Origin of the sequence: Acrocarpospora sp. B8E8, assembly GCF_039871605.1 — a bacterium.
GTDB lineage: Bacteria > Actinomycetota > Actinomycetes > Streptosporangiales > Streptosporangiaceae > Acrocarpospora > Acrocarpospora macrocephala.
Map to the genome: position 1 here is coordinate 1 of NZ_JBDPLV010000073.1, position 50,887 is coordinate 50,887.

20 protein-coding genes are annotated in these 50,887 nt (G+C 71.9%); 18 read left to right on the plus strand and 2 right to left on the minus strand.

The genetic code is table 11. The features are described from left to right. Positions 1 to 151: 151 nt before the first annotated feature. The 17 genes from ABGB08_RS44250 to ABGB08_RS44330 all read left to right on the plus strand — a co-directional run bounded on the left by ABGB08_RS44250 (position 152) and on the right by ABGB08_RS44330 (position 20,867). Positions 152 to 616, plus strand: a complete 465-nt coding sequence (locus ABGB08_RS44250) for a PTS sugar transporter subunit IIA (protein ID WP_347603517.1) — start codon at positions 152 to 154, stop codon at positions 614 to 616. Beyond that, entirely contained in the window at positions 616 to 1,656 is a 1,041-nt protein-coding gene (locus ABGB08_RS44255) for a zinc-dependent dehydrogenase (protein ID WP_347603519.1), read from the plus strand. Before ABGB08_RS44250 ends, ABGB08_RS44255 begins: the two co-directional genes overlap by 1 nt. Before the next feature lie 13 nt (positions 1,657 to 1,669). Further along, positions 1,670 to 1,954 (plus strand): HPr family phosphocarrier protein, encoded by a 285-nt coding sequence (locus tag ABGB08_RS44260; protein ID WP_347603521.1) that lies wholly within the window; start codon positions 1,670 to 1,672, stop codon positions 1,952 to 1,954. After that, positions 1,947 to 3,611 (plus strand): phosphoenolpyruvate--protein phosphotransferase, encoded by a 1,665-nt coding sequence (gene ptsP / locus ABGB08_RS44265; RefSeq protein ID WP_347603523.1) that lies wholly within the window; start codon positions 1,947 to 1,949, stop codon positions 3,609 to 3,611. Before ABGB08_RS44260 ends, ptsP begins: the two co-directional genes overlap by 8 nt. Continuing rightward, on the plus strand, positions 3,608 to 6,208 hold the full coding sequence (locus tag ABGB08_RS44270; protein ID WP_347603525.1) for an AAA family ATPase: 2,601 nt from the start codon (positions 3,608 to 3,610) through the stop codon (positions 6,206 to 6,208). Before ptsP ends, ABGB08_RS44270 begins: the two co-directional genes overlap by 4 nt. 207 nt (positions 6,209 to 6,415) lie before the next feature. Further along, complete coding sequence (locus ABGB08_RS44275; RefSeq protein WP_347603527.1) at positions 6,416 to 7,039, plus strand: DUF742 domain-containing protein; 624 nt, start codon at positions 6,416 to 6,418, stop codon at positions 7,037 to 7,039. 96 nt (positions 7,040 to 7,135) lie between these two features. After that, a complete protein-coding gene (locus ABGB08_RS44280) occupies positions 7,136 to 8,587 on the plus strand; it encodes a carboxyl transferase domain-containing protein (RefSeq protein WP_347603529.1) in 1,452 nt (483 codons plus the stop codon). A 219-nt stretch (positions 8,588 to 8,806) separates the two neighbouring features. Further along, positions 8,807 to 11,533 (plus strand): LuxR family transcriptional regulator, encoded by a 2,727-nt coding sequence (locus tag ABGB08_RS44285; protein ID WP_347603531.1) that lies wholly within the window; start codon positions 8,807 to 8,809, stop codon positions 11,531 to 11,533. Next, a complete protein-coding gene (locus ABGB08_RS44290; protein WP_347603533.1) occupies positions 11,526 to 14,348 on the plus strand; it encodes an AAA family ATPase in 2,823 nt (940 codons plus the stop codon). The genes ABGB08_RS44285 and ABGB08_RS44290 overlap by 8 nt, the downstream gene beginning before the upstream one ends. Positions 14,349 to 14,733: 385 nt before the next feature. Continuing rightward, positions 14,734 to 15,426, plus strand: a complete 693-nt coding sequence (locus ABGB08_RS44295; protein WP_347603535.1) for a LuxR C-terminal-related transcriptional regulator — start codon at positions 14,734 to 14,736, stop codon at positions 15,424 to 15,426. Positions 15,427 to 15,518: 92 nt separating this feature from the next. Next, the gene (locus ABGB08_RS44300) at positions 15,519 to 15,722 is read left to right on the plus strand and encodes a DUF5988 family protein (protein ID WP_347603537.1); all 204 of its coding nucleotides are present in this window, start codon (positions 15,519 to 15,521) and stop codon (positions 15,720 to 15,722) included. Positions 15,723 to 15,871: 149 nt separating this feature from the next. Further along, positions 15,872 to 16,387, plus strand: coding sequence for a cold shock domain-containing protein (locus ABGB08_RS44305; protein WP_347603539.1), 516 nt, complete (start codon positions 15,872 to 15,874; stop codon positions 16,385 to 16,387). A gap of 41 nt (positions 16,388 to 16,428) precedes the next feature. Beyond that, on the plus strand, positions 16,429 to 17,457 hold the full coding sequence (locus ABGB08_RS44310) for a GDP-mannose 4,6-dehydratase (RefSeq protein ID WP_347603541.1): 1,029 nt from the start codon (positions 16,429 to 16,431) through the stop codon (positions 17,455 to 17,457). Positions 17,458 to 17,493: 36 nt separating this feature from the next. After that, positions 17,494 to 18,354: a 3-hydroxyacyl-CoA dehydrogenase family protein gene (locus ABGB08_RS44315; protein WP_347603542.1), complete on the plus strand. Its 861-nt coding sequence runs from the start codon at positions 17,494 to 17,496 to the stop codon at positions 18,352 to 18,354. After that, on the plus strand, positions 18,351 to 18,620 hold the full coding sequence (locus ABGB08_RS44320; RefSeq protein ID WP_155355704.1) for an acyl carrier protein: 270 nt from the start codon (positions 18,351 to 18,353) through the stop codon (positions 18,618 to 18,620). Before ABGB08_RS44315 ends, ABGB08_RS44320 begins: the two co-directional genes overlap by 4 nt. Beyond that, positions 18,613 to 19,722: an acyl-CoA dehydrogenase family protein gene (locus ABGB08_RS44325; protein WP_347603544.1), complete on the plus strand. Its 1,110-nt coding sequence runs from the start codon at positions 18,613 to 18,615 to the stop codon at positions 19,720 to 19,722. Before ABGB08_RS44320 ends, ABGB08_RS44325 begins: the two co-directional genes overlap by 8 nt. Positions 19,723 to 19,754: 32 nt before the next feature. Beyond that, positions 19,755 to 20,867 (plus strand): HAD-IIIC family phosphatase, encoded by a 1,113-nt coding sequence (locus tag ABGB08_RS44330; RefSeq protein WP_347603546.1) that lies wholly within the window; start codon positions 19,755 to 19,757, stop codon positions 20,865 to 20,867. A gap of 82 nt (positions 20,868 to 20,949) precedes the next feature. Here the strand turns inward: ABGB08_RS44330 and ABGB08_RS44335 are convergent, their stop codons facing one another. Further along, positions 20,950 to 21,621 carry a class I SAM-dependent methyltransferase gene (locus ABGB08_RS44335; RefSeq protein WP_347603548.1) on the minus strand — a complete coding sequence of 224 codons (672 nt, stop codon included), beginning with the start codon at positions 21,619 to 21,621 and terminating at the stop codon, positions 20,950 to 20,952. A gap of 141 nt (positions 21,622 to 21,762) precedes the next feature. Between ABGB08_RS44335 and ABGB08_RS44340 the strand changes: the two genes are divergently transcribed. Then, a complete protein-coding gene (locus ABGB08_RS44340; RefSeq protein ID WP_347603550.1) occupies positions 21,763 to 49,986 on the plus strand; it encodes a type I polyketide synthase in 28,224 nt (9,407 codons plus the stop codon). A gap of 229 nt (positions 49,987 to 50,215) precedes the next feature. On the opposite strand, the gene ABGB08_RS44345 is transcribed toward ABGB08_RS44340, so the two are convergent. Continuing rightward, positions 50,216 to 50,701, minus strand: coding sequence for a hypothetical protein (locus ABGB08_RS44345; protein ID WP_347603552.1), 486 nt, complete (start codon positions 50,699 to 50,701; stop codon positions 50,216 to 50,218). Positions 50,702 to 50,887 lie beyond the last annotated feature (186 nt).

Below are 50,887 nucleotides of genomic sequence, written 5' to 3' on the forward strand. Positions count from 1 at the left end.
GAGGACGCCGATGTGATCGTCAGTCATGTCGGGCTGGCGGAACGGGCCCGGGTGAGCGCTCCGGGTGTGGTGCTGGTGCCGTTCCAGATTTTCATCGGTGATCCGGCGGTGACCAGGCTGGTGACGGTACTCAAGAACGGCGGCACCATCGATGGCTGACCGGCCCGGCACGGCCCCGCTCCCTCTCGATCCGCGGGCCGTCCGCCTCACCGCCGTCGCGGACAGCCGCGATGAGGCGATCCGCCAGTGCGGACAGGCCCTCGTCGACGTGGGCGCCGTGGACGAGAGATACATCAACGCCATGATCGAGCGAGAGCGCTCGATCTCCACCTACGTCGGCGAGGGTGTGGCCATCCCGCACGGCACCCTCGCGGCCAAGGACGCCGTCCACCATGACGCGATCTGCGTGCTGCGCTTCCCCGACGGCGTCGACTGGAACGGCGAGCAGGTCACCGTCTGCGTCGGCATCGCGGCGCGGGGCGACGGCCATGTGCGGCTCCTGGCGGAGCTCGCCCAGATCCTGCTCGATCCGGACAGCGCCCGCGCCCTGCGGGACGCGACGGAGATCTCCGCGGTCGTTGACCTGCTGCAACCCTCAAGAGAGGAAGCTCCCTAGTGAAGGTCGCCCGTTTCCACGCTCCCGGCGACATCCGCATCGAGGACGTTGCGGAGCCCGTCGAGGGCGCCGGTGAGGTGAAGATCCGTGTCCGCAACTGCTCGACCTGCGGCACGGACGTCAAGATCTACAAGCACGGCCACCATCACATCAGGCCGCCCAGGGTCATGGGCCACGAGATCGCCGGCGAGATCGCCGGCGTCGGCGAGGGCGTGACCGGGTGGGAACCGGGCGACCGGGTGCAGGTGATCGCCGCGATCCCGTGCGGCCGGTGCGAGGAATGCCGCCGCGGCCACATGACGGTATGCCCGAACCAGGAGTCGATGGGCTACCACTACGAGGGTGGTTTCGCCCAGTACATGATCGTGCCGGCCAAGGTGCTCGCCGTGAACGGTCTCAACCGCATCCCCGACGGGCTCGGCTTCGCCGAGGCTTCGGTGGCCGAGCCGCTGGCCTGCGTGTTGAACGGCCAGGAACTGGCCCGGGTCGGCGAGGGCGACGACGTGGTCGTCATGGGGGCGGGCCCCATCGGCTGCCTGCACGTCCGGCTGGCCCGCTCGCGCGGCGCCGGGAGGGTGTTCCTCGCCGATCTCAACGCCGACCGGCTCGCGATGGCGGCCGGTCTGGTCCGGCCGGACGCCACGATCTGCGCCGGTGACACAGACGCCGTGGACGAGGTGCTGAAGCTGACCGGAGGCAGGGGAGCGGACGTCGTCATCACCGCCGCCGCCTCCGGAATCGCCCAGCAGCAGGCGCTGCAGATGGCGGCACGCCAGGGGCGCATCAGCTTCTTCGGAGGCCTGCCCAAGGACGACCCGATCATCTCGGTCGACTCCAACCTGGTGCACTACCGAGAGCTGACGATCGTCGGCGCCAACGGGTCCAGCCCGGCACACAACGCGCGAGCGCTCCAGCTCATCGCCGAGGGCGCGGTGCCGGTGTCCGACCTGATCACGCATCGCCTCCCCCTCGCGGAGGTCCTGGACGCCATCGACATCGTGAGTCGTGGCGCCGCGATCAAGGTGACCATCGAGCCCTGAAAGGAGTCCGCAGATGCCGGAAAGGACAGTGGCCGTCGCCTCGCGGTCCGGTCTGCACGCGCGCCCCGCCAAGATCTTCGTGGAGGCGGTGGCGCGGCAGGGGGTGGCCGTGCGCATCCGGGTGGGTGACGGCAAGCCGGTCCCCGCCAACAGCATCCTGGCCGTGCTGTCACTCGGCGCCGGGCACGGCACCGAGGTCACCCTTAACGCGGAAGGGCCGGACGCGGACGCGGTGCTGGCGTCCCTCGCCGAACTGCTCGCCCAGGACCTGGACGCCGAGACGGTGCCCGATGCCTGAGCCGGTGCCGGCCGCCGAGACGCTGCGCGGCCTGGGCATCAGCCCCGGCCGCGCCGCGGGCCGGGTGTACCGGATGGCGGGCCCGCCGCTGCTGCCGAACCCCGTCCCGGTCACGGACACGGTCGCGGAGATAGCCCGGGCGGTGCTGGGGCTGGAGGAGGCCGCGGCGGAGCTGGCCCAACGGGCGGCGAAAGCGGCCGATCCGGCGGCCCGCGACATCTTGGAGGCGCAGGCCGCGATCGCGGCTGACCCCATGCTGCGCGAGTCGGTCGATGAGCAGGTCAGAGCGGGGATGGACGCAGCGCACGCGATCGACACCGCGTGCGCCCACCATCGCCAGATGCTGCTGTCCGCGGGCGGCTACTTCGCGGAACGCGCGAGCGATCTCGACGACATCAGGAACCGCGCCGTCGCGGCCGCCCTCGGCCTGCCGATGCCGGGCGTCCCTTCGCCGGGCCACCCGTTCATCCTGACGGCTGACGATCTCGCGCCCGCCGACACCGTGAATCTCGATCCCGGCGTCGTGCTCGCCCTGGTCACGGAGAAGGGCGGGCCGACGAGCCACACCGCCATCCTCGCGCGGGCCCTCGGGCTGCCCGCGGTGGTGGCGTGCCATGGCGCCACCGGCATCGCCGACGGGACGTGGGTGTCCGTCGACGGCGACACCGGCGAGGTCGGCACCGACATCGGCGAGGAGGCGGCCGGTGAGATCCAGCGGCAAGCTCTCGCCGAGCGCGACCGGCTGGGCACGGCGAGCGGCCCGGGCCGGACCGCCGACGGGCATCCGGTCAAGTTGCTGCTGAACATCGGATCCGTGGCGGATCTCCAGGCCGGCGTGGCCGCGGAGGGCGTCGGTCTCTTCCGCACCGAGTTCCTCTTCCTCGACCGTCGCACGGCCCCCACGCATGAGGAGCAGACCAGCGCGTACGCGGCGGTCCTGCGAGCCTTTCCCGGCGCGCAGGTCGTCCTGCGGACCCTGGACGCCGGCACGGACAAGCCGCTGCCCTTCCTCGGCCTCGCCGACGAGATCAACCCAGCGCTGGGGGTCCGGGGGCTCCGCGTGTCGCGCCGCCAGCCGGACGTGCTCGACGCCCAGCTCGACGCCATCGCCGAGGCCGCCGCCGCGAGTGACGCCTCACCGTGGGTGATGGCGCCCATGGTCACCACGCCAGGGGAGGCGGCCGACTTCGCGCGACGGGCCCGGTCCCGGGGACTCGCCAACGTCGGCGCCATGGTGGAGGTTCCGGCCGCGGCTCTGCACGCCCGCCGGCTGCTCGACGAGGTGGACTTCCTGAGCATCGGCACCAACGATCTCAGCCAGTACACCTTCGCCGCGGACCGCCAGCACGGCGACCTCGCCGACCTGCTCGACTCCTGGCAGCCGGCCCTCCTCTACCTGATCGCGCAGTGCGCCGAGGCGGGGCGTGCCGTGGGCAAGCCGGTGGGAGTCTGCGGAGAGGCCGCCGCCGACCCGTTACTGGCCACCGTCCTGGTCGGGCTCGGCGTCACGAGCCTGTCCATGTCGGCCCGGAGCGTGCCCGCCGTACGGGATGCCCTCGCCCGTCACTCCCTAGCCCAGTGCCGGCACAACGCCGAACTCGCCCTGGCGGCCCGTGACCCCGACGAAGCACGAAGGGCAGTGCGGGAGGGCTGGTGAGCGCCAGGCTGGTGGGCAGGGAAGCGGAGTTACGCACGCTGCTGTCCGGGCTGGACAAGGCCGCACAAGGGCCGGCGCGCATGATCCTGATGCGAGGTCCGGCGGGGTCCGGCAAGACCGCTTTGCTGGACGCCTTGGAGCGGCACGCCCGGCGCGTGGGAGCGACGATTCTGCGCGGCGCCTGCTCGCCCGCCGGGGCCCGCCTGCCCTGGCACGCCGCGCAAAGCCTGTTCGGCGGGGCGCCGCCGCACGCCGAGAGCACCGCTGTGCCGCTGTCCCACCGGTTGCTCCGGCGGGTCACCAAGGCGACCGCGTCGGGACCGGTGGCCATCATGCTCGACGACACGCAATGGTGTGACGAAGAGTCGCTGGCCTGGCTGGACTTCCTGATGAACCGCGGGCACCACCTTCCGCTGCTCGTCCTGCTCGCCCAGCACCGCTCCGGCCTGGTGAACTGGCGACAGGCGGTGCCCGGCGTCGCCGCGCGCGGACACCGCACCATCGACCTCGGGGCACTGCTCGGGGAGGACGCGGGAGAGCTGGCCCGGCAGTGGTGGGACGCCGTACCGGAGAAGCCGTTCGTCCGGGTGTGCCACGGCGTTTGCCGTGGCAATCCCGCACTTCTCGTACGGCTGTTCGCACGCCTGAGCGAGCAGGGCGTACCTGCTGATGCCCGGGGCGAGCTCAGGGCCCATGAGCTCGGCGCCGAACTCTTCGCCGGGCACCTGCTGGCGACGCTCGACCGGCAGCCCGAGTACGTGCGCAAGGTCGTGGAGGCCCTCGCCGTGCTGGGGCAGGCCGACGAGGAACTGGCGGGCATGCTGTGCGGGGTCTCGGAGCCGCTGGTAGCCGCCGCGATCGACATCCTGCGCGACGAGGGGATCATCCACGCCGGCCTGGCGGAGCTGACCGACGATCAGGTACGCACCAGGGTGCTGAGCGCCATGCCGGCCGGCACGCTCGACCGGTGGCGGAGCCGGGCCGCCCGGCTGCTCAACGACAGCGGCCGGCCGGTCGAGGAGGTCGGCGCGCAGCTGGCGCTGCTGCCCAGGCTTCCCGAGCCCTGGATGCGGGACGCGCTTCGGGAGGCGGCGCGCAGTGCCGAACGGGACGGGTCGCTGGGGACGGCGGCGCATTACCTGGGCCGGATGGTGGTGGCCGATCCCGCCGACATCGACGCGCAGGCCGACTTCGCGCGGCTGATCGGGCACGACGATCCAAGCGACAGCGTGCCGGAACTCGACGGCGTGGTCGCCGACAATCACGAGCTGCGGAAGCTGGTCTGGTCGGCTCTGTCGATGGTCGGAGGCAGGCGCCGGTCCGGCAAGGTGATCCCCGAGCACGTGCTGGCGATGGGGGTGCCGGAGGCGCCCGCCGCGGGCGAGCGCGAGTCGCTCGCCATGCGATCGATGATCTGGGCGATGTCCGGCTCCTCGGCCGAGGTCTGCGTCGCGCTGGCCCGCCGGGCCCTGAGTGGTGGGGATGGTATCTGGGCATTGGGCCCTGCCGCCTGCGTACTCTCGCTCGCGGACAAGGTTGAGGAAGCGGTTCAGGCCATGGACCCGATAATCGCGCGTGCCACCGAGCATGGCGACGATTGGGTCTGGATGATGGCCTTGTCCACGCGGTCGCGGATCCTGGGCGACGCGGGCGAGCTCGACGCGGCCCTGGCGGACGCGACACGTGCCGTCGAGCTGGCGGATGAGCGGTCGTGGTCGAAAGGCGTCTCGGCGTCACGGGCGGCCCTGGCGGCGGTGCTCGTCCAGCGCGGCGACATCGACCAGGCCGCTTCCGTGCTGAGGCGGCTGCCCGCGCTGGACGTGACGGAGTCCTTCCTCGACTACCCATGGGTGCTGATGACGAGGTCGCACCTGGCGGCGTCGCGAGGTGACCTCGAAGGCGCGCTGTCGGCACTGACGGCTTGCGGCGCGCTGCTGGCCGATGCCGGCGTCAGGAATCCGAAATTCATGCCGTGGTGGCTGGACGCGGCCTGCGTGCTCGCCGACCTGGGCCGCCGGAACGAGGCGGAGGAGTTCGTCGAGCATGGTGAGCGACTCGCCGCGGACTGGGGCGACGCCTCCGGCCGGGGATTCGCGCTGCTGGCGAGGGGGGCGATCACTGAAGGGAGCGAGGGGGTGGACCTGCTCGCCGAGTCGGCGGAGACGCTGGCGGGCACCTCGGCGCGCTGGTATCGGGTCCGGGCCGAAAGCCTGCTCGGCGAGGCGCTGCTGCGAAGGCACGATCGCGAAGGCGCCCGCAGGCATTTCCGCCAGGCCGTGTACCTGTCGGTGCGGTGCGGGTTCAGCGCGCTGGCCGCGCGGGCGCGCGATCGGCTGGTCGCCGCGGGCGGCTGGATGAACCAGGGGGTCGGCGGCGTCAAGGATGTGCTGACCACGGGAGAGCGGCGCGTCGCGGAACTCGCGGCGGCCGGCGCCACCAACCGGGAGATCGCCCACGCCCTGCGCCTCGCGGTGCGCACCGTCGAGATCCACCTGACCAGCGTCTTCAGGAAGCTGGACGTGAGCGGCCGCACGGACCTGGGGCGGGCGCTGGACTTGCTCAGGAAGGTGGGCCGGAACACGCCAACAGCCGGGTGACGGATTCTGTGAAGACTGCGCAAATGCCTAGGAATTGACGGAGACAATCAGCAGACCTTGGCAGTAGTGACGACCGCGCGACGGAATCGCGGGGGTGACGGTGGGAGGTGATCTCAACAGCATGCTCACCTCCCACTGTCGCGCGAGTTCGATATCGGTTTCGAGCTGATATCGGACGATCTTTCGAGAGCAGGTGAAATCCCCCCGATGTCCGCCCACAGGAGGCGACGACGGCGAAGCGCCGACGGACCGAAGTTTCACCCACTCGCCTTCGGCGGCTGGGGTGACTACAAGACCTGGGCCGAGCACCAGTTCCTGCCCAAGCCCATCGAAGACGTGCCAGACGACGACGTGCTGCACGGCGAGGTGCTGGACGGCGAGGTGCCGGACCACGAGGTGCTGGACGCCGTGGTGCTGGACGCCGTGGTGCCGGACGACGCGCGGGGCGGAGACGCCACCGCGGACCTCGTGCAGCACCAGCGGCCGATCGAACTGCGGCCGTACGTTCTCGCCCTCGCCGGGGGCCCCACCCACCGTGATGACCTGCTGCGCATCGACTCGCTGATCTCGCTGACGCCCGAGGGCGCCATCACCGCCCACAGCTCCACGCTGTCTGAGGAATATCGCCAGATCTTCGACATGTGCCAGCGGCCCACGCCCGTAGTCGAGATCGCGGCTCGCCTCAGGGTGCCGATCGGGGCGGCCTTCGTCCTGATCGGCGATGCGATCGGCTGGAACCTGCTGAAGGCGCCGCCGCCCCCAGAGGTCGACGGCCAGCCCTCGCTCGAGTTGATCATACGGGTGTACGAAGGGCTGCGCAGGCTGGTCTGACGGGAGGCGTGGGCACCGGCCAAAACTAGGGTTTTCCTCGGCACCGCTCCTGGTTCACTTGCGACTCGGAAAACGGGCGATTCGCAGAGGTGAGCGATGACACTTCCCACACTGGCCGTGGTGGACCGAGACGAGCCGAGCCTTGATCACCGCGTGCCGGCGGTCCGGATGTCACGGCTGGTGGATCCCGGCTCACTTGAGATCATCCACCGGCGTGACGGCGTCGGGGTGGTGGTCGCTTATGGGCGGATCAACGGTGCGAAAGTGGTGGTCTACTGCACCGACGCCACCCTGAAGGGCGGCGCGATCGGAATCGACGAGTGCCCGCTGATCGTCAAGGCCATCGATCTCGCGGTGCACGAACGCTGCCCGGTGATCGGCGTGTGGCACTCCGGTGGCGCGAAGCTCGGTGAAGGCGTCTCGGCGATGCACGGGATCGGGGAGATGTTCGCCGCGATGGTCCGTGCCTCGGGCGAGATCCCGCAACTGTCGGTGGTACTCGGCCCCGCGGCGGGCGGCGCGGCGTACGGCCCGGCGCTGACCGACATCGTGATCATGTCTGATGCCGCCCGCATCTTCGTCACCGGCCCGGACGTCGTACGGTCGGTGACCGGCGAGCAGATCGACATGGAAAGCCTGGGCGGGCCGGTCGCGCACGGCCAGAAGTCCGGAGTGGCCCACATCGCCGCGGGTTCCGAGGAGGCCGCCTTCACCCGCGCCCGCCAGCTCGTCACGCTGCTGGCGAAGCCGGGATTCGTGGACGTGGATTCGGTGCGGGAGGAGAAGCCACTGCGCCACCTGCTCCCCGACTCGCCCAGGCGCGCGTATGACGTGCGCCCGCTGGTCAAGGCGATTCTGGACGAGGAGAACCCGAAAGAGGAGAACGGAGCCTCTGGATTCATCGAGTTACAGCCCAAGTGGGCGCCGAACATGGTGATCGGGCTTGGCCGGCTCGCCGGGCGGACGGTAGGGGTGATCGCCAACAATCCGCTGCGCAAGGGCGGTTGCCTCGACTCGCTGTCTGCGGAAAAGGCGTCCAGATTCGTCCGGATGTGCGACTCGTTCGGCGTGCCCCTGCTCGTGCTGGTCGACGTTCCCGGTTACCTGCCCGGCGTCGGCCAGGAATGGGAGGGCGTGGTCCGCCGGGGCGCGAAGCTGTTGCACGCGTTCGCCGAGGCCAGCGTTCCGCGGGTCACGCTGGTCACGCGCAAGTCCTACGGTGGCGCCTACATCGCGATGAACTCCCGCTCGCTCGGCGCCACCGCCGTGCTCGCGTGGCCGGAGGCCGAGGTGGCGATCATGGGGGCGAAGGCGGCGGTGGAGATCCTGCACCGCAAGCAGCTCGCCGCCGTGGCGCAGCACGAGCGCGAGGAGCTGCTGTCCCGCCTGGCCGTTGAGCACGAAAGGAACGCGGGGGGCGTGGCCAGGGCGGTGAGCATGGGCGTTGTCGACGACGTGATCGATCCGGCGTGGACCCGGTCGCGGCTCGGCGAGGTGCTGGCCGCCGCTCCGGCGCGCCGGGGCCGTCACACCAATATCCCGCTGTGAGCAGGCAGGATCACAGGTAAACAAAGGAGACCACATACAAACCAACGCCCAAATGCTTGCAAACAAAACAGTAGATGATTAAAGTTTGCTCATTAGGCGATTGGGGTGCTTGAGCTTCAGGCGCATGCATCGTCGATTTGAGGTGCGGAAATGCCCAGCGGAAGTGGACATGCAGTCGGAATCGGGGTCACAAGTGGGCCGGCGGAGCCGACGGGCACAATGCTTCTGCCAGCCCGCGGGGTTGACGCGGTCGTAACCGAGCTCTCCGAAGCACCGGAGTTCCTGGCCGAGCGGGAAGATCAGATACATCGGCTGGGCAGGCAGGTGACCGAGCTCCAGCTCGGACGGTCTGGCCTGGTGACCGTGCTCGGAGAGCCGGGCACGGGAAGGAGCGCCCTGCTCAGGGCGGCTGTCGCACGCGCCAGGGAGGCCGGATTGCCGGCCGTCCTCGCCCGCTGCTCGCCCGCTGAGGCCGATCTCCGCTTCGGCGTGGTCTCGCAGATCACCGCTGGGCTGACCGGCGCCGGATATCTGGCCTCGTCGCGGCGATTATGGGCGGAAGAGCAGGCGGTCACGACCTTGATCCCGGCGCTCTGCGGGGCGTTCGCGGCGCTCGCCCGGAAGCACCCGCTGCTGATCGCCCTGGACGATGCCCGGTGGGCCGACGGGGAATCGAAGGCGTGGCTGGCGGCCATGGCACACCGGCTGCGCGATGTTCCGATACTCCTGGTTCAGGCCAGCACACTCGCCCAAGGCGTTGCCGCCGGATTGGCCACCGAGCCGGGACCGGTGGCCCACAGCGTTGTGCACGTGCCGCCGCTGTCCGAGCGCGGGGTCCGGCAGGTGATCGCCTCCCGGTACGCCGGGCCTGTCGACGGAGCATTCGTGACCGCCGCCACCGAGGCCACGGCGGGCAGTCCGGCGGTCCTGCTCGCCGTACTCGACCATTTCGCGCTGGCCTCCCTGCCGCCGCTCGCACGGTATGTCCCGGTCCTGCTGGAGCGGGCCGCCGAGGTGACCGGCGATCGGGTGGCGGGCTCCCTCTCCCGCCTGCCCGCGGACGCCCTCGCGCTGCTCCGCGTGATAGCGGTCTGCGAGGGCGGCCTCGGTTTCGAGCTGCTCACGTCCCTGGCGGCGCCGAGGGCGATGTCTCCTGAGCAGGCGATGTCCTTCCTCCTGCGACTGGATCTGGTGACCGGCGGAGAGCATCCGCGGCCGGTCAGCCCCCTCATCGCCGACACGGCGCTGGCCGGGATGGACGCCGGAGAGCGGCAGGCGCTGGCGACGCGCTCGGTCGAGCTCGGGTACCGGGCGGTGATTCCGGAGGACCGGCTGGCCCGGTTGCTGCTCAATGCTCCGCCGGTCGGTGCCGGCTGGGTGGTGAACCTGCTGCGCCGGGTGGCCAGGCGGCGTCGTCTCGATGATGATCACGAGGGTGCCGCCGCCCTGCTCGGCCGCGCGCTGCGGGAGCCGGTGGAGGGCGAGCAACGGCAGCGGCTGCTCATCGAGCTCGCGATGACGGAGGCGGGCCGCAGCCCCGCGACGAGCGACCGGCGATTACAGCAGGTGCTGCTGAACAGCGGGCCCGAGGTGCCGGTCTCGGTGCTCGTGCAGGCGGCCGATCTGCTCAACTCGAGGGGCGACGCGTCCGCCACGTACCGCGCTGTCGCGACGGCTTACGCGCGGCGGGAGGGCGGCGGGGCGGACGTCGGATCGCTGGCGGCCATCGGCTGGCTGGCGGAGAACGAGTGCACGACCGACCCGGTGCTGCCCGGGCGGTCGTTCCCGGACCCGTCCGACCGGTCGGGAGATCCGGTGCCGGCGGGCGTCGCGGCCTGGCTGCTGGCCGCCCGCGGCCGGCACCTGTCCCGGGCGCGGGAACTGGCCAGGGCGGCCTTCCGGCTCAAGGGCGAGAACCAGCCGTTCGGGCCGAGGATTCACGCGGCCAGGGCGCTGTGCCTGGCCGATGAGGTGGCCGAGGCGGTGATCGGTCTGGACGAGGTCCTGGCCGACGCCCGGCGTTGTGGCGCGCGGGCGTCGGCCGCGCTGGCGCTGATCCAGCGCAGCCGATGCGAGCTGCGGCGGGGTAACCTCGGGCAGGCGGTGGCGGACTTCGAGGCGGCACGGGCGGAGCTGCCGCTCACCTCGTGGCACCCGCGCGTGGTTCCGTACTTCATCGCGATGGAGGCACGCCTGCACCTGGCCGGCCAGTCGGTGGAGGAGGCCAAGCAAGCGCTGGCTCAGGAGCTGCCGGCCGGGGCGGACCAGGGCTCGGCCTGGGCGATGCTGCTGTACGCGCGGGCCAGTGTGCACATGGAACTGGCCGATCCGGAGGCCGCGCTGCGCGACATCAACGAGTGCGGGCGTGTCCTGCTGTCCAGGGGGTGGACGAATCCCGCGGTGCTGTCCTGGCGATCGGTGGCCGCCGCGGCGCACAGCGCCTGCGGGAACGGCGCGACCGCCAGACAGCTGGCGGTGGAGGCCGTCGAGCGGGCGCGGGCGTGGGGCGCCCCCGGCACGCTGGGGTTGGCGCATCTGTGCGCCTCGCGCGTGCTGAGCGGCGCCGAGGCCATGAGCGAACTCGAACACGCCGTACGGGTGCTGCGGGACTCGGTGTTGCACGACTCCTACGCCAGGGCACGGAGCCTGCTGGAGACCACGAGGAAGATCCCCATACCTCCCGGTGGACTCACCCATACGAGCCGGCACCAGGCCGCGGAAAGGTCGTCGACGCCGAAACCCCTGCTGACCGCTCAGGAGGAACGAATCGCCGTCCTTGCCGCCGCGGGCCGCTCCAACGCCTCCATCGCGAGCATCCTGTCGGTGAGCGTGCGAACCGTGGAGCTGCGGCTGACCGGGATCTACCGCAAGCTCGCCGTCACCAGCCGGAACGAGCTCGGCTCGCGCCTGGCCCCGATCCCGGCGGCGCGGAACGTGGGTGACTGACTCCATGCTGCTGGAACGCGGAAAGGAGCTGGCGCGCGCGGAACAGGCGCTCCGCCAGGCCGTGGCGGGTGACGGATCCATGATGGTCGTCATCGGTTCGCCCGGTGTCGGCAAGTCGGCCCTGCTGCGCTCCGTCGCCGACGCGGCCGCCCCGCACGCGCGGGTCCTTCGCGCCAGCGGCACGCTGGTCGAACAGGACTTCACCTTCGGCATCGCCCAGCAGCTGTTCGAACCGCTCGTGGCCGGAGCGCCGGAGGCCCTCTGGGCGGCCTGCTTCGGGGGCGGGGCGAGCATGGTGCGGGAGATGTTCTTCGGCGGGTCATGGTCCATCGGCTCCCACCAGTCGCTCGGGCACGAGGCGATCCTGCAGGGTCTGAACTCGCTCCTCGTCAATCTGAGCAAGGATCAAGCCCTGCTGATCATGGTCGACGACCTCCAGTGGGCGGACCCGCTGTCCCTGCGCTGGCTGGCGTACCTCGCCAAGCGTCTGGGCGGCGCCCGCGTTCTGGTCGCCGGAGCGTGGTCGGAGGAATGCGCGGTCTCCGACCAGATGCTGCTCAGAGAGATCGCCGCCTCGGCGGCTCGCACGCTGTACCCGATGCCGCTGTCCACCGGGGGAGTGCGCCAGTTGATCGGCGAGGAGTTCGGGGAGCCGTGCGACCCCGACTTCGCCCGGGCCTGCCACCAGGCGTCCGGAGGGAACCCCGCTGCACTGGTCGCGATGCTTCGCGGCCTGCGCACGGCCGGCTTCCACCCGGTCGCGTCACAGGCCGGTGAGCTGCACGACGCGAGCCAGCCGCTCCTGCGCGACCGGCGCATGTTCTGCCTCAGCATCCAACCCGCGATCGTCCGGGAGCTCGCGCAGGCGATGGTCGTGTTCGGAGACCTGGCCGAGCCAGAGCTCATCAGCGAGCTCGCCGGCCTGGACAGCATCGACTACAAGTCCGCGACGCAGACCCTGGATCGCCTCGGGCTGCTCGCCCCCGGCGACTCCCCGCGGTTCGTCCACCAGAGCGTGCGGCACGGCATCGAATCGGCGATGAGCGTCAACACGCGAACCTTGCTGCACCGCCGGGCGGCGGCGCTGCTGCACAACGCCGGGCACCCGGCCGAGCATGTCGCCGACCAGCTCCTGCTGGTCACCTCCGGGTACGAGCCGTGGGAGATCGACACTCTGCGGGCGGCCGCCGGCACCGCGCTCGAACGCGGCCACGCGCGGGAGGCGGTTCGTTATCTCCGGCACGCGCTGCTGCACAGCCAGCCCGACAGCGAGGTCCGGGGCCGGCGCCTGGTCGACCTGGCCGCCGCCGAGCGGGGGTTCGACCTCGCGTCCTCGGTCACGCACATCGCGCAGGCCGTGCCGATGCTCACCTCGGCGACGGAACGCGCGGCGGCGGCACTGTGGATCCCGCCTGCGCTCGCCGCGGTCAACCCGTCGTTGGACGCGCTCGTTCAGGACACGGAGCGCCGGCTGCACGACCTCGGATCGGCGTACGCTCGGGGCGATCTCGCCCTGCGACTGGAAGCCCGTACCCGCTACCTCCGTCTCCAGGACCCCGCGCATCTAGGTGGAGCGGCCGACCGGTTGTGGGGGTTCGGCGCGGATGCGCCGGTCTCGACCGGTGCGGGGCGTGAACTGCTGGCCGTGCTCGCGTACGCGGCGGCCGTGGCCGGCGGGGTCACGGCCGGTGAGATCTCCGTCCTGGGCGCCCGGATCCTGGAGCGCGAGGCGCCGCGCGCCGGGCACGCCTACACCGCCCTCCCCCTGCTGGTCCCGGCCCTTGTCCTCGCCGACGCGGCGGCACCGGTGGCCCAGTGGCTGGACGCGGCGCGGGACCAGGCTCAGTGCCAGGCACCCGAGGGCGTCACCGCGCTGGTCAACGCGGAGCGGAGCGCGGTCCTTCGCGCGTCGGGACAGCTGGCCCAGGCGAAGAACGCCGCGCTGAGCGTGCTCGACAACGCCGACCCGGCCTGGCCGGAGGCGACGACGCTGTCCATCTGGACGCTCGCCATGGTCGCGCTCGAAACACGGGACGTCGAACTGGGCGAGCGAGTGATCCAGACAAGTCCGGAGACCGGCGACCTCCGCGTGCTCGTCGCGCATCGCATGGTGCGGGGGATGCTGGACACGGTACGCGGTGATCTGCCTGCCGCGCTGGACAGGTTCCTCGACAGCGGCAAGCAGTTGTCGCGCTGCGGATGGACGAACACGGCGCTGTATCCCTGGCGGGTGTGGGCCGCGGCGGTGAGTCACCGGCTCGGGCGCACGCAGCTCGCGGCCGAGCTGGCCGAGGAGGAGCACGTCTTCGCCCGGGCCTGGGGCGCACCCGCGGCCTGCGGCCGCGCGCTGCGGCTGCGTGGCATGATCACCCCGGGTCCGGAGGGCGTCGATCTCCTTCGCCGGGCCGTCGACACGCTTCGCTGTTCTGAGGATCGGATCGAGCTGTCCCGGGCGCTCACGCTCCTCGGCAGAAGGCTTGCCGAAACAGGTTCCGACGGCGCGGCGGAGGTCAGCTCCGAGGGCAGGCGGATCGCCCAGGAACGGGGCGTTTCCTGGGCCGAGGGCGACGAGGATTCGGAATTGAACGGGCCGGCGCTGCGGCTGGTCGCGCCGGAACGCGGTGATCTGACCAAGGCTGAGGAAACGGTCGTCGCCTTCGTACTGCAGGGTTGGACGAACCAGCAGATCGCCGATTCTCTCGGTGTGACCCGCCGGGCCGTCGAAAAGAGTCTGACGAGCACCTATCGCAAGCTCGGGGTGAGTGGCCGGGCGGCGCTCATCGAAGAGTTGAGCGCACCGAACACTGGCGAATAGGCCACACAAAGGCCGCGCCTTTATCTTTTCCGGCGGTGCGGGGCCGCCGCGGAACCGCCCCGGCGGCGACGGGCGTCGCCGTTCGCCGGTCCCACGCGATCTGCGATACTTTAATTTTAAATGGCCTGCCGGCCTGCTCCGGCGCCGCTTTTCCGCGGCGCGGACGCGAACCGTCATGAGCAGCGAGAGTTCGGTACCGAACGCGACCGCACGGCCGCACCGCAAGCTCCGAACCAACCGTCTTACATACCACAGTCTTTTACCGTTTGTGCCGCATCTGTGTTGACTTGGTTTCGGGCGGGTTAATATCATGCAAATAGATCATTCGATCGTTGCTCCGAAGCTAACAGAGCATCGTCTGTCACCAGAGGAGAGTGGTCATCAGATGAGCATCGATGTCGGAGCCGCCCTCATTGATGAGGAACCGGTATTTCTCCCGGTTGGTCAAGAAGTCAATGACAGTCTAGGTCAGTACCGTTCATTCCTCGACCAGCCCGGAATATGCGTGGCGAGTCTCGACCACGCGACCAGGGTAATCGAGGCGAATCTCGAATTCACCCGGCAGTTCGGCCGTTCCCTGGCGGACATCCGTGGCCGGGCGTTCTGCGAGCTGCTGCATCCGAGCGTCCGTGACAAGATGGGACAGCAGTTCACCCGGCTGACGGACCACCAGCGCGCCCGGTTCGAAGAGCGCGTCCTCGCCGTACGGCCGGACCACACGGTGCTCGGGGGTGAGCTGACCGGCCTCGCGCTGCACGGAGAGGCCGGCTATGTCGAGAGCGTCATGGTGCTGGTGCGGCCCGACCGGGAGCAGCGAGACGACCTGCTGATCGGCCGGAAGAAGTTGCTGAGCACCATGGAAGCACGCGTCATCGAAGGGGTCGCGGCGGGAGTGTCGACCGTGCAGCTCGCGTCGATGCTCTATCTCAGCCGCGGCGGTGTGGAATACCACGTGACGACGCTGCTGCGAAAGATGAAGGCCAGCAATCGCCCGGCCCTGGTGTCCAAGGCATACTCCATGGGCATTTTCCGGCTCGGCTCCTGGCCGCCTCGGGTGCTGCCCGAGTTCGTAAAATAGGTCCAGGTGGCCGACGTGACAGGCCATTGATCCGATGGCTTGATCCGATCACATCCTCGCCATAGGCCTGCCATTGTTAGGGAGGTGTCATCGTGACCAGTACAAGAATCGTGCTCGACGGTGGACCGGAGTTCAAATACGGCCAGGTTCGGCCGGCGGACGACGGTTACGAGAAGGTGAAGATTCTCCTCGGCTCGGGGTATGAGCACTTCGTGCACAACGGTGAGTTCCTGGAGCTCGACGGAGAGAATCTCCCGGTGTTCCAATGGTCCGAACGTACCAAAATAGCCGAGTAAGCGTATCCGGTCGGTTCCCGAAACGAGCGGGACCCTATGTGTCGTGTCGTCGGCGGTCCGGCTCACGGCCGAACTTCGAGCGGAACCCGGGGTGGTTCTCCTGGCAGGGCTCCTCAGTTCGGGGAGCGTGGTTCTCGTGAGGTGTGGTCATGGCAATTGGCAAGGTAATCAGCTTCGACGAATTCCGTGGTTTCGGCTTCATCGCCCCGGACGGAGGCGGCGAAGACGTTTTCATGCATGTCAACGACCTCGACAGCGACAAACGTCTCATCTCGGTCGATGCGCAGGTTGAATTCATGGTCGAGAACGGTGGCAAAGGGCTGAAGGCCTCGCATGTCCGCGTGCTCGACCGAGCCAGCGCAGCGAAGGCCACCCTGGTCTCGCCCCCTCCGCCGAGCCCCGCACCGAAACCCACGCCGACGCCGCCGCCCACACCGACACCTGCGACGATCGCGGCGATGGTGTCACCAGGCCCGGCTGTCTCCACCTTCGATCGTCAGGCGAACGACACCGGTTTCTGCGACGTGCTGTCCGTCGAGGAATTCACGCGGGAAATCACGGAAGCCGTGCTCGCGGCCGTGCCGACGATGACCGCGCAGCAGATTCTGGGCGTCCGCGAATGCCTCGTCGGCCTCGCGCAGACACACAGCTGGGTCGATGGGTAGCCGGCACGGCCTCCCGCCGGCTCCGGGCGAAAGGAAAGTGCATGTCCAGGCGCGCGCTGATCACCGGTATCACCGGTCAAGACGGTTCCTATCTGGCTGAGCATCTGCTGTCCCTGGGATATCAGGTCTGGGGACTGATCAGAGGGCAGGCCAATCCCCGCAAGTCCCGCATCAGCCGCCTTGTCAGCGACGTGTCGTTCGTCAACGGCGACCTGCTGGACCAGGGGAGCCTGGTCGCGGCGGTGGACCTGGTGCAGCCCGATGAGGTGTACAATCTCGCGGCCATCTCCTTCGTCCCGATGTCGTGGCAGCAGGCCGAGTTGACCACCGACGTCAACGGCATGGGCGTGCTCCGGACGCTGGAGGCGATCCGCCTGGTGTGCGGGCTGGACAAGTCCCGCAGCAGCACCGGTCAGATCCGCTTCTACCAGGCGTCGTCTTCGGAGATGTTCGGCAAGGTCGTGGAGAGTCCGCAACACGAGATGACGAACTTCCACCCGCGCAGCCCCTACGGGGTGGCGAAGACCTACGGCCATTTCATCACCCGGAACTATCGTGAGTCGTTCAACATGTACGGCGTCTCCGGCATTCTGTTCAACCACGAGTCGCCCCGCCGGGGCGCGGAATTCGTGACGCGGAAGATTTCGCTGGCCGTCGCCCAGATCAAACTCGGCCGGCAGGACAAGCTGTATCTCGGAAACCTCGACGCGGTCCGTGACTGGGGGTTCGCCGGTGACTATGTCCGCGCGATGCATCTCATGCTGCAGCGGGACGAGCCCACCGACTACGTCGTGGGCACCGGTCGCACGCACTCGGTGTACGACGCCGTACGGATGGCCTTCGAGTACGTCGGGCTGAACTGGCGGGACCACGTCGTCATCGACCCGGGGCTCGTCCGTCCCGCCGAGGTGGAGACCCTCTGCGCCGACCCCGGCAAGGTCAGAGACGAGCTGGGCTGGGAGCCGACCGTCAGCTTCGAGCAGCTCATCCACATGATGGTGGAGTCCGATCTCCTGAACGTCTCGCGCGAGCGGGAGCTGGGAGACCTCATCCTCGCATCGAGCTGGTGAGCACATCATTGGGATCGAGCGATGAGTGAACCAGGGATGAGTGAAGCGGCAAGTGCCCCGCTGGGAGTGCTGGGCGCAGGCGTGATGGGCACGGGGATCGCGGCCCTGGCGATCGGCCACGGTATCCCCGTGGTGCTCGTCGACGTATCGGAGGACAGGCTCGCCGATGCCCGGCGTCGGGTCGACGCTCAGCTCCGGCATGCGCGGCTGATGGGCGCGGTGCCGGCGCGGGACGCGGCCGGTCTGACGACGGCCGTGGAACTCGCGGCCGTCGCCGGCGCCACCGCGGTCGTCGAGGCGGTCACCGAGGACGCTGAGATCAAGGCGAAGGTGCTGGGAGAGGTGTCGAGCCTGGTCGCCGCCGGCGCCCCGATCATCTCCAACACCTCGGGCATCCCGATAGGGGAGCTGGGGAGGTTCGTCAGCCGCCCGGACGAACTGCTCGGCATCCATTTCATGAATCCGGCCTACCTGATCACGATGGTGGAGGTGATCAGGAGTGCGCGGACCAGCGACGAGACCATGGCCGCGGTCACCGGGCTGCTGGCGCGGATGGGACGCCGCGGGATCGTCGTCCGGGACGCCCCGGGGTTCGTCACGAGCAGGCTGCTCCACCCCATGATCAACGAGGCGGCCCGGATAGTCGAGGCCGGCGTGGCCACCGCCGAGTCGGTGGACGACCTCATGCGGGGCTGCCTCGGGCATCCCACCGGGCCCCTGCGCACGGCCGACCTCATCGGTCTTGACAACCTGGTCGACGCGCTGTCGACCCTGTGGGAGCGCACGGGCGAAGCGAGTTTCCGGCCCTGCGAACTGCTGCGGCAGAAGGTGGCCGCAGGGCACTTCGGACGCAAGTCCGGCAAGGGTTTCTACGATTACGAGAAGGTGCTGTCGTGACCACGGGATCAGCGGAGTCGGTTCAGCAGCGGATCCGGGAGTTCCTCGAAGAGCGGATCAAAACCAACATCGTCGTCGACAAGGATCTGTTCGCCTCCGGACTCGTCAACTCCATGTTCGCCATGGAGCTGGTCGTCCACCTGGAGCAGGAGTTCGGCGTCGCCATCGTCGGGGAGGACCTGAAGCTCGACAACTTCCGCACCGTCGAGCGGATGACGTCGCTGGTGTGCCGGCTGCGTGACGCGCCGGTGACGGACCATGCCTGACTGGCGCGCCGATGCCGGGGAACGGGTCACGCGGCTGGTCGGCGACCAGGCCGCGGCCTGGGACCTGGCCGGCGTCCTCCCCGTGGAGACGCTCCGAACCCTGGGCAAGGCGGGTCTGCTCTGCGCCGAGGTGCCGGTCGAACACGGCGGCGTCGGCGCGGGAAGCCTGGACAACGGCGACTTCACCGCCCAGGTGGGCAGCCTCTGCGGGTCCCTGCGCAGCGTGATGACGTCCCAGGGAATGGCGGCGTGGACGATCCAGCGGCTCGGCGATGTCCGCCAGCGGCGGGAGTACCTGCCCAGGCTGACCGGCGGCGAGCTGGCCGCGGTCGCGTTCAGCGAGCCCGATGCCGGCAGCGACGTGACGGCGATGGCGACCGAGATACGCGCCGACGGCGACACGGTGGTGGTCGAGGGACGCAAGTCGTGGACCACGGCGGCCCGCTACGCCGACTTGATCGCCGTCTTCGGACGGTACGGGGACGGCGGTGGCGTCGTGCTCGTGCCCGCCGGCGCACCGGGGGTCACCATCCGGCCGGTGCCCAATCCGAGCGGCTGCCGAGCCGCCGGGCACGCCGACGTCGTCCTCGACGCCGTACGGCTGCCCGCGACCGCCGTGCTCGGCGGCGGCGGGCAGTCGCTCCAGCTGCTGGTCACCACGGCTTTGGCGTACGGCCGGATCTCGGTCGCCTGGGGGTGCGTCGGGATCCTGCGCGCGTGCCTTTCGGCCGCGGGCGCGCACGCGCGCGGGCGCCGGCAGTTCGGCCGGCCGCTGGCCGAGCACCAGCTCGTGGCCCGGCACCTGGCCGAGCTGGTGGTGGCCGAGCAGGTGGCGACGCGGGTCTGCGAGCACGCGAGCCGGTGCTGGGACGCTAGATCGCCGGAGCTGGTGATCGCCACGGTCCTGGCCAAGTACGTCAGCTCGACCGAGGCCGCCCGCGGTGCGGCGGCGGCCGTGCAGGTGCTGGCGTCAGCGGGAGCGCAGGACGGCCACGTCGTGGCGCGGGCCTACCGGGACGCCAAGCTCATGGAGCTCATCGAGGGCAGCACCGAGATCTGCCAGATCATTCTCGCCCAGCACGCGGTCGCCCAGGCGAGCTGAAGGAGACGACCTCAAGGAGATGAGGAGAACACGTGGCCGACACGACCATGACAGTGAAATGCCTGGTATGGGATCTGGACAACACGCTGTGGCAGGGCACGTTGCTGGAGGACGGCGAGGTACGCCTTTACCCCGGCGTGCGCGAGCTCATCCAGGTCCTGGACTCCCGCGGCATCCTGCAGTCCGTCGCGAGCAAGAACGACCACGACCATGCCTGGGCGAAACTCGAGGAGCTGGGCGTCGCGGAGTATTTCGTGCTGCCGCACATCGGCTGGTCGCCCAAGTCCGGCTCGATCCGGAGCATCGCCGAGGAACTGCGGTTCGCGTACGGCACGATGGCGTTCATGGACGACCAGGCCGCCGAGCAGGCCGAGGTGGCGTTCCACCTGCCCGACGTACGGTGCTACTCCGCCGATGAGGTCGCCGGGCTGGCCGAGCTGCCGGAGTTCAACCCGAAAACGGTGACCCAGGACGCCCGGCGCCGCAGAGAGATGTACCAGGCCGGTTTCCGGCGGCAGGCCGCGAAGTCCGGCTTCACCGGTCCGGACGAGGAGTTCATCCGCTCCCTCAGCCTGGAGATGCGCATCGAGCACGCGACCGTGGAGCACCTCGCCCGGGTCGAGGAGCTGACCCTGCGTACCAGCCAGATGAACGCGACCGGCGTGCACTATTCGCGGGAGGCGCTGGCCGGGCTGATCCTCGACGACCACGGGCACCAGGTCCTGGTCACCTCGATGAGCGACCGGTTCGGGCCGCACGGCGCCGTCGGGGTCGTGCTGGTGGAGACGGGAGCCGACGTGTGGCACCTGAAGCTGCTCGCCACCTCCTGCCGGGTCGTGTCCTTCGGCGCGGGCTCGGTGATCCTGCGCTGGCTGACCGATCAGGCCGCGCGGGCCGGCGCGCACCTGGTGGCCGACTTCCGCAGGACCGACCGCAACCGGATGATGGAGATCGCCTACCGGTTCAGCGGGTTCACCGGCGAGACCTGCCCGTGTCTGGCGAGCCTGCCCGCCGGGGACGTCAGCGGCCTGCAACGGCTGCACCTCGTCCCCGTGCCGCAGGCCCCGCCCACCACGATGCACCTCATCGCACCCGATCTCACGGCAGTGCCCGAGAACCGGTTCTCCGATGTCCTCCCTTATTAATTAGAAAGTCGTGATCTGGACGGCCGCAGCGGTGAGTCGCCTGGTCGGCGGCCATGCGGCTGGCTGTGGGACGGGTTTCTGATTAATAGAGCTCCTTCTTACGCACCAGGGTGATGCCGTCCGCCATCGGCAGCAGCGAGACGTCCACCCGGAGGTCCTCCAAAAGCATGGCGTTGAACGCGCGAATCGCCTCGGTGTCCGCGTCCTGCGCCTCCGGGTCGGCGACCTTGCCGAGGAACAGCGTGTTGTCCACCACGATCAGGCCGTTCTCCCTGACCAGCGCGAGAGCGGCCTCGTAGTACTTCGGGTAGGCGGGCTTGTCGGCGTCGATGAACACGAAGTCGACGGAGCCCGGCCCTTCCTCGCATAGCAGGGTGGCGAGGGTGTCCGACGCGTCGCCGATCCGCGAGTCGATCCGGTCGAGCACGCCGGACCTGCGCCAGTAGGGCACGCCGATACTGTGCCACCGCTCGGTGATGTCGCAGGTGATGACCCGGCCTCCCGGGGCGACCGCGCGGGCCAGGCAGAGCGTGCTGTAGCCGGTGAAGGTGCCCACCTCCAGGACGGTGCGCGCGGAGGTGAGCCGGACCAGCAGCGCCAGGAGTTGCCCCTCCTCGGCCATGACCTGCATCGCCCTTCCCATGGGCAGGGCGGCGGTCTCTTCGCGCAGGGAGCGCAGGATCTCGTCCTCCCGTAACGACACCGTACGGGCGTAGTCGGACAGTACTGAGGTGATGTGGAGCTGACCGGCCATTGCGCGAGCGTATGGTCCGCGCGCTGGTCTTTTCCCCAGATTCGACGGCCGCGTGGTGGCGGGCGGTTCTAGTGATTTTCAGGGAGCCCGGGTTTGAGACTGGGCTCCGCGATCCGGTCGTCGAAAAAGGGTTGAGCTGAAATGGACAATGAGGCGAAACTCCGCGAATACCTCAAGCGGGCGACGGCCGATCTCCGGCGCACCCGGCAACGCGTCCACGACCTCGAAGAACAGAACCTGCAGCCGATCGCGATCGTCGGGATGAGCTGCCGGTACCCCGGCGGCGTGTCCTCGCCGGAGGACCTGTGGCGCCTGCTCGCCGAGGGCGGTGATCCGATATCCGAGCCGCCCGCCGAGCGCGGCTGGGACCTCGACCGGCTTCGGGATCAGCACGGCGACGCCGTGCCGCTGTCGCTGGCCGGGGGTTTCCTCAATGAGGCGGCGGACTTCGACGCCGGCTTCTTCGGCATCTCGCCGCGCGAGGCGCTGGGCATGGATCCGCAGCAGCGGCTGCTGCTGGAAGCGTCCTGGGAGGCCGTCGAGCGGGCCGGAATCGACCCGATCGCGCTACGCGGCAGCCTGACCGGGGTGTTCGCCGGGGCGATGTCGTCCGACTACCGCGAGAGCCTGCCGCGCGACATCGACGCCTTCGGCCTCACCGGTACGGCCAACAGCGTGTTGTCGGGCCGGGTTTCGTACACGCTCGGCCTGGTCGGCCCGGCCGTGACGGTGGACACGGCCTGCTCGTCGTCGCTGGTCGCGTTGCACTGGGCCGTTCAGTCGCTGCGTACGGGCGAGTGCACCCTGGCGCTCGCCGGCGGGGTGACCGTCATGACCAGCCCCAGCACCTTCATCGAGTTCAACCGCCAGGGCGGCTTGTCGCCCGATGGGCGATGCAAGGCGTTCGCCGACGGCGCCGACGGAACGGGCTGGTCCGAGGGCGTAGGTGTCCTGGTGCTGGAGCGCCTGTCGGACGCGCAGCGCAACGGGCACCAGGTGCTCGCGGTGGTACGCGGGTCGGCCGTGAACCAGGACGGGGCGTCCAACGGTCTGACCGCGCCGAACGGTCCCTCGCAGCAACGGGTGATTCGCGACGCCCTGGCCAACGCGCGGCTGTCGACGGCGGACATCGACGTGGTGGAGGCGCACGGGACGGGCACGGCGCTGGGCGACCCGATCGAAGCCGAGGCGTTGATCTCCACGTTCGGCACGGACCGTGATCGCCCGTTGTCGCTGGGGTCGATCAAGTCCAACATCGGTCACACGCAGGCGGCCGCCGGTGTGGCGGGGATCATCAAGATGGTCCTGGCGATGCGGCATGGGGTGCTCCCCAGGACGTTGCACGCGGACGCGCCGTCGTCGCGGGTGGACTGGGACTCGGGCGTGCTCGAGCTGCTGACCCGGCAACGGGCCTGGCCGGAGACCGGCCGGCCGCGCCGGGCGGGTGTGTCCTCGTTCGGAGTCAGTGGCACCAACGCTCATGTGGTGGTGGAGGAGGCGCCGCCGGCTGAGGTGGCGGTGGCCACGGCGGACATGCGGGTGCTGCCGGTGCTGGTTTCGGGACGGACAGGGGACGCACTGTCCGCTCAGGCGGCGCGTCTGCTGGCGTACCTGGACGGTGCGCCCGAGACATCTCTGGCCGACGTGGCCTTCTCGCTGGCGACGACACGGTCGGCCTTCGAGCATCGGGCGGCCGTCGTGGCCGCCGATCGTGCCGGGTTACGCGCGGGTTTGGCGGCGCTGGCGGATGGGGGCGTCGCCGCCGGAGTGATCAAGGGCCAGGGCAGGCAGGCCAAGCTGGCGATGTTGTTCACCGGTCAGGGGAGCCAGCGGGCGGGGATGGGCCGGGAGCTGTATGACCGCTTCCCGGTGTTCGCCCAGGCGCTGGATGCGGTGATCGCGGAGCTGGACCCGCTGCTGGACAGGTCGTTGCGTGACGTCCTGTTCACCGAGGTGGAGTTGCTGGATCAGACGGGGTGGGCGCAGCCGGCGTTGTTCGCGGTGGAGACCGCCCTGTTCCGGCTGGTCGAGTCGTGGGGCGTGCGGCCCGATGTGCTGGCCGGGCACTCGATCGGGGAGATCACCGCCGCTCACGTGGCCGGGGTGCTCTCACTGAGCGATGCGTGTGCGCTGGTGGCGGCCCGGGCGCGGTTGATGCAGGCCTTGCCGTCCGGTGGGGCGATGGTGGCGGTGCGGGCGTCCGAGGATGCGGTCGCCGACCTGCTGGCCGGGCGAGAGAACGAGGTGTCGGTCGCGGCGGTGAACGGTCCTGCCTCGGTGGTGATCTCCGGGGTGGCGGAGCCGGTCCTTGAGGTGGCGGCCGCGCTGGAATCTCAGGGCGTGAAGACGCGGCGGTTGCGGGTGTCGCATGCGTTCCACTCGCCGTTGATGGATCCGATGCTGGCGGATTTCCGCGCCCTGGCTGGGACGCTCAGCTACAACCCGCCGCGGATCCCCATCGTGTCCACCCTGACCGGGGAGACGGCCACGGCGGATCAGTTGTGCTCGCCGGGTTACTGGGTGGACCAGGTCCGTGGCGCGGTCCGTTTCGGCGACGCGGTGCGCGCTCTGCACGCTCAAGGTGTGCGGGCCTATCTGGAACTCGGCCCCGACGCGGTCCTGAGCGCCATGGCCGCCGACACTCTCGCCGCCGACCCGGATGCGGTGGCGGTGCCGGTGCTCCGCAGGGACCGCGACGAGGAGTCCGCGGTCGTGTCGGCGCTGGGCGCCCTGCATGTGCGTGGAGTGGCGGTGGACTGGCGCTCGGTGTTCCCCGGCGCTGGCAGGGTTGACCTGCCCACCTACGCCTTCCAGCGGCAGCGGTACTGGCTGAGTCCCACCTGGGCCGGAGATGCCCGGGGGCTTGGCCTGACAGCGGCCCGGCATCCGCTGCTGGGGGCCTCAGTGGGGTTGGCGGACTCCGATGAGGCGCTGCTGACCGGAAGGCTGTCCCTGGGGTCGCATCCGTGGCTGGCCGATCACGCGGTGGGCGGGACGGTGGTGTTCCCCGGCACCGGATTCCTGGAGCTGGCCATGCGGGCGGGTGACCAGGTCGGCTGCGATCTGGTGCGCGAGCTGACCTTGACCGTGCCGCTGGTGCTGGGCGAGCGGGACGCGGTGGCGGTGCAGGTGCGGGTGGGGCCCGCGGACGGCCAGGGCCGGCGTGAGCTGAGCGTTCACGCCAGGCAGGACGAGGCCGACGAGCACGACGGCTGGGTACGGCACGCGGTCGGCGTGCTGGCGAGCACCGCGCAAGAAGAGCCCGGCATCGCGGACATGGCGGTGTGGCCGCCCCCAGGGGCGTCGGCGATCGACGTCGAGGGGATTTACGAGCGGCTGGCCGAGAGCGGGTTCCATTACGGACCGGTGTTCCAGGGGCTGCGGGCGGCCTGGCGGGGTGCGAGCGGTGAGGTGTTCGCCGAGGTCGCCCTGGGCGAGCTGGCGGCGTCGAACGCGGGCTTGTTCGGGGTCCATCCGGCTCTGCTGGACGCGGCGTTGCACGCGATGGCGTTCGTCGGGATGGAGGACGCGCAGCCCGGCCGATTGCCGTTCTCCTGGGGCGACGTGTGCCTGCACGCGGCCGGCGCGTCGGTGCTGCGCGTGCGGCTGGCCAAGGCGGGCGACGATTCGGTTTCGGTGCGCGCGGTGGACGCCGCCGGGGAGCCGGTGCTGTCGGCGCGGTCACTGGTGCTGCGCCCGTTCTCGGCCGATGACCTTCCCGGCGGGAGTGGGCGGGACCCGCTGTTCGCCCTGGAGTGGACGGTGTCGCCGCAGCCTGCCCCGGCGGTGACCGGTGCGGTGGCGGTGCTGGGCGTGGGGGCTCTGGGTACGCTCGCGGCCTGGCGGCCCGGCGGGGATCTCGTGCAGATTCATACAGATCTGGCGTCGCTGGTGGAGGCGGGGCCGGTGCCGGACGCGGTGCTGACGGAGGCGGTCTCGGATCCGGCGGCCGGGGTGGTGGAGTCGGCGCACGAGCTGGCCGCCCACGTTCTGGATCTGATGCAGAGGTGGCTGGCCGAGGAGCGATGCGGCGGCTCCCGCCTGGTGGTGCTCACCCGGGGTGCGGTGGTGGCGCGGGCGGGGGACTCGCTCACCGACCTGGCGGCCGCGGCGGTGTGGGGTCTGGTCCGTGCCGCGCAGTCGGAGAATCCCGGCCGCTTCGTGCTGGTGGACGTGGACGAGGCGTCGGCGATGTCGGCGTTGCCCGGGGTGCTGACCGGGACGGTGGCCGGGGTGCTGGCGTCGGCGGAACCGCAGGCGGCGATCCGCCACGGCGAGGTGCGGGTACCCCGCCTGACGCGAGTAGCGGCCGGCGATGCCCAGGACGGTGTATGGGACCCGGAGGGGACGGTGTTGATCACCGGCGGCACCGGTGGCCTGGGGGCGTTGTTCGCCCGGCATCTGGTGGCCGAGCGCGGGGTACGGCATCTGCTGCTGGCTGGCCGCCGGGGCCCGGACGCGCCCGGTGCGGCGGAGTTGCGGGCCGACCTGATCGCCCAGGGCGCCGACGTCACGATCGCCGCCTGCGACGTGGCCGACCGCGACCAGGTGGCGGCGCTGCTGGCCCGGGTGGCCCCCGAGCACCCGCTGACCGGGATCATCCACACCGCCGGCGTACTGGACGACGGGACGATCCCGTCGTTGTCCCCGGAGCGGCTGGACGCGGTGTTGCGGCCGAAGGCAGACGCGGCCTGGCACCTGCACCAGCTCACCCGCGGCCTGGATCTGGCCGCGTTCGTGCTGTTCTCGTCGGTGGCCGGCACCATGGGAGCTCCCGGCCAGGGCAACTACGCGGCGGCCAATGCGTTCCTCGACGCGCTGGCCGGGCACCGGCGGGCCGAAGGACTGCCCGCGCTGTCGCTCGTGTGGGGGCCCTGGGCCCAGGACACCGGGATGACCGGCGCGCTGGACGACGTCCAGGCCCGGCGGATGACCCGCGCCGGGATGTTCGCGCTCACTCCGGACGAGGGCGTCGCGCTGTTCGGCGCGGCCCTCCGGGCGGGGGAGCCGGTCGTGGCCCCGGTCCGGATCGACCTTGCCGCGGTGCGGACGCATGGCGAGGTGCCGCACCTGCTCCGCGGGCTGGTACGAGCGCCACGCCGGTCGGCGACGTCGATGTCCGGCAGCGCACTGGTCCGCCGCCTGGCGGGACTGGAGCGCGCCGATCGCGTCCGGGTCCTGGCGGACCTGGTCCGGGCCGAGGTGGCGCTGGTGCTGGGGCACGCCTCGCCGGAGCTGGTGGACATCCGGCGGGAGTTCCGCGACCTGGGCTTCGACAGCCTCACCGCGGTCGAACTGCGCAACCGGCTGAGCACGACGACGGGGTTGCGCCTGCCGGCCACGCTGGTGTTCGACCATCCCACGCCCGCCGTACTGGCGGAGTTCCTGCTGGACGAGGTGCTGGGCGAGCAGCACGACGTGGCCGTTCCCGCCGCCGTCACGCCGGTCGCCGACGACCCGATCGTGATCGTCGGGATGAGCTGCCGCTACCCGGGTGGCGTCGCCTCGCCGGAGGACCTGTGGCGGCTGGTGGCCGAGGGCCGTGACGCGATCACGGAATTTCCCGCCAATCGTGGGTGGGACCTGGCCGCGCTCTACCATCCGGACGCCGACCACGCAGGCGGCTCGTACACCAGGCAGGGCGGCTTCCTGCACGACGCGGCGGAATTCGACGCGGACTTCTTCGGGATGAGCCCGCGGGAGGCCATGGCGACGGACCCGCAGCAGCGACTTCTGCTGGAGACCTCGTGGGAAGCGGTCGAGCGGGCCGGAATCGACCCGGTCACGCTCCGGGGCAGCCGGACGGGCGTGTTCGCCGGGGTGATGTACACCGACTACAGCGGCATGCTCGGCGCGGCTGAGTTCGAGGGCTACCGGGGCACCGGAACCGCCGCGAGTGTCGTCTCCGGGCGGGTGTCCTACACCCTGGGCCTGGTGGGCCCGGCCGTGACGGTCGACACCGCCTGCTCGTCCTCGCTGGTCGCGGTGCATCTGGCGACGCAGGCGCTGCTGTCGGGTGAATGTACGCTCGCGCTGGCCGGCGGGGTGACCGTGATGGCCACGCCCGGAGCGTTCGTGGAGTTCTCCCGGCAGCGGGGGCTGTCCCCGGACGGGCGGTGCAAATCGTTCGCGGACCGCGCGGACGGGGTGAGCTGGGCCGAGGGCGTCGGGGTGCTGGTGCTCGAACGCCTGTCGGACGCCCTGCGCAACGGTCACCAGGTGCTCGCCGTGGTGCGCGGATCGGCGATCAACCAGGACGGCGCCTCCAACGGGCTGACCGCGCCGAACGGCCCTTCCCAGCGGCGGGTGATCCGCCAGGCCCTGGCCGGAGCGCGGCTCGCCCCGGCCGAGGTGGACGTGGTGGAGGGGCACGGGACCGGGACCACCCTGGGAGATCCGATCGAGGCGCAGGCGCTGCTGGCCACCTACGGCCGGGACCGGCCGGAGGGACCGCTGCTGCTCGGGTCGATCAAGTCGAACATCGGTCACACGCAGGCGGCGGCGGGTGTCGCGGGCGTGATCAAGATGATCATGGCCATGCGGCACGGCATCGTGCCCAAGACCCTGCACGTCGACGCGCCGTCCGCGCACGTGGACTGGTCCTCGGGCGCGGTGGAGCTGCTGACCGAGGCGCGGGAGTGGCCGGAGACGGGCCACCCGCGCCGGGCCGCCGTGTCGTCGTTCGGCTTCAGCGGCACCAACGCCCACCTCATCATCGAGCAGGACACCGAGCAGGACACCGTCGAGCGGACGCTGCCGATGGCTGGCCTGCCACTACCAATCTCGGGCAAGACGGAACAGTCGGTGCGGGAGCAGGCCGCGCGGCTGCTGTCCCACCTGGAAGGCCGTCCCGAGGCCGACCTGGCCGACGTGGCGTTCTCGCTGGCGACCACCCGTTCCCCGTTCGAGCACCGGGCCGCGGTGCTGGCCGGGGACCGGGCCGGGGCGCTGGCCGGGTTGCGGGCGCTGGCCACCGGCCAGGCGGCGCCGGGAGTCGTACGCGGCCAGGCCAAGGACGACCAGAAGACGGCGTTCCTGTTCACCGGTCAGGGCGCGCAGCGCGTGGGCATGGGCCTGGAGACTTACGCGCGGTTCCCGGTGTTCGCCGAGGCCCTTGACGGTGTGCTCGCGGCGCTGGACCCCCATCTGGACCGTCCGCTGCGGGAGGCCTTGTTCTCCGACGCTGAGCTGCTCGACCGTACGGCGTACACGCAGCCGGCGCTGTTCGCCCTGGAGGTCGCGCTGTACCGGCTGGTGGAGTCGTGGGGCGTGCGCCCGGACGCGCTGGCGGGGCATTCGATCGGGGAACTCGTCGCGGCGCACGTCGCCGGGGTGCTGACCCTGGATGACGCCTGCGCGCTGGTGGCCGCGCGGGGCCGGCTGATGCAGGCGCTCCCGGCCGGCGGCGCCATGGTCGCGATCCAGGCCGGCGAGGAGGAGGTCCTGGAGTCGCTGGCCGGGCGCGAGAGCGAGGTGTCCATCGCGGCGGTCAACGGCCCGGCGTCGGTGGTGATCGCCGGAGCCGAGCCCGCGGTGCTGGAAGTCGCCGCGGGGTGGGCCGCCCGGGAACGCAGGACCAAGCGGCTGCGGGTGTCGCACGCGTTCCATTCACCGCTGATGGAGCCGATGCTCGCGGAGTTCCAGGCGGTCGCCGAGACGATCGCGTACGAACCCCCGCGGATCCCGGTGATCTCCAATGTGACCGGCGAGTTCGCCACGGACGAACTGTGCGCACCGGCCTACTGGGTGCGGCACGTGCGGGAGGCGGTCCGGTTCCGCGACGGCGTGCGGGCGCTGCATCGGGCGGGCATGACCGCGTTCCTGGAGATCGGCCCGGACGGTGTGCTGACCGCGATGGCCCTGGACAGCCTTCCCGCTGAGGCGGAGGCGCTGCTCCTTCCCGTGCTGCGCGGCGATCGCGACGAGCGCACCGCCCTCATGACCGCGCTGGCCGAACTGCAGGTGAACGGCGTGCCAGTCGACTGGCCGGCCCTGCTCCGCGGCGCCCGCCGGGTGGACCTGCCGACGTACCCGTTCCAGCGTGAGTCGTTCTGGCCAGAGCCCGCCGCGAACGGCACCGTCGCCGATCCGGCGGACGCGCGGCTCTGGGACGCGGTCGAGCGCGGCGACACCGGGGACGTGGCCGCGATCCTCGGCCTGGGCAACGAGCACTCCTCTTTGCTGGACACCCTGCTCCCGGCCTTGTCGTCGTGGCGGCGCAACCGGGGCGAGGCGGCGACGCTCGACTCCTGGCGCTACCTGGTCGACTGGAAGCCCCGCCGTACGCCTTCGCTCGCCGTGCTGGAGGGCACCTGGCTGGTGGTGACCGCGGCCGGGATCGTGGACGGCGACGTGGTCGGCGCGCTGGACAGCCACGGAGCACACGTGGAGCGGCTCCTGCTGGATGGGACGGACGGCCGTGCGCCGCTCGCCGCCCGGCTCCGTGAGCTGGGCGAGATCTCCGGCGTGGTGTCGATGCTCGCACCCGTCGCGGACGGTGGCGCGGTGTCGAGCGGCCTCGCGCTCACGGTCACGCTCCTGCAGGCGCTCGGCGACGCGGAGATCGACGCACCGCTGTGGTGCCTCACTCGCGGCGCCGTGTCGGCCGCTCCCGGGGACAGGGTGACGAGCCCGGTCCAGGCGCAGGTGTGGGGCATGGGCCGGGTGGCCGCCTTGGAGCACCCGAAGCGGTGGGGCGGCCTGGTCGACCTGCCCGAGGTCGTCGCCGGGCGGGCCGCGCTGGGCCTGGCGAGCGTGCTGGCGGGCCTGGACGGCGAGGACCAGGTGGCGGTGCGGGCGTCGGGCGTGTTCGGCCGGCGGCTGCGGCGTCATCCGGTCACGCCCGATCCGGTCGGCCGGGCAGGCGCGACCGGTGGGACCGTGCTTGTCACCGGGGGCACGGGTGCTCTCGGCGCGGCCACCGCGCGGTGGCTGGCGCGTGGTGGCACCGCGCATCTCGTGCTGACCAGCCGGCGCGGCATGGCCGCCCCTGGCGCGGCGGAGCTGCGGGACGAGCTGCTCGCGCTGGGCGCCGAGGCGAGCATCGTCGCCTGCGACGTGGCCGATCGCGAGGCCCTGGCCGGCGTGCTGGCCGCGATCCCGGCCGAGCGCCCGCTCACCGGGGTCGTTCACACAGCCGGGGTGGGCCAGGCCGTCGCGCCCCTCTGGCAGGCGGACGCCGCCGAGCTCGCGGACGTGATGACGGCGAAGGTGGCCGGCGCCGCCAACCTGGACGACCTGCTCGGCGATCACGAGCTCGACTTCTTCGTGCTGTTCTCCTCGATAGCCGGGATGTGGGGCAGCGCGGGGCAGGGCGCCTACGCGGCCGCCAACGCCTACCTCGACGCGCTGGCCGAGAACCGGCGGGGACGAGGTCTCGCCGCCACGTCGGTGGCCTGGGGCGCGTGGGCCGAAGCCGGCCTGGCCATGACGGACACCACAGCGGACACCACAGCGGACACCACAGCGGACACCTTGGCCGACTACTTGCTCAAACGCGGGCTGGCCTTGCTGCCGCCCGACCTCGCGATCAAAGAGCTGAGCCGGGCGGTCAGCGGCGAAGACGCGGTGGTGACGGTCGCGGACGTCGACTGGGACCGGTTCTATCCGATCTTCACCTCGGCCCGGCCCAGCCACCTGTTCAGCGAGCTCCCGGAGGTCAGGGCACAGCTCGCGAGCGCGGACAAGGCAGCGGCCTCCGACGACCCCGAGTTCGTCACGCGGCTGCGGCACCTGACCGAGAAGGAGCAGCGGCGCGGGCTGCTGGATCTGGTGCGCACCGAGGTGGCGGCCGTCCTGCGGCACGCCTCGGCAGAGGCGGTCTCCGAGCGGCGCGCCTTCCGCGAGATGGGGTTCGACTCGCTGACCGCGGTGGAGCTGAGAAAGCGGCTGGTCGCGACGACCGGCCTGGCGTTGCCGAGCACGCTGGTGTTCGATCACCCGAACCCGGCCGCGCTGGTGGAGTTCCTGCGGTCGCAGGTCGTGGGCTCGGCGGACGCGGACGCGGACGTCGCCGGGGTCCCGATGGCGGCCCACACCGACGAACCGATCGCGATCATCGGGATGGCCTGCCGTTTCCCCGGCGGCGTGGGCTCTCCAGAACAGCTGTGGGAACTGGTGACCGGCGAGGTCGACGCGATCTCCGGATTCCCCGCCGACCGGGGCTGGGACGCGGCGGGGCTCTACGACCCCGACCCCGATCACTCCGGCACGACGTACTCGGTCGAAGGGGGGTTCCTGCACGACGCCGGCGACTTCGACCCCGGATTCTTCGGGATCTCACCGCGCGAGGCGCTGACCATGGACCCGCAGCAGCGGCTGCTGCTGGAGACCGCATGGGAGGCCATCGAACGGGCCGGGATCGCCCCCTCGTCGCTGCACGGCAGCACGACCGGCACGTTCATCGGCTCCAGCTACCAGGAGTACGGCTCGGACGCCGCCGACGCCGAGGGACACCAGGTCACCGGCTCCAGCCCGAGCATCCTGTCCGGCCGGTTGTCGTACGTACTCGGCCTGGAAGGGCCCGCGGTCACGGTCGACACCGCGTGCTCGTCGTCGCTGGTGGCGCTGCACCTGGCCTGCCAGTCGCTGCGCAACGGTGAGAGCTCCCTCGCCCTGGCGGGCGGCGCGACGGTGATGACCACCCCGGCCGCCTTCGTGGCGTTCAGCCGCCAGCGGGCCCTGGCCGCCGACGGCCGGTGCAAGGCGTTCTCCGACGCGGCCGACGGGATGAGCCTGGCGGAAGGGGTCGGCCTGCTCCTGGTGGAGCGGCTGTCCGACGCCGAGCGCAACGGCCACCCGATCCTCGCGGTGGTGCGTGGGTCCGCGGTGAACCAGGACGGCGCGTCCAACGGGCTGACCGCGCCCAACGGTCCCTCCCAGCAGCGGGTGATCCGGCACTCCCTGGCGAGCGCGCGGCTGTCCCCGGCCGAGGTCGACGCGGTCGACGCGCACGGCACGGGCACGGCCCTGGGCGACCCCATCGAGGCCCAGGCGCTCCTCGCCACGTACGGGCAGGGCCGGGAGCGCCCGCTCCTGCTCGGGTCGATCAAGTCGAACATCGGCCACACCCAGTCCGCGGCGGGCGTGGCGAGCGTCATCAAGATGGTCATGGCCCTGCGGCACGGCCTGCTCCCGAAGACGCTCGGGGTGGGCACGCCCTCGTCCCACGTGGATTGGACGGCGGGCGCGGTCGAACTGCTGACCGAGGCCACGCCGTGGCCGGAGACCGGACGGCCGCGCCGGGCCGCCGTGTCCTCCTTCGGAATCAGCGGCACGAACGCCCACACGATCCTCGAGCAGGCGCCGACCGGCGACGTCGCGCTCTCCGGTCCCGGCGCCGATGCGGGTCCCGGCGCCGATGCCGCCACTTCCGGTGCCGGGGCGGTGCCGTGGGTGGTGTCCGGCCGGACGGCGGAGGCGTTGCGCGCGCAGGCGCGGCGGCTGGCCGCGCACGTGGCCGACCATGGTGCGCTGGACCCGGCCGGCGTGGGCTTCTCGCTGGTGACGTCGAGGTCGGTGTTCGAGCACCGCGCGGTCGCGGTGGGCGGTGACCGCGACGCGCTCCGCGCCGCCGTCCAGGCGGTGGCCGTGGGCGAGCCGGCGCCGGGCGTGGTCCAGGGCTTGGCGGACGTCGAGGGCAGAACGGTCTTCGTGTTCCCGGGGCAGGGCGCGCAGTGGGCGGGCATGGGCGCTCGGCTGCTCGAGCAGTCCCCGGTGTTCGCCGAGCGCGTCGCCGAGTGCGGCCTGGCCCTGAGCCGGTACGTCGACTGGTCGCTGCTGGACGTGCTGCGCCAGGCGGAGGGCGCGCCGTCGCTGGATCGGGTGGACGTCGTGCAGCCGGTGTCGTTCGCGGTGATGGTCTCGCTGGCGGCGATGTGGCGCGCTCATGGGGTCGAGCCCGACGCGGTGCTCGGGCATTCCCAGGGCGAGATCGCCGCCGCCTGCGTGGCGGGCGCGCTGTCGCTGGACGACGCCGCCCGAGTGGTGGCGGTGCGCAGCCAGGCCATCGCGCGGTCGCTGGCCGGTGCCGGCGGGATGATGTCGATCTCGCTGCCGCTACCGGACGTTGAGGAGTGGCTGCGGCCCTGGGACGGGCAGATCTCGATCGCGGCGGTGAACGGACCGCGTACGGTCGTGGTGGGCGGCGATCCCGGCGCGCTCGACGAGCTGTCGCGGCGGCTGACCGAGGAGGGCGTGCGGACCCGGCGGGTCGCGGTCGACTACGCGTCGCACTCCGCCCACGTCGAGCCGCTCCAGCACGAGCTGCCCCAGTCCCTGTCGGCGATCCGGCCGCGGCGGGCCGAGGTGCCGTTCCTGTCCACGGTGACCGAGGACTGGCTGGACGGGACGGAGCTGGACGCCGGCTACTGGTACCGCAACCTGCGCCGGACCGTCCGGTTCGAACCCGCCGTGCGCCGCCTGCTGGCCGCAGGACACCGGGCGTTCATCGAGGTCAGCCCGCACCCGGTGCTGACCGGCGCGATCCAGGAGACGGCCGAGGACGCCGGTGGGAGCACGGTCGTCGCCGGGACGCTGCGCCGCGACCAGGGCGGCGCGGAGCGCTTCCTGACCTCCCTGGCGGAGGTGTTCGTGCGCGGCGTGCCGGTCGACTGGCGAGCCGCCTTCGACGGCACGGGCGCCCGCCCGGTGGAGCTGCCGACGTACGCCTTCCAGCGCGAGCGGCTCTGGACGAAGCGCGCCGTGGCGCCGGCGACAGGCGCGGCGAACCCGGCGGACGAGCGGTTCTGGGCGGCGGTGGGGCAGCAGGACCTGGACTCGCTGGCGTCGGAGCTGGAGGTGGGCGCACCGGCGCTGGCCGAGGTGGTGCCCGCGCTGTCCTCCTGGCGGCGCAGGCAGCAGGCCCGGTTCACGGCCGACTCCTGGCGCTACCGCGTCGTGTGGCGGCCGGTGACCGATCTCGCCGCCACCCTCCTGTCGGGCACGTGGCTGCTCGTCACCACCGACGGCGTCGCGGACGAGGACGTTAAGGAAGAGGACGTTAAGGAAGAGGACGTTAAGGAAGAGGACGTTAAGGAAGAGGACGTCGCCGGCGCGCTCGCCGCGCACGGCGCGCGGGTCCGCAGGGTCGTGCTCGACGAGGCGTGCCTCGACCGCGCCGTGCTGGCCGGCGTGCTGAGCCAGGAGGAGCACGTCTCCGGCGTGGTGTCCCTGCTGGCCCTGGCCGAACAGCCGGCCGAACGCCACCCGGAGCTGGCCACCGGCCTGGCGCTGACCGTCGCGCTCGTCCAGGCCCTGGGCGACGCGGACATCGACGCGCCGCTGTGGTGCCTCACCCGTGGCGCGGTCTCCACCGGCCGGTCGGATCCGGTGACCAACCCCGTCCAGGCCCAGGTCCACGGCGTGGGCTGGACGGCCGCACTGGAGCACCCGCGACGGTGGGGCGGCCTGGTCGACCTCACCGGGACGCTCGACCAGCGCGCGGCGCGGCGCCTGGCGAGCGTCCTCGGGGGCGCCGGAGGCGGCGAGGACCAGCTGGCGATCCGGCCCTCCGGAGTGTTCGCCCGGCGCGTGGTGCCGGCCCCGTCGCCCGCCGACCCGGCGCCCGCCTGGACGCCACGCGGGACCATCTTGGTGACCGGGGGCACGGGAACGCTCGCCCCGCACGTGGCCCGCTGGGCCGCGGCCCAGGGAGCCGAGCACCTGGTGCTGGTCAGCCGCCGCGGCATGGCCGCCCCCGGCGCGGCCGAACTGCTGGCGGAGCTGGCCGAGCTGGGCACGACCGCCACAGTGGCGGCATGCGACGTGTCCGATCGCGACGCGCTCGCCGGCCTGCTCGCGCGGTTGCGGGCGGAGGGCCACGCCGTCCGCACGGTGCTGCACGCCGCCGCCTCCATCGAGCTGCACGCGCTGCAGGACACCAGTATCGAGGCGTTCGCCGAGGTGGTGCGGGCCAAGGTCATGGGCGCCCGCCACCTGGACGAGCTGCTGGACGACGAGCTCGACGCCTTCGTGCTGTTCTCCTCGACGGCGGGGATGTGGGGCAGCGGGCGGCACGCGGCGTACGTCGCGGGCAACGCCTTCCTCGGCGCGCTGGCGGAGAACCGGCGCGCCCGCGGGCTGCCGGCCACCTCGATCTCGTGGGGCATCTGGTCGGACGACCGCGAGCTCGGGCGGGTCGATCCCGAGCAGATCCGGCGCAGCGGTCTGGTGTTCATGGAGCCGGACCTGGCGCTCGAAGGGTTCCGGCACGCGCTGGCCGGCGCGGAGCCCGTGCTGGCGGTCGCCGACATCGACTGGGAGCTGTACTTCCCGGTCTTCACCTCCGTACGGCCGAGCCGGCTGTTCAGCGAGGTGCCTGCCGTACGGCGGCTGGCCGAGACCGCCGAGCGGCCGGCCGGCGGCGCGGGCGCGGGGGAGTTCGTCACCCGGCTGCGCGGGCTGCCCGCGGCCGAGCGGGACCGCCTGCTGCTTGAGCTGGTGCGCGCCCAGGCGGCGACCGTGCTCGGACACGCCTCAGCCGACGCCCTCGCCGAGCGGCGCGCGTTCCGCGACCTGGGTTTCGACTCGGTGACCGCGGTCGATCTGCGCAACCGGCTGGCGGCCGCCACGGGCCTGACCCTGCCGAGCACGCTGGTGTTCGACCACCCGAACCTGGCGGCGCTGGCGGAGTTCCTGCGCGCTGAGATCGCCGGGGCGCAGGCCGGACCGGCGGCCGTGGCAGGCCAGGGGCGGGCCGGCTCGGACGAGCCGATCGCGATCATCGGGATGGCCTGCCGCTACCCGGGCGGGGTCCGATCGCCGGAGCAGCTGTGGCGGCTCGTGGTCGACGGGGTCGACGCGATCTCCGAGTTCCCCGGCGACCGCGGCTGGGATGCCGACGGACTCTACGACCCCGACCCGGGCCGGACCGGGAAGACGTACTCCACGCGGGGCGGCTTCCTCTACGACACGGCGGAGTTCGACGCGGACTTCTTCGGGATCTCGCCCCGCGAGGCGCTGGCGATGGATCCGCAGCACCGGCTGGTGCTGGAGACGGCATGGGAAGCGGTCGAGCGGGCCGGGATCGCCCCGTCGTCGCTGCGCGGCAGCGTGACCGGCACCTTCATCGGCTCCAGTTACCAGGACTACGGCCTGGCGATGGCCGGCCAGGGGGAGGGCCTGGAAGGCCACCTGGTCACCGGCACCGTGCCGAGCGTGCTGTCCGGCCGGGTGGCGTACCTGTTCGGGCTTGAGGGCCCGGCCGTCACGCTGGACACGGCGTGCTCGTCGTCGCTGGTGGCGCTGCACCTGGCCTGCCAGTCGCTGCGCGACGGCGAGAGCGCGCTGGCGCTGGCCGGTGGGGTGATCGTGATGTCCACCCCCGACGCCTTCATCGGGTTCAGCCGGCAGCGGGCCATGGCCCCCGACGGCCGCTGCAAGGCGTACTCCGATTCGGCGGACGGGATGAGCCTGGCCGAGGGTGTCGGCCTGCTGCTGGTGGAGCGGCTGTCCGACGCCGAGCGCAACGGGCACCCGATCCTCGCGGTCATCCGCGGGTCGGCGATCAACCAGGACGGCGCGTCCAACGGGCTGACCGCGCCGAACGGGCTGGCGCAGCAGCGCGTGATCAGGCAGGCGCTGGCCAACGCCGGGGTCGCACCGGCGGAGGTCGACGCCGTGGAGGGGCACGGGACCGGCACGGCGCTGGGGGACCCGATCGAGGCGCGGGCGCTGCTCGCGACCTACGGCCAGGAGCGGGACCACCCGCTGTGGCTCGGCTCGGTCAAGTCCAACATCGGGCACGCCCAGATGGCCTCCGGCGTCGCCGGAGTGATCAAGATGGTCCTGGCCATGCGGCACAACCTGCTGCCGAAGACGCTGCACGTGGACGCGCCGTCGTCGCACGTGGACTGGTCCACGGGCGCCATCGAGCTGCTCACGGAGCCGAGGGAATGGGTGCGCGCCGGACGCCCGCGCCGGGCCGCGGTGTCGTCGTTCGGGCTCAGCGGCACCAACGCCCACGCGGTGCTGGAGGAGGCGCCGCCCGCGGCCGTGCGGGTGGGGCGGGCGGAGCCGGTCGTCGTCCCCGTGCTGGTGTCGGGCAAGGACGCGCAGGCCCTGGGCGCTCAGGCGGAACGGCTGCTGGCCCTGCTCGCGGAGTCCGCCGAGCTCGACCTCACGGACGTCGCATACGCCCTGGCGACCACGCGGTCGCACCTCGACCAGCGCGCGGCGCTGGTCGGACGGGACCGCGAGGAGATCATCGACGGGTTGCGGGCGCTGGCCGAAGGCACCGGCGTTCAGGAGGCCGTCGGCCACGGTTCCCTGGCCTTCATGTTCACCGGCCAGGGCGGCCAGCGCGCGGAGATGGGCCGCGAGCTGTACGGCCGCTTCCCGGCGTTCGCCGACGCGCTCGACGCGGTGCTGTCCCACCTGGACGCGCACCTGGACCGCCCGCTGCGGGAGGTGCTGTTCGCCCCGGCGGGTACGGCGGACGCCGCCCTGCTGGACGAGACGGGCTACACGCAGCCGGCGCTGTTCGCCTTCCAGGTGGCCGTGTTCCGCCTGCTGGAGTCCTGGGGCGTCAGGCCCGGCCACCTCATGGGACATTCGGTCGGGGAGATCGCCGCGGCGCATGTCGCGGGCGTGCTGTCCCTGCCGGACGCCTGCGTCCTGGTGGCCGCCCGCGCCCGGCTGATGCAGGCGCTGCCCGCGGGCGGGGCGATGGTCGCCGTCCAGGCCGGCGAGGAGGAGGTGCTCCCGCTGCTGGCCGGGCGCGAGGAGCGGATGTCTATCGCGGCGGTCAACAGCCCGGTGTCGCTGGTCGTGTCCGGCGAGGAGGACGCCGTCCTGGAGATCGCCGCGCACTTCGCGGCCCAGGGGCGCATGACCAAGCGGCTGCAGGTCTCCCATGCCTTCCATTCGCCGCGGATGGACGCCATGCTCGACGACTTCCGCCGGGTCGCGCGCGGCCTGTCGTACGCGCCGCCGGAGATCCCGATCGTGTCGAACGTGACCGGCGAGCCGGCGACCGCGGCGCTGCTCTGCTCGCCGGACTACTGGGTGGAGCACATCCGGCGGCCGGTCCGCTTCGGCGACGGCGTGCGCGGCCTGGCCGAGCAGGGCGTCGTCACGTTCCTCGAACTCGGCCCCGACGCCGTGCTCACGGCCATCGCGGCCGACTGTCTCACCGATCGCCCCGGTATCCAGGCGGTGCCCGTGGCGCGCCGGGACCGGGCCGAGGAGCAGGCCGTCACGGCGGCGGTGGCCCGGCTGCACGTCCGTGGCGTCGACGTGGACTGGCGAGGGTTCTTCGCCGGCACCGGCGCCGAGGCGGTCGGCCTGCCGACGTACGCCTTCCAGCGCCGGCGGTTCTGGCCGGAACCCAGGGCGGCCGCCGTGCCCGCGTCTGCCGATGCCGTGGACGGCTGGCGGTACCGGTCCGTCTGGAAGCCGCTGCCCTGGCCCGCGATCACCGCGCCGTCGCCGCGGGCCCGGTTGCTCGTGGTGGTGCCGGCGGGTGAGGAATGGGTGACCTCGCCGGCGGGGGCGCTGGGCGCGGAGGCCGACCGGATCGAGGTCGGCGAACCCGACCGGGCGGCGCTGGCCGCGCGGTTGCGGGAGCTGTGCGCCGCCGGACCCCGGCCCGCCGGGGTCGTGTCGCTGCTGGCCTCGGACGAGCGGGATCTGGCAGGGCATCCGGGGGTCCCCAGCGGTCTGGCGCTGACGGTCGCGCTGGCGCAGGCGCTCGGCGACGCCGGGATCGAAGCGCCCTTGTGGTGCGTGACCCGTGGCGCGGTGTCGGTGGGGCGCTCGGAACAGGTGTTCCGGCCGGTGCAGGCCGCCGTGTGGGGTCTCGGCCGGTCCGTGGCGCTGGAGCAGCCGCGGCTGTGGGGCGGGCTCGTCGACCTGCCCGAGGACCTCGACTCCGTCACGATCTCCCGCCTGGTCGACGTGCTGTCCGGCCTGAAGGGAGAGGACCAGCTCGCCGTACGCCCCTCGGGGGTCTTCGGCCGCCGGCTGGTGCACGCTCCGCTCGGCGGAGACATCGCTGCGGGAGACACCGCGCTGTTCGGCGAAGGCACCGTACTGATCACGGGAGGCACCGGTGGTCTCGGGGCGCAGGTCGCCCGCTGGGCGGTCGGCGCCGGCGCCGCACACGTGCTGCTGGTCAGCCGCCGCGGACCCGACTCGCCGGCCGCGGCCGAACTGGCCGCCCTCGGTACCCAGGTCAGCATCGTGGCCTGCGACGTCGCGGATCGCGAGGCCGTGGCCGCAGTGCTCGCCGGGATTCCGGGGGACCTGCCTCTGACCGCGGTATTCCACGCGGCGGGTGTGGTCGACGACGGCGTGCTGGACGGCATGACGCCGGAGCGCCTCTCCTCGGTCCTGCGATCGAAGGCGGCCGGCGCGCTCAACCTGCATGAGCTGACCGAGCACCTGGACCTGCCGGCGTTCGTGCTGTTCTCGTCCACGTCCGCCACCTTCGGCTCACCGGGGCAGGCCAACTACGCGGCCGCGAACGCCATGCTCGACGCGCTGGCGGAGCACCGGCGTGCCCGGGGACTCGCGGCGACGTCGATCGCCTGGGGGCCATGGTCCGGGTCCGGCATGGCGGCGGACGACGTCGTGGCGAACCGGCTGCGCCGGGCCGGCCTGCGGACGCTGCCCCCGGGCCTGGCGGTCCGCGCGCTGGAGCGGGCGCTGGAGCACGGCGACACGACGCTGACCGTCGCCGACGTCGACTGGTCCCGATTCGCCGGCGCTTTCGCGGCGGTCCGGAACAACCCGCTGGTGAGCGACCTGCCAGAGGTCGCCGGGGTCATGGGCGCCGGGGCGGACCCCGCCGGCCCGGCGGAGCCGGCGTTCCGGCGGCGGCTGGCCGAGCTGTCCCCCGCCGAGCGGGGCCGGGCCGTCCTGGACCTGCTGCGCGGCATGGTGGCCAAGGTGCTGGGACACGCCGGCGCCGACGGCGTAGCGCCGGACCGCCCGTTCCGGGATCTGGGCTTCGACTCGCTGACCACCGTCGAGCTGCGCAACGTGCTGGCGGCGGCGACGGGGCTGACCCTGCCCGCGACGCTGCTGTTCGACTATCCCACCCCGACCGTGCTGGCGGACTTCCTGCTGGGCGAGCTGTCCGGCACGGGGCCGGCCGCCCAGGTCCCGGTCGTACGGGCCCATGCCGATGACGGCGATCCCATCGTGATCGTCGGCATGAGCTGCCGGTTCCCCGGCGGGGTGAGCTCCCCCGAGGATCTGTGGCGGCTGCTGGTGGACGGTGGGGACGTCATCTCCTCCTTCCCCGACGACCGGGGATGGGACCTGCAGGCGCTCGCGGCAGGGATGTCGTCCGCGAGCGTGGGCGGGTTCCTCAAGGACGCGACCGAGTTCGACGCCGAGTTCTTCGGGATCTCCCCACGCGAGGCGCTGGCGATGGACCCGCAGCAGCGGCTGGTGCTCGAGGCGTCCTGGGAGGCGCTGGAACGGGCCGGCATCGACCCCGCGGGTCTGCGCGGCCGCGACGCCGGAGTCTTCGTGGGCACCAACGGCCAGGACTACGTCGCCGTGCTCAAGGGCTCTGACGCGGATGTGCAGGGCCACGTGGCCACCGGTACCACCGCGAGCGTCATCTCCGGGCGGCTGTCGTACACGCTGGGTCTTGAGGGCCCCGCCATCACCGTCGACACCGCGTGCTCGTCCTCCCTGGTCGCCCTGCACTGGGCCACGCAGGCCCTGCGCGGCGGCGAATGCTCGCTGGCGCTCGTGGGCGGCGTGTCGGTGATGTCGAGCCCGGACTCGTTCGTCGAGTTCAGCGTCCAGGGGGGTCTGGCCCCCGACGGGCGGTGCAAGGCGTTCTCCGACACGGCGGACGGCACGGGCTGGTCCGAAGGGGTCGGCATGTTCGTGCTCGAACGCCTGTCGGACGCCAGGAACAACGGCCATCCGATCCTCGCCGTCGTACGCGGGTCGGCGATCAACCAGGACGGCGCGTCCAACGGTCTCACCGCGCCGAACGGCCCGTCGCAGCAGCGGGTGATCCGGCAGGCGCTGGCCGCGGCGGGGCTGTCACCGGCCGAGGTCGACGCGGTCGAGGCGCACGGCACCGGCACGGCGCTCGGCGACCCGATCGAGGCCCAGGCCCTGCTCGCGACCTACGGCCAGGAGCGGGATCACCCGCTGTGGCTGGGGTCGATCAAGTCCAACCTCGGCCACACGCAGGCGGCGGCGGGCGCCGCCGGTGTGATCAAGATGGTGCTCGCCATGCGGCACGGCATGCTGCCCAAGACGTTGCACCTCGAGGTGCCGTCGTCGCATGTGGACTGGACGTCCGGGGCCGTCGAGCCGCTGACCGAGCCCCGGGAGTGGTCGCGGAACGGCCGGCCGCTGCGGGCCGGCGTCTCCGCCTTCGGGATCAGCGGCACCAACGCCCACGTCATCATCGAGCAGGCGCCCCCGGAAGAGCAGTCCGACGAGCGGCGATCCGGGGATCGGAAGGCTCCCGCGGTCGTGCCGTGGGTCGTCTCCGGCCGCACCCAGGAGGCGCTGCGAGCCCAGGTCGAGCAGGTCCTGGCCGCCACGCGCGACCTCGACCCGGTGGACGTCGGCTACTCGCTGACGAGCAGGTCGATGTTCCGGCACCGCGCGGTGCTGCTGGCCGGCGCCGACGGAGTGGCGGAGATCGCGCGTGGCGAGGCCGCCGTCGTCGCGGGCGGGTCGGCGATGCTGTTCACCGGTCAGGGCGCCCAGCGCCCTGGTATGGGCCGGGAGCTGTATGACCGGTTCCCGGTGTTCGCACAGGCGCTGGACGCGGTGCTCGCGCAGCTCGACGTCGAGCTGGACCGCCCGCTGCGGACGATCCTGTTCGCCGAAGCGGGCTCGCCCGAGGCGGAGCTGATCGACCAGACGCAGTGGACGCAGCCCGCGCTGTTCGCGATCGAGGTGGCCCTGTTCCGCCTGGCGGAGTCGTGGGGGCTGCGGCCTGACCTGGTGGCCGGGCACTCGATCGGCGAGATCGCCGCGGCGCACGTCGCCGGTGTGCTGACGCTGGCGGACGCGTGCACCCTGGTCGCCGCCCGGGGCCGCCTGATGCAGGCGCTACCGGCCGGGGGCGCGATGGTCTCCGTACAGGCCACCGAGGACGAGGTACGCCCGATGCTCGCCGGGCGCGAGCACGAGGTGTCGATCGCCGCGGTCAACGGGCCGTCGGCCGTGGTGGTCGCGGGCGCGGAGGAGGCGGTCACCGAGATCGCCGCCCGGTTCGCGGCACTGGGGCGTAAGACCACCAGGCTGACCGTCAGCCACGCCTTCCACTCCCCCCTGATGGACCCCATGCTGGAGGAATTCCGGCAAGCCGTCCGAGGGCTGCGGTTCTCGCCGCCGGCCATCCCGCTCGTCTCCAATCTGACGGGCGAGCCGGCCGCCGTCGAGCGGATCTGCTCACCCGACTACTGGGTCGACCACGTCCGGCAGGCGGTCCGCTTCGCCGACTGCGTGCGCACCTTGCGCGGCAAGGGAGTGAGCACGTTCATCGAGCTCGGCCCGGACGGCGTGCTGTCCGCGATGACGCAGCACTGCCTCGCGGGTGACGGCACCGAGGCCGGGACGCTGGTAGTGCAGGTGCTGCGGAAGGACCGTGGCGAGGAGGAGTCGGTCGTGGCCGCGCTGGCCCGGCTCCATGTCCACGGGCTGCCGGTGGACTGGGGATCCCTCTTCACCGGATACGGCGCACGCCGGGTCGACCTGCCCACGTACGCCTTCCAGCGGCGGCGGTTCTGGCCGGAGGCCGTCGCCCCGGCCGGCCTGGCGCAGGACGCGGTGGACGCCGAGTTCTGGGCCGCGGTCGAGCGTGCCGACCTGGCGTCGGTGGCGGCCACGCTGGAGCTGGAGGCGGACTCGCTCTCGACGGTGGTGCCAGCGCTGTCCACTTGGCGCCGCTCGCGCCGGGAGCGCACGATCGTGGACTCCTGGCGATACCGGGTGGCGTGGAAGCCCTTGACCGCCCCGCCATCCGGTCGCCTGTCCGGGAGGTGGCTGGTGGCTGTTCCGGCTGGCCGGTTTGAGGATGGGCGGTGGGTGGAGGCGCTCGACGCTGTGGGCGCCGCCCTGGTGGATCCCGATGCGCTGGTGCGTTTCGACGTCACGCATGCCGACCGCGCGAGGTTGGCCGCGCGGCTCACCGAACTACTTGGCGAGCCGGACGCGGACGGATGGGCGCCGGTCGGCGTGATCTCCCTGCTGGCGCTCGCCGCGACGAACACGGGCGACCTGTCCGGGATGGATGGCGGCGATCTGCCCGAGGCGGATAGTAGCGATCTGTCCGGGATGGCGTTGACGGCCGCGCTCGTGCAGGCGTTGGGCGACGCCGGCGTGCACGCGCCGCTGTGGTGTCTCACCCGAGGCGCGGTGTCCGTGGGCCGCTCCGATTCGCCGCCGAACCCGGGACAGGCCGCCGTGTGGGGCCTTGGCCGGGTGGCCGCGCTGGAGCAGCCGCGGCGCTGGGGCGGCATGATCGACCTGCCGGAGACGATCGACCAGCGAGCCGTCGCCCGGCTGGCCGCGACGCTGGCCGGCGGACCTGACGGAGAGAGCGAGATCGCCTTGCGCGCCTCCGGAGTGTTCGGCCGTCGGCTCGTCCCGGCCCCGGCAGGGGATGCCGGCCGGATCTGGCGGCCACGCGGTACGGTGCTGGTCGCCGGGGACACGGGAATCGCCGGCGAGCGCATCGCGCGATGGCTGGTCAACGCGGGCGCCGAGCGGGTGGTGCTGGCCGGGCGTCCTGACTCGGTGGGGCCCGCGGATACGGATTCCGTGCTGGCCGGCCACCCCGGCTTGGCGGAACACGCGGACACGGATTCCCGCGTGACCATCAGGCACTGCGACCCGGCGGATCGGGAGGCTATGGCCGCACTGCTCGTGGAGTACCCGCCGGACGCGGTCATTTACGCCGACGAACCACCGGCCGCCGCCCCCTTGGACGGAACCGAGCCTGCGGACCTGGCCGCGGCCGCCGTGGCGCACGTCGCGGGCGCGGCGAACCTCAACTCCCTGCTGGCGGACTGGGAACTGGACGCGTTCGTCGTGTTCTGCTCGCTGTCCGGCGTCTGGGGCGTCGCCGGCCGTGCGGTCGCGGCCGCCGCGGAGGAGGTCAGGAACGCGCTGGTCGAGGCGCGCCGCGCGCGAGGTGCAGCGGGGACGACCGTGTCCTGGTCGGCATGGGCGGCCAGCGGCGTGACCACCGATAAGGGAATGGACCTGCACCTGCGGCTGAACGGGCTGCCCGCCCTGGCGCCGGAGCTCGCGCTCAGCGCCCTGGGCCGGGTCGTCGCGAGCGGAGAGAGCGCGGTGACGGTCGCCGACGTGGCCTGGGACCTGTTCACCCCGGCCTTCCTCGCGCTGCGCCCGACCCCGCTGCTGGACGAGCTGCCGCAGGCCAAGCAGGCGATGGCGGCGGACGGCGGCACCCGCGACGGCGAGCCCGCGCTCCGGGAACGTCTGCTCGGGCTGCCCGCCGCTGAGCGCACCGGGCTCGTCCTCGACCTGGTGACGACCAGGGCGGCCGCGGTTCTCGGGCACGCGGACGGCGGCGCGATCGAGGCCAGCCGGGCCTTCCGGGACTTCGGGTTCGACTCGCTCACCGCGGTCGACCTGCGCAACCAGCTCAAGGCCGCGACCGGGCTCGCCCTGCCGGCCACGCTCGTCTTCGACCATCCGACCCCGGAGGAACTCGCCAAACACCTGGTGGGACAGCTGCTCGGCGAGGAGGGCCCGCGCGAGGAGAGCGGGGCGGTGCCGGCTGTGCGCTCCGACGACCCGATCGTCATCGTCGGCATGAGCTGCCGGTATCCGGGCGGCGTACGCTCGCCGGAGGACCTGTGGCGGCTGGTCGGCGACGGGGTGGACGCGATCGGCCCGTTCCCCGTGGACCGGCACTGGGATCTCGCCGTCCTGTCCGGCGGCGGCTCTGACGGGCGCGGCCGCAGCGCGGCGGCCGGAGGCGGGTTCCTCTACGACGTCGCCGACTTCGACCCCGGCTTCTTCGGCATCTCGCCCCGCGAGGCGATGGTGATGGACCCGCAGCAGCGGCTGGTCCTCGAGGCGGCCTGGGAGGCGCTCGAACGCGCCGGTGTCGACCCGGCCGGCCTGCGGGGCGGCGACGTGGGCGTCTACGTCGGCGCCACCAGCGGCGACTACCAACCGCCCCGCGACCATCCGGGCCACGCGCAGACGGCGCAGGCGGCCAGCGTGATCTCCGGCCGGCTGTCCTACGCCTTCGGCCTGGTGGGGCCGGCGGTGACCGTGGACACCGCCTGCTCCTCGTCGCTGGTGGCGTTGCATCTGGCGGCCCAGGCGCTGCGGTCCGGTGAGTGCTCGCTGGCCCTCGCGGGCGGGGTCACCGTGATGTCCACCCCGGTGGGGTTCGTCGAGTTCGGTGAGCTGGGGGCGCTGTCCCAGGACGGCCGGTGCAAGGCGTTCTCCGACGCCGCCGACGGCACGGGCTGGGCGGAGGGCGTCGGCATGCTCGTGGTCGAACGGCTGTCGGACGCCCGGCGCAACGGCCATCGCGTGCTCGCGATCCTGCGCGGTTCCGCCGTCAACCAGGACGGCGCGTCCAACGGATTCACCGCGCCGAGCGGTCCCTCGCAGCGCCGGGTGATCCACCGTGCCCTCGCCGCCGCCGGTCTCGCCCCCTCGGACGTGGACGTGGTGGAGGCGCACGGCACGGGTACGAAGCTGGGCGACCCGATCGAGGCCCAGGCCCTGCTGGAGACGTACGGCCAGAACCGCGAGCGACCGGTGCTGCTCGGGTCGGTCAAGTCCAACATCGGACACACGCAGGCGGCGGCGGGAGTCGCCGGAGTGATCAAGATGGTGATGGCGATCAGGCACGGTGTCGCGCCGAAGACGCTGCACGCGCACGAACCGTCGTCGCATGTGGACTGGTCGGCCGGCGCGGTGGAGCTGCTGACCGAGGCCAGGCCGTGGCCGGACGCCGGCCGCCCGCGCCGGGCCGGGATCTCGTCCTTCGGAGCCACCGGCACGAACTCCCATGTGATCATCGAGGCGGCACATCCCGCCGAACCGGTCGCCGTACCGCTGGCATCGGGTCCGGGCCTCCTGCCGGTCCCGCTGTCGGCCAATACCCCGGACGCGGTGCGGGCGCAGGCGCGACGCCTGCTCGACCATCTCGCCGAGCACCCCGATGCCGGCCTGGCCGATCTCGCGTTCGCCCTGGCCACCACCCGGTCGAGCTTCCGGCAGCGGCTCGCCGTACTGGCCGGGAGCCGCGCGGAGCTGGTGGACGGCCTGACCGCGGCGGCGGACGGCAGCCCGGCGCCCCACGTGATCGAGGGCCGGGCGGGACGACCGGGCAAGACGGCGTTCCTGTTCACCGGCCAGGGCGCCCAGCGGGTCGGGATGGGCCGCGAGCTCTACGACCGGTTCCCGGTTTTCGCCGACGCGCTCGACGCCGTGCTGGCACATCTGGACGTGCGGCTGGACCGGCCGCTGCGGGAGATCTTGTTCGCCTCGGCGGACGCGCCCGAGGCCGGGCTGCTCGACCAGACCGGATGGACCCAGCCGGCGCTGTTCGCCGTCGAGGTGGCCCTGTTCCGCCTGCTCGAGTCCTGGCATCTCACCCCTGACGTGCTGATCGGGCACTCGGTCGGCGAGCTGGCCGCGGCGCACGTCGCGGGTGTGCTGTCACTCGAAGACGCCTGTGCGCTGGTGGCGGCCCGGGGCGCGCTCATGCAACGGCTCCCCGCCGGTGGCGCGATGGTCGCCGTCCAGGCCGCCGAGGAGGAGGTCGCGGGACTCCTGGCCGGGCGCGAGCACGAGGTCTCCCTCGCCGCGGTCAACGGCCCGGAGTCGGTGGTGATCGCGGGAGTCGAGCCCGCGGTGCTCGACGTGGCGGGCGCGCTGGCGGAGCGGGGCCACAAGACCCGGCGGCTAAGGGTGTCGCATGCGTTCCATTCGCCGTTGATGGATCCGATGCTGGAGGACTTCCGGGTGGTCGCCGAACGGCTCGCCTACGCGCCGCCGCGCATCCCCGTGATCTCGAACGTGACCGGCGCACTCGCCACGGATGAGCTGTGCTCGCCCGGCTACTGGGTGGAGCACGTGCGCAGGACCGTCCGGTTCGCCGACGGGATCCGCTCGGCGCACGAGGCCGGGGTGACCCGCTACGTCGAGATCGGCCCCGACGGCACGCTGACCGCGATGGCCGGCGACGCACTCCCCCCGGAGGCCGAGGTCGAGTTGACCCCCCTGCTGCGCAGGCACCGCGACGAGCACGAGGCGCTCGTCACGGCACTCGCCCAGCTGCACGTGCACGGGATGAGCCCGGACTGGACCGCCGTCTTCGCCGGCACCGGTGCCAGGCCCGTGGACCTGCCGACGTACGCGTTCCAGCACGAGCGTTTCTGGCCCGCGCCGGCGCTGTCGTCGTGGCACGGCGAGGGGGCACCAAGGTCCGCCATCGACGGCTGGCGGTACCGGATCGCCTGGCAGCCCCTCGCCGACGCGGAGACGCCCGGCCGGACCGCGGCGACCGGCCCCTGGCTGGTCGTGCTTCCCGAGGAACAGGCGGCGGACGCCTGGACGGACGCGGTGATCGGAGCCCTGGGCGCGGACGTCGTACGCCTGGAGCTGCCCGGCCTCACCGGGATGCCCGAAGACCGGGCCGCCCTGGCCGAGCGCCTGCGCGCACACGCCGCGGCCGCGCCGTACCGCGGAGTGGTGTCGCTGCTGGCTCTGCGGGAATCCTCTGCTGACGCGGGAGTGCCCACCGGGCTCGTCCTGACGACGCTCCTCCTCCAGGCGCTGGGCGATGCCGGTGTCGACGCGCCGCTGTGGTGCCTCACCCGAGGCGCGGTCGCGGCCGGTCCCGGCGATGTGCTGGGCAGCCCCGCGCAGGCCGCCGTCTGGGGCCTCGGCCGGGTTGCCGCGCTGGAGCAGCCGCAGCGGTGGGGCGGCCTGATCGATCTGCCAGACAGCGTCGATCGTGGCGCGGTGCGACGGTTGGCGAGTGTGCTGTCCGGGGTGTCAGGTGAGGATCAGGTCGCCATCCGGCCTTCTGGCGCCTACGTCCGGCGGCTCGTGCAGGGTCTTCCCGGCCGGACCGGCGAGTGGGAGCCGCGGGGGACCGTACTGATCACCGGTGGCACCGGTGCGCTTGGCGGGCACCTGGCCCGCTGGCTGGCCGGGAACGGCGCCGAGCACCTGCTGCTGGTCAGCCGGCGGGGGATGGACGCCGACGGCGCCGCCGAGTTGCGGGACGAGCTGGCAGGGCTGGGAGCCCAGGTGACCGTGGCCGCATGTGACGCGGCCGACCGGGGCGCGCTGGCCGCCGTGCTGGCCGGCATTCCGGCGGAGTTCCCGCTCACCGCGGTGGTGCACGCCGCGGGCGTGCTCGACGACGGCGTGGTGGACGGTCTGACCCACGAGCGGTTCGAGACGGTGTTCCGCGCCAAGGTGAGTTCGGCGGTGGTGCTGGACGAGCTGACCCAGGATCTGGATCTGCCGGTGTTCGTGCTGTTCTCGTCCGCCGCCGGCACGCTCGGCAGTCTGGGCCAGGGCAACTACGCCGCCGCCAACGCGGTGCTTGACGCGCTGGCCGAGCGGCGGCGCGAGCGCGGGCTCGCGGCCACCTCGGTGGCGTGGGGCGCCTGGGCCGGCGGCGGCATGGCGGACGTGGCCGCGGCGCAGGAGGCGTCCCGGCGCATGGGCGTGCGGCCGATGGACCCCGCGCTGGCCGTCTCCGCCCTGAGCGGCCTCGTCGCGGGCGGCGAACCGGTCGGGGTGGTCGCCGACATCGATCACGAGAGGTTCGTCCGGTCGTACACCGCGGGCCGGCCCAGCCGGTTGCTGCGTGAGATGCCGCATTACCGGGAGCTGAACGGCTTGGTGAACGAGCAGCCGGTGTCCGCACTGCGGGACAGGCTGGCCGGTCTGCCCGGCACCGAACGGCCTGGCGTGGTGCTCGACCTGCTGGGCGACCAGATCGCGATGGTCCTCGGGCATGCCTCCCGGCGGGCGATCGGCGCCGACCAGGCGTTCCGGGACCTCGGGTTCGACTCGCTCAGCGCGATCGAGCTGCGCAACCGGCTCATGGCGGCGACGGCGCTGAAGCTGCCACCCACGCTCGTCTTCGACTACCCGACTCCCGAGGCCCTCGCCGGTCACCTGATCGCCCAACTGGTGCCGGAGACGGCCGGGATCTCGGGTGTCGACGAGGAGGAGGCGCGGGTCCGGGCGCTGTTCGCGTCGCTGTCCATGGCCCGGCTGCGGGAGATCGGTGTGCTGGACGCGCTGCTGCACCTGACCGATGACCCTGCGACGGCGACCAGCGAGGAGGACGCCAGCGACGCGCTCGATTCGATGGGACTTGAGGAACTGGTGCGCGCGGCCCTCGACGGCGACCGATAGGTGGGGTCCGGCATAAGCTCTTGCGACTTTTAATCCGTAGGTTCAGGGTTCGAATCTCTGGCGCCCCACCACCTTTGCTCCCATTTGACCTGCCATTTCTCCTGGTTTGGGGCCTCGTCGGACAGAAGTCCGCACCATTGCTCCTCCACAATTAGGCTTTAAGTACGACTACGTCGATGCGGTCAATGAATTCTCTGACGCGGTTGTCAATTGCGATTTGGTGCATGACCTATGGCGTCTGCATGGCACCCAGGCGCGCGATCTCAAGCTGTCGCATCGCAGCGACCTCACTGATCTCCACCGATGCAAGGAGGCGGGTCCGCGACTCGGGGGAGAGTACGGACTGGCCAAGTGTGGATGACTTTACGATCTCCATGAGTTCTGCTGCTTGTCCGCCAGGCAGTCCATTCAAGAACCTGGGATGGGCAAGAGATTCGCGTGCCCCGTTCGCGCCGCCAACCCCGGTAGCCGTGGACATCAGTCGGTCAATGACGGGGGCAGGGTCGTCACCGTCGGGTAGGAGATCAAGGACCGTGAGCCCCAGATGGGTGTTGAACATCACGAGCGCCGGATTATGTTCGACCGCGAGGTACTCGGTTACCATCTGCTGGGCCGTGAAACCGGTCGGCTGGCCGTCAATGCGGAGGCACAAGACGGCCAGGCATGAGCTCACAGCGAGTTCCCACTGCTCGGTGAGAGAGCTGTTGCGCAGCAACGCGAGTCCCGCAGAAGGCGCGCCAGCCATGCAATGGGAAATCACGGCAACCTGTCGTCGTAAACAACCACGTAGCTCACGGTGAGTGATGGCGGCGGGCATGCGCTATCGCCGGGTGCCGTGCGAGGCGGACCCGGGACGGCGACGGGTGTCAGGGGACGGCGGTGGGCATGGGTGGCCGCCACG

Coding starts and splice junctions, on each gene's coding strand:
- ABGB08_RS44250 (WP_347603517.1), top strand. CDS start 152: ATGGCTGACCGGCCCGGCACGGCCCCGCTCCCTCTCGATCCGCGGGCC.
- ABGB08_RS44335 (WP_347603548.1), bottom strand. CDS start 21,621: ATGGCCGGTCAGCTCCACATCACCTCAGTACTGTCCGACTACGCCCGT.
- ABGB08_RS44260 (WP_347603521.1), top strand. CDS start 1,670: ATGCCGGAAAGGACAGTGGCCGTCGCCTCGCGGTCCGGTCTGCACGCG.
- ABGB08_RS44275 (WP_347603527.1), top strand. CDS start 6,416: ATGTCCGCCCACAGGAGGCGACGACGGCGAAGCGCCGACGGACCGAAG.
- ptsP (WP_347603523.1), top strand. CDS start 1,947: ATGCCTGAGCCGGTGCCGGCCGCCGAGACGCTGCGCGGCCTGGGCATC.
- ABGB08_RS44285 (WP_347603531.1), top strand. CDS start 8,807: ATGCTTCTGCCAGCCCGCGGGGTTGACGCGGTCGTAACCGAGCTCTCC.
- ABGB08_RS44325 (WP_347603544.1), top strand. CDS start 18,613: ATGCCTGACTGGCGCGCCGATGCCGGGGAACGGGTCACGCGGCTGGTC.
- ABGB08_RS44310 (WP_347603541.1), top strand. CDS start 16,429: ATGTCCAGGCGCGCGCTGATCACCGGTATCACCGGTCAAGACGGTTCC.
- ABGB08_RS44280 (WP_347603529.1), top strand. CDS start 7,136: ATGACACTTCCCACACTGGCCGTGGTGGACCGAGACGAGCCGAGCCTT.
- ABGB08_RS44305 (WP_347603539.1), top strand. CDS start 15,872: ATGGCAATTGGCAAGGTAATCAGCTTCGACGAATTCCGTGGTTTCGGC.
- ABGB08_RS44340 (WP_347603550.1), top strand. CDS start 21,763: ATGGACAATGAGGCGAAACTCCGCGAATACCTCAAGCGGGCGACGGCC.
- ABGB08_RS44295 (WP_347603535.1), top strand. CDS start 14,734: ATGAGCATCGATGTCGGAGCCGCCCTCATTGATGAGGAACCGGTATTT.
- ABGB08_RS44315 (WP_347603542.1), top strand. CDS start 17,494: ATGAGTGAAGCGGCAAGTGCCCCGCTGGGAGTGCTGGGCGCAGGCGTG.